Origin of the sequence: Streptomyces sp. NPDC050147 (genome assembly GCF_040660195.1) — a bacterium.
GTDB lineage: Bacteria > Actinomycetota > Actinomycetes > Streptomycetales > Streptomycetaceae > Streptomyces.
Genome location: NZ_JBFALJ010000015.1, coordinates 1 through 56,851, shown reverse-complemented (window position 1 = coordinate 56,851; position 56,851 = coordinate 1). Strand labels below are relative to the sequence as shown.

The window sequence follows — 56,851 nt, the reverse complement described above, 5'->3', positions numbered from 1 at the left end:
CGGCCGTAAGCACGCCCAGCGTTCCGGCTTCCCGTTCGTCTTCGTGCCCGGTGTCTATGACTGGGACTACATGAAGCAGGAGGCGACCGGAACAGTCCCCAAGTCGGCGGTCGCCGGTGAGATCCTCTATGGCAACAACTACGGCAAGAAGTCACTCCAGAAGACCTACATCGCCCGGGCCACCGCGACCGGCCGGGTCACCATCTCGCCGCTGCACAAGGTCACTTCGGTCTCCCCCGCGTCCGGCGGCGGCTACTCCGTCGTCATCGAGCAGCTCAACACCAGCGGCACCACCACCGCCACCAAGACCGTCACCGCCGACAAGGTGTTCTTCGCGGCCGGCAGTGTCGGCACCAGCAAATTACTGGTCGAACTGAAGGCCACCGGTGCGCTGCCCCGGCTGAACGGGGAGATCGGCAAGGGCTGGGGCGACAACGGCAACGTCATGTGCGGCCGGGCCAACCACATGTGGGACCCGACCGGCAAGGTCCAGTCGTCCATCCCCACGGCCGGCATCGACAACTGGGCGGCCGGTGGCGCGTTCGCCGAGGTGGCGCCGCTGCCCACCGGGATCGAGACCTACGCCTCGTTCTACCTGTCGATCACGAAGAACCCGAACCGTGCCGCCTTCTCCTGGAACGCGGCGGCGGGGAAAGTGGAGCTGAACTGGCAGACGGCCTGGAAGCAGCCGTCCATCGACGCGGCCAAGACCATCTTCGACAAGATCAACGCGAAGGAGGGGACGATCTACCGCACCGATCTGTTCGGCACGTACAAGATCTGGGGCGACCACCTCACCTACCATCCGCTCGGCGGCGCCGTCCTGAACAAGGCCACCGACAACTACGGCCGTCTGCACGGCCATCCGGGCCTGTACGTCATCGACGGCTCGCTGATCCCCGGCAACACGAGCGTCAACCCGTTCGTCACCATCACGGCGCTCGCCGAACGGAACATCGAGAAGATCATCGCGACCGATCTGTAGCCACGGCCCCTCGGCACCGGTCCGCGTCATGGCCCTTCAGTGCCCGGGCAGGACGCACACCGCGTCGAGACCGAGCACATGGTTGAGCCGGCCGAAGGCCAGCCAGGAGCCGATGCTCATGCTCAGCTCCACGATCTCGCGCTGGCCGTAGTGCGCGGTCATCCGCTTCCAGAACTCCTCGTCGAGGCCATGGTGATCCAGGGCGTACCGCTCGGCGTACTCGGCGGCAAGGCGTGTCCGGTCGTCGAAGGCGTCGGTGGTGCGCCACTGGGTGACCGCTTCGGCGAACTCCTCCTCGACCTTCTGGCCCTCGCGTTCGGTGCGCCAGTCGAGGCAGAACAGGCACCCGTTGATCTGTGCGACACGCAACCGCGCGGCCTCGAACTCCCGCAGTCCCAGGGTCGTGTGCTCGTACACGGACAGCGAGAAGTTCGCCGCGGCCATGCCGATCCCGGGAACCATCTCGCCCCACACGTACCCGATCGGCTCCTGCCCCTCGGGAATGTCTATGTGCATCGAGCTCATTGCTTGCTCCTTCCGAGCTTGCCCGTCGCGGGGCGCAGCGGGACGTCGAGCGCGTCGTACAGTCCGGGGTCCGCGTCCACGAGCCAGTCGATGGCGCCGACCAGACGGCCGACCGCGGTCGCGTTGCCGCCCGCCGACCGGTTCTCGCCCTCGTCGGTTGCCTCGACCGTGACCTCGATGCGCGGGCGGCCCTCGATGATCACGCGGTGCGCACCGGCGCCGTCGGGGGGCGTCGGCCAGTCGGGCGCGCAGGACGGGTGGATGCGGGTGACGTGTTCGATGACGATGCGGGGTTCGCCCCCGACGATGCCCTGCACCTCGAAGCGCACCGCGCCCTGGGTGCCCGCCTCGAAGTCGCCCATCGTCCGCGTGCTCACCGAGGTGTCGAGCGCGCGCCGCTCCAACGTCTCGCGTATGTCGTCGAGTTCGGCGCCGAGCGCCCTGGCCATCAGCCGGATCTGCCCTCCCCACACCATGGTCGGGACGGTCTCGGCGAGCATCAGGGGCTCGTAGTCCATCGGATGTCCCATGCCGATCAGGTGGCGTACGGAATCCTCCTGGTCGTACGTGGAGTAGTCGAAGATCTCCTGGCAGCGGATCGCGTCGACGGTGCTGCCAAGGCCGCTGACCAGCAGGGGCAGTACGTCGTTGCCCCAGCCGGGGTCGACGCCGGACACGAAGAGGGAGCCGCCGCCGTCCGCGACGGCGGCGAGGAGCGGGTCCCGCAGCTCGGGCGGGGCGTTGCGCTGGTCGTAGAGAGCGTAAAGCGCGGGGGTGACGACGACGGCCCCGGCCCGGATCGCCCGGCCGACGTCGGCGAGCGCCTCGTCGGGGCGGATGTCGCCGGAGGCCGCGTACACCACGGCCTGCGGCGAGGCGGCAAGCACCGCGTCGATGTCGGCGGTCGCCGCGACGCCCGACCGCCCCTGGAGACCGGCGAGGTCGGCCGCGTCGCGGCCGACCTTGTCGGGGCTGTGCACGAGTACGGCCGTGAGCTTCAGCGCCGGGTGCGCCTCGACGGCACGTATGGCCGCGCGGCCGACATTTCCGGTTCCCCAGACAACCGTGGAAATCATGCGGCGGAGGGTAACCAGAGGGCGTATCACTTCATAGAGCCATGACCGGAGAGGATTCCGCCAAGAGCGCGCGCGCTAACGGATGTTGACGTCGATGCACGCGTAGAAGGCGTTCGACGTGTCGCCTATGTTCCAGACCGCGAGCACCTTGTGCCTGCCGGTGGCGCTGCCGAGGTTGACCTGGTGCGAGACAGTGGCGGGTGGCTGTTGGTTGCCGCCGTCGATGGTGGCAACCTTCACGCCGTCGACGAAGTACTCGTAGTTCGCGGTGCGGTGCCGTGCGGTGAACGTCCAGGTGAAGGTCTGCGTCCTGCTCACGTCGCTGACCCGCCACCCCTTGCTGTCGTCGTTGAGCTCGGCGAACCGGGCGTTGCCGCCGTTGCAGCTGCGCAGGCCCTTGGGCCCCTCGACGCTCTGCGGTTCGTACTTGATGTCACCGCACGGGATGGTGCGCGCGGCGCACTGCGCCTGCCGGCTGGCCGGGGCGTTGACGTAGCCGTGCGCGCTGGCCGATCCGGTCGGCAGGGTGAGGGCGAGGACCGGCGCGAGGCCCGCACCGATCATGGCGGCCAACTTCCGCTTCTTGTGCATGCGTACTCCTTCACGGCGCTGAGGTGGGGGTGTGCGTGAAGTGCTTCTGCGGGTCGCGCGACGTACTTGAGGGGGGTGTGGAGAGTCGGGGCCGGATGTTCGCGATGGCCGATTGGTCCAGACCGATTAGTCCAGACCATAGACTTCGGCGAGTCTCGGTCAAGGCCGCTTTCGCGCCATGTACGGGCGGCAGGCGGCCTCGCGTCCTACGCCGTGCGGCGAAGGTGTGCGGAGAGGTGGTGCTGGAGCGGCTGACCGACCGCTTCGAGGTCGTGGACGAAGGCGAGCCGACCGTCGTCGGTGAGCGTGTAGCGGCGGCAGGTGGCCTTGACCTCCTTGGCGGTGGGCGTGCGGGCCACCTCGCTGGTGGAGAGGTCGACCGTGTTGCCGGTCGCCCGGCCCACCGCGATCTCCGCGATGCCGGTGGGCTGGGTGATCAGCGCCTCGACCCGCCCGTCGGGCTGCAGCCGCCACCAGCCGCTCTCCCGCGCCGACGGCCGCAGCGGTGCGTCGTCGGCGTCGAGGAGCCAGGCCCGCGCCTCGTAGCGGAGGAAGGGGCGGCCGTCGTGGCTGAAGGTGACTTCCTGCGCGTACGTGAAGTCCGCGTCGAGGGTGGGGTATTCGCCCCGGCCCCGGCCGTGCCAGGTACCCAGCAGACCGAGCACCGGCGTGAGCAGCGCGTGCGGCGTCGGCGCCTCGTCCGGTCGGTGACCGTCGGGGTACGGGTGCTCCGGTGCGGGGTCGAACACGGTGTGCGCTCCAGGGTCGGGGGCCGGGTGACAGGAGGCAGCCTAGGGTCCACGAGGGCAGGGCTCGGAGGGCGCATCACTACAGGGAAGTAACTTAGGGTAGCCTCACCTAGATTTTACTGTCCGGCCCTGGAGAGGTGGCGGGTGAGTTCTACAAGTCCGTCGGGGCGGGACGTCCTGAGACGGTCCATACGGGGCCAGCGGCGTGATGTCGCCGTTGGCTCGGTGCTGGGTTCCGGGCATCAGATAGGCGAGGCGCTCGTCCCCGTCCTGATCGGTGTCGCGATCGACCAGGCCGTCACCGACTCCGACACCGGCGCCCTGCTCCTGTGCCTCGGCGTCCTGGCCGTCGGCTATGTGGCGCTCGCGCTGAGCTTCCGCTTCGGCGCCATGGCCGGCGAGCGGTCCGCCGCCCGCGCCGAGCACACCCTGCGCATCTCCCTCGTACGACGCGTCCTGGACCCCGGCGGCGGAGCCGAGGACGGGCGGCTGCCCGGCGCCCTCGCGAACATCGCGACCGAGGACGCCAAGCGGGTCGGCGCCGTCAACATGGCCCTGATGTCCGGGATCTCGGCGCTGACCGGCATCCTCACCTGTGCGGTCGTCCTGCTGCGCATGTCGCTGACGCTCGGCCTCGTCGTGCTGCTCGGCACGCCGGTGCTGCTCTGGCTCGGGCATCTCCTGAGCAAGCCGCTGGAGAGCCGCAGCGGGGCCGAGCAGGAGCAGGCGGCGCACGCGTCGGCCGTCGCCGCCGACCTGGTGACGGGCCTGCGGATCCTCAAGGGCATCGGCGGTGAGTCGGCCGCCATCGCCCGCTACCGCACCACGAGCCGTGACTCCCTCGGTGCCACCCTGAAGGCGGCACGCGCGCAGGCCTTCCAGAGCGGTGTCGTCCTCGCCCTCACGGGGTGCCTGATCGCCGCCGTCGCGCTGGTCGGCGGCAGGCTGGCCGCCCAGGGCAGCATCAGCCTGGGCGAGCTGGTGTCGGCGGTCGGGCTCGCGCTCTTCCTCCTCGGCCCCCTGGAGACGCTCTCCTGGGCCAACGCCGAGTTCGCCCAGGGCCGGGCATCGGCGGGACGGATCGCGGAGGTCGTCGCCGCCGCGCCCGCCGTCACCGGCGGAGACCGGAGCCTGGCCGTGCCGGTGCGCGGAGCGGTACGGCTGAGCGGCGTACGGCACGGCGGGCTGCGCGGCGTGGATCTGGACGTCGCGCCCGGCGAACTGCTCGGCGTGGTCGCGACGGACCCCGCCCACGCCAACGACCTGCTGCGCTGCCTGGCCCGGCGGGCCGATCCCGATACCGGAACCGTGGAGCTGGACGGCATCCCGCTGCGGGACCTCGATCCGGCCGAACTGCGCACGGCGATGCTGGTCGCCGAACACGACGCGGACCTCTTCGAGGGCACCGTCCGCGACAACGTCACGGCCGCCGCGTCCGGCGCCACCGACCCGGAGCAGGCCATGGCCGCGGCCGGAGTCGCGCAGGTCGCCCAGACCCTGCCGGAGGGCGAGCACACGCCGGTCGGCGAGCGCGGCAGCTCGCTCTCGGGCGGGCAGCGCCAACGCGTCGCGCTGGCACGGGCGCTGGCCGCCGAACCCCCCGTCCTGGTGGTCCACGATCCGACCACCGCGGTGGACGCCGTGACCGAGGCCCGCATCGCGGCCGGTGTCCGCGAGATCCGCAAGGGCCGCACCACGGTCCTGGTGACCACGAGTCCCGCACTGCTCTCGGTCACCGACCGGGTGGTGCTCCTGGAAGAGGGGCGGGTGACCGACGCGGCCCCGCACGCGGACCTGATCCAGCGTCATGAGGCCTATCGCTCGGCGGTGTTGGCATGAACGAGACCTCGGCCGAGCAGCACACGGACACCCGTGAGCTGCTCCCCACCGCCACCGCATCGCGCACCCGCGCCGCGGTCCGCGAGCTGGTGCGCCCCTACCGCGGCCTGGCGGCCGGCGGCTTCGCGGTGATGATCGCGGCGACGGCGGTGGGCCTCCTGGTCCAGCCGTTGCTCGGCCGCATCGTCGACATGGTGGCCGACCAGCGTCCGGCGGGCGACCTCACGCTCCCGGTCGTCCTGCTGATCCTGGTCGCCCTCGTGCACGGCGGTACCACCTCGCTCGGCCTGACCCTGATCTCCCGGCTCGGCGAGACCGTGCTCGCGCAGCTGCGCGAGCGTTTCGTGGAGAAGGCCCTGCGGCTGCCGCTCGAACAGGTGGAGAAGGCCGGGGCGGGAGACCTCACCGCCCGGGTGACCCGGGATGTCTCGGTGGTCGGCGAGGCGGTGCGCAGCGCCCTGCCCGAACTGGCCCGTTCCCTGCTGGCCATCCTCTTGACGCTGGTCGCGATGGCGGCGCTCGACTGGCGCTTCCTGGTCGCGACGCTGCTCGCGGTGCCCATCCAGGCGTCCACCGCGCGCTGGTACGTCCGCCACGCCGTGCCGCTCTACGCCCGGCAGCGCATCGCCACCGGGGCCCAGCAGCAGCAGTTGCTCGACACCATCGCCGGTGCGGGCACGGTGCGGGCCTTCCGCATCGAGGAGCAGCACACCGCGCGGGTGACGCGACGCAGTTCGGCCGCGGTCGAGCTGAAGATGCGCGGCATCCGGCTGGTCCTCGACTTCTACAACCGGCTGCACGTCGCCGAGTACCTCGGCCTCACCGCGGTCCTCGTCACCGGGTTCCTCCTGGTCCGCGCGGACTCGGTGTCCATCGGCACCGCGACCGCCGCCGCGCTCTACTTCCACAGCCTCTTCACGCCGGTCAACTCGGCACTCGTGCTCCTGGACGACGCGCAGTCGGCGACCGCCTCGCTCGCCCGCCTCGTCGGGGTCGCCGACGAGGTCGTCCCGGAGCCCGTGCCCGCCGCGCGGGCTCAGGCCACACCGCGGGGTCCCGGTACGGAGCCGGACGGCACCGTCACCGTGATCGGCATCGACCACGAGTACGTACCGGGGCAGCCCGTCCTGCAGAACGTGGACCTGACGCTCCGGGCCGGAGAGCGAGTGGCGCTGGTCGGCCCGAGTGGCGCCGGCAAGACCACCCTGGCCAAGCTCATCGCGGGGGTCCACCGCCCGACCTCCGGTTCGGTGCACCTGACGGGCACCCGGAGCCGTGACGACGGGCTCCCCGTGGCGCTGGTCACCCAGGAGACGCACGTCTTCGCCGGGCCGCTGGCGGACGATCTGCGCCTCGCTCATGCCGACGCCACCGACGACGAACTGCGCACGGCGCTGACCGCCGTCGAGGCCATCGACTGGGTCGAAGCCCTGCCTGACGGCCTGGACACCGTCGTGGGCGACGGAGGCCACCGCCTCACCTCCGCCCAGGTCCAGCAACTCGCCCTGGCCCGGCTGATGCTGGCCGATCCGCCGGTGGCCGTGCTCGACGAGGCGACGGCCGAGGCGGGCAGCACCGGTGCGCGTCTCCTGGAGAAGGCCGCGGGCCGGGCCGTCGAGGGGCGCACCGCGCTGGTCGTCGCGCACCGCCTCACCCAGGCCGCGACCGCGGACCGGATCGTCGTCATGGAGGGCGGCCGGATCGTCGAGAGCGGCACCCACGACGAACTGCGCGCGGGCTCCGGCCCCTACGCCTCCCTGTGGCAGGCGTGGTCAGGTACCCGTAGCGCGACCGACAAGGCCCCCACGAGCTCCACCGGCACGGCCACCGACACCACCACCGTGGAGGCCGACGACTGAGCCTCAGCTCTCCCGGAGGTGCGACACGCCCCGCGGCTCTCCCGGGGGCACGACACGCCTCGCGGCCGTGCTCGCCTCCGCGCGCCCGACTCCTCAAATGCGCCGCGGTGATCACTCAGCCGAAGGAGAAGCAGCACGCCGGGGGCCGGTGAACGTATGATCAGCCGATGTCTGACACGACCGAAACCACGCCCGGCTGGCTGCCTTCCGACGAGCTCGAACAGGCCCGTGCGCGTATGCCGATCCTGTACGTCGAAGCGGTGCCGGTGCGCGTCGACGACAGCGGCGAAGTCACCAGTATCGGGCTGCTGTTGCGCATGGGACAGGAGGGCGGGGTCAGTCGCACCCTGGTCTCAGGCCGCGTTCTGCACCACGAGCGGGTGCGTGACGCTCTCCTGCGCCATCTGGAGAAGGACCTGGGCCCGGTGGCTCTCCCCCGCGTCCCGTCCTCCCTGCAGCCCTTCACCGTCGCCGAGTACTTCCCGACGCAAGGCATCACGCCGTTCCACGACCCCCGCCAGCACGCGGTGTCCCTCGCCTACATCGTCCCGGTGACGGGCGACTGCCGTCCGCGGCAGGACGCCCTGGACCTGGTCTGGTTCAGTCCGCAGGAAGCCTTGTCGCTGGTGGTCCAGAACGAGATGCCGGGCGGTCACGGCGTCCTGCTCAAGCAGGCCCTCGCGCACGCGGGTTGCCTGTCCTGAGCGAGTCCGGCGCGGCGTCCGGTGAACCGCACCGTGCGGGGTCCGGCGCATCGCCCGGTGACGGATAAGGTAAGGCTCGGCTAAGTTGATCGGCGAGTGCCTCCCTCCGGAGGCACCTCTGCCAAGGAGATCGACGCAGCATGAGCTCAACCATCCGCCGGGCCCGCCGTACCACCGCGATAGCCGTGTCCCTCGCCGCGGGGAGCGTACTGGCCTCGACCGGCGCCGCGGGCGCCGCCACCGCGGGCACCGGCGCGCCCACCGTCTCCGCGCCGGTGGCGCCCGGCCTGTACCAGTCCGCGTACTCGGAACGGAACGACGCGCTCTGGGTCGCCTCCTCGGTGGGCCAGCCGCCGGCGCCGGTCACCGGCTCCAGCCTCCTGAGGGTCGACCCGGACACGTTGCGGGTGGAGAAGAGATACGCGCCGGCCACCAACGCGGCGACGGGTGCCGTCCAGTCCGTCTACGGCGTCGCCGTCGACGACGAGCACAACACCGTCTGGACGACGAACACCCGTGACAACTCCGTCTCCGTCTACAGCCAGCGCACCGGCAAGCACCTCGCCACCCTGCCCGGCGTGAACCACGCGCGGGAGGTCGTCGTCGACGAGCGGCGCGACCTGGTGTGGGCGAGCGCCTTCGGCGACGGCACCCTCGTCGCCTTCGACTCCGGCACCTTCAAGGAGAAGCGGCGCGTCACCGTACCGGGCGCGGGGCCGACGGGCCTCGCCGTGAACGAGCGGACCGGCTCCGTGTACGCGGCCGACCACACCGGCGACCGGATCATCGAGGTCTCACCCGGCGCCGGGAGCCCGCGGCTCGTCCCGACCGGCGACGGCCCGCTCTCGGTGGCACTCTCCAAGAACGGCCGCACCGCGTACACCGGTGACCAGACCGCGGGCACCGTATCGGTGGTCGACCTCCGCAAGGGCGCCGACACCCGGTCCGTGGCGTCCGGCGCCGGCACCAAGTCCGTGGCGGTCGACCACCGTTCGGGCCACATCCTTGCCGTCAACCGGCTCTCCGCCACCGTCACGGTCGTCGACCCCCGCAAGGGAGCCGTCGTGAAGACCGTCACCACCGCCGCCCTGCCCAACCACGTCCACGTGGCCGACGGCACCGCCTATGTGGTCGACAAGTCGGCCTCGGGCCCCGCGGGAGAAGACCTGATGACCCGCTTCCGCGTCCGGCGCTAGGGCCGTCAGGAGGGCCCCGGCTCAGGCGGGTTCAGGGCGAGGGTTGCGGAGTCATCCGGTGCAGCCCCTTGCGGTCGTAGTAGCGGGTCATCGCGAACCCGAAGGCCGCCGCGAGGGCCACACCGACCGCGATCATGATCCAGGCGCGGGCGAGACCGGCGTCGGCGCGGGCGTCGAAGAACAGGATCGAGCGGACGCCCCCGCTGAGCTGACGCATGGGCTCGAAGATCCCGAGGAAGCGGTAGAAGCCGGGGACCGCCTCCAGCGGGATGGTGGCCCCGGAGGACGGCAGGCCAAGGACGATGAACACGAACATGGACACGAGCTGACCGATCCCGCCGAAGGCGGCGTTGATGGCCTGGACTCCCAGGCCGACAGCGAGGCTCGCGCAGTAGGAGAAGATCCACAGCAACGGCAGGTGGGTGGCGTCCATGCCCAGGATCGCGACGGTGGCCAGCATGATCAAGGTGGTGGTCAGGACCGTGATGCCCGCGGTCATGGCCATCTTCAGGAGCAGCGTCTGGGTACGGCTGATCGGCACGGTCGGGCGACGGGTGTGCCAGGGGCCGATCTCGCCGTCGGCGTAGCCGAGGGCGGTGTCGACGCCCGTGCTGATGAGGTTGGCGCCGAGGAACCCGGCCAGGACGAGCAGCAGGGTGTAGTAGAAGGCGCTCAGGCCCAACCCGCTGTTGTTCCCGATGGGATGGCCGACCTCGGTGGTGATGCCGACGGGGTCGGCGAGCAGCAGGCCCGCGGTGGAACCGGTTGCCTTGTCGGCGCCCGCCGCCTTCAGCTGCTCGCCGATGGCCTGGGAGGACTGCTGTACGGCCGCCGTGGCAATCTTGCTCGCCAGGGAAGAGCCGAGGCTGCCCATGCCGGGGTTGGTCAGCACCGTCATCGTCGGCCGCTGCGTCGCGCGTGGCGTGGTGAGCGCGGCGACGGAGTCACTGAAGTCCGCGGGGATGACGAGTGCCCCGTAGATCTTGCCGGAGTCCAGCTCGTCCTGCGCCTGGGCCCGCGTGAGCCGGCGCCAGTCGGCCTTGTCGCTGGAGGTGTCCGCGAGTACGGAACGGGTGACCTGTGTCCCCAGATTCTGCTTCTGCCCGGCCGGGGGCTTTCCCTGGTCCGCGTTGACGATGGCGAGGGGCAGGTCGCGCAGGTCGCGATGGGGGCTGATGATGCCGCCCATGTAGAGCAGGGACAGCAGCAGGGCGAGCAGCCCGGTCAGAACAGTGGGCACCAGCCACAGCTTGGGGCGGCGCAGGAGCGCGGAGGCGCGTGCCTTGGTGCCGGTGTGACGGGGAGCGTTGTCGTCGGCCATGGTGTCGTCGTCCATGAGCCCACCTTCGGCGCCGCGTGCGGCGCCCGGAGCGAACAACACGTTCAGGAGCGAAGGACCAGGCGAATAGCCGCTCCCCGACCGCCGACCAGCCGCCGACCAGCGCCAACCACCCGCCGATCAGCCGCCGACCAGCCGCCGCGCGGGTTTACGCCTCAGGGTGGTCCGGCGGGCCCGGCTCGGCGTCCGGGTTCCAGTCGAGGAGCCTGACTTTCGCCACCGTCCGCACATGCCGGCGCATCGCGGCGGCCGCCGCCCGTCCCCGGCCGGCCTCGATCGCGTCGAGGATCGCGTGGTGCTGGGCGAGGGACCGGGCGGGACGCCGCACCTGGCGCAGCGATTCGTTGCGGCTCTCGGTGATCTGCTCGGCGATGGAGCGCATGAACTCGGCGAGCAGCGCGCTGTGGGCGGCCGCGGTCACGGCCGCGTGGAAGAGCCGGTCGCCCTCGACGCCGCGCTCGCCCCGCTCGATCTCCCGCGCCATCGTGTCGAGCGCGTCCCGCATCGCCCGCACGTCCTCGTCCGTCCGGCGCTCGGCGGCCAGTTCGGCCAGTTTGGTCTCCAGCGCCTCGCGCGCCTCCAGGACGTCGGGCAGCCGCCGCTTGCGCTCCACGAGCCGCTCCACGGGCTCGGCGTCCAGGCTGTCCTTGACCAGATAGGTGCCGCCGCCGTGCCGCACCTCGACCAGGCCCTGCACTTCCAGTACGACGATGGCCTGCTTGACGGAGGCGCGCGAGACGCCGAGGCGCTGGGCCAGTTCACGCTCGGGCGGCAGCCGGTCGCCGGTGCGCAGGCCGCCCTCGCCGACGTAGGCGCGCAGCCGGTCGAGCACCTGCTCGTACAACCGCGTCCTGCCCATGGGCCGCAGCGCGTCAGACATCCCGGCCCATCCCGACCCCCGTCATCCCGACCCCCGCTATCCCGACTCCCATTTCGGCCCCCCTGCCGGATTTCTCCCCCGTACCGATGGTTCCGCAGCCTAACAGCGGCCGATCCAGTGGACGAGTGGGCAAGTGGGCAAGTGGCTCAGCCAATTTGCGTCCGATCTCTTGACGGCCGAAACCCGATGCCCCGACGCTGTGTTCCGCCAACGGCCAAATTGGTTCAGCCACTTGGCCACTGAGGGACGGCCCCAGGGACGGGAGCCCACGATGTCCGCCGAACTCATCTCCATCCTCGTACTCGTGGTGGTCTTCGTGATCGCCACCACCCGCTCCATCAACATGGGCGCACTCGCCTTCGCCGCCGCCTTCGCGGTCGGCGAACTGGCCGCCGACCTCGACGCGGACGGCATCTTCGCCGGCTTCCCCGGTGATCTCTTCGTCGTCCTGGTCGGCGTGACCTATCTGTTCGCGATCGCCCGTGCCAACGGCACCACCGACTGGCTGGTGCACGCGTCCATCCGCCTGGTGCGCGGGCGGATCGCACTGATCCCCTGGGTGATGTTCGTGATCACCGGGGCGCTGACCGCGATCGGCGCGGTCAGTCCGGCCGCCGTGGCGATCGTCGCGCCGATCGCCCTGAGCTTCGCCGCCCGGTACGGGATCAGCCCGCTCCTGATGGGCGCCATGGTGGTGCACGGGGCGCAGGGCGGCGGCTTCTCGCCCATCAGCATCTACGGGTCGATCGTCAACGGCATCGTGGAGCGCGAGAACCTGCCGGGGAACGAGGTCGTCCTCTTCCTCGCCTCGCTCGGCGTCAACCTCATCATCGCCGGGATCGTCTTCGTCCTCTTCGGAGGGCTGAAGCTGGGCGGCCGCTCCGAGGCGGCCGAGCCGGGGGCCGGGCCGGAAGAAGCCACGTCGCAAGAGGCCGAATCGGCTGGGAACGAGGCGGGTTCGCGGCTCGATCCGGCCAAGATCGCCACGCTCGCCGCCCTGGTCGCCCTCGTCGTCGCCGTCCTCGGCTTCGATCTCGACGCCGGTCTGTGCGCCATCACCCTGGCCGTGATCCTGAGCGCGATCTGGTCCGACACCAGCCGCAAGGCCGTCGGCGAGATCGCCTGGTCGACCGTGCTGCTGATCTGCGGTGTGCTGACCTACGTCGGCGTGCTGGAGGAGATGGGCACCATCGAGTGGGCCGGTGAGGGCGTCTCCGACATCGGTGTCCCGCTCCTCGCCGCCGTCCTGCTCTGCTACATCGGCGCGCTCGTCTCCGCGTTCGCCTCCTCCGTCGGGATCATGGGCGCGCTCATACCGCTCGCTGTGCCGTTCCTGGCCCAGGGCGAGATCGGAGCGGTCGGCATGATCGCGGCGCTCGCCGTCTCCGCCACCGTCGTGGACGTCAGCCCCTTCTCGACCAACGGTGCGCTGGTGCTCGCCGCCGCCCCGGACGTCGACCGGGAGCGCTTCTTCCGGCAGCTGATGGTGTACGGCGGGATCGTGGTGGCCGTGGTGCCCGCCGCGGTGTGGCTCGTCTTCGTGGTGCCAGGATTCGGGTAGGACGAACCATCACCAGGCAACGGTCCGTGACGACAACCAAGGAGATACGCAGCGTGAGCTCCCCCCATCCGCCCCTCTTCCCGGCCCTCGTCGCGGGCCCCGATCTCCCCGCCCTGCGCTTCGGCGAACGCTCGCTGACGTACGCCGAACTCGTTGCCGCGGCAGGTTCCCTGGCCGCCTCGATCAGCTCGGCGCGCCGGGTGGCGCTGTGGGCCACACCCACCCTGGAGACCGCCGTCGGCGTGGTGGCCGCGCTGCTCGCCGGTGTGCCCGTCGTGCCGCTGAACCCGAAGACCGGCGAGCGCGAGCTGGGGCACATCGTGGCGGACAGCGCACCGACGGTGGTGCTCGCGGCGCCGGGCGACGAACTCCCCGCGCCGCTGGCGGGGTTGGAGCGTACAGACGTCACCCTCACCGGTTTCGCGACGCCCCCCGCCCCGCCCGTCGAGCCCGACCCCGAGTCCCCCGCCCTGATCGTGTACACCTCGGGCACCACGGGACCGCCCAAGGGTGCGGTACTGCCCCGCCGAGCCCTCTCCACCACGTTGGACGCGCTGGAGGACGCCTGGCAGTGGACGTCCGACGACGTGCTGGTGCACGGGCTTCCGCTGTTCCATGTGCACGGTCTGATCCTCGGCATCCTCGGGCCGCTGCGCCGGGGCGGCTCGGTGCGACACCTGGGCCGTTTCTCCGTCGAGGGCGTGCGGCGCGAACTGGCCGACGGGGCCACGATGCTGTTCGGCGTGCCGACCATGTACCACCGCATCGCGGAGGCGCTGCCCACCGATCCGGGCCTCGCCAAGGCCCTGTCCGGCGCTCGGCTCCTGGTCTCCGGGTCCGCCGCGCTGCCCGTCCACGACCACGAGCGGATCGCGACGGCCACCGGGCGCCGGGTGATCGAGCGGTACGGCATGACGGAGACCCTGATGAACACGAGCGTGCGGGCCGACGGCGAACCGCGGGCCGGGACCGTCGGGGTGCCGTTGGGCGGGGTCGAGCTGCGGCTCGTGGACGAGGCGGGCTCCGAGACCGCTGACCCGCGTGAGGTCGGCGAGATCGAGGTGCGCGGCCCGAATCTGTTCACCGAGTATCTGAACCGGCCGGACGCCACCGCCGCCGCCTTCACCGCCGACGGCTGGTTCCGCACCGGCGACATGGCGGTGCGCGACGACGACGGCTATGTGCGCATCGTCGGCCGCAAGGCCACCGACCTCATCAAGAGCGGCGGCTACAAGATCGGTGCGGGCGAGATCGAGAACGCCCTTCTCGAGCACCCGGGCGTACGAGAGGCCGCCGTGACCGGGGAGCCCGACGACGACCTGGGCGAGCGCATCGTCGCCTGGATCGTGCCGACCGACCCCGAACAGCTGCCGACAGCAGCCGACTTGGCGGACCATGTGGCCGCCCAGCTCGCTCCGCACAAGCGCCCCCGGACGGTGCGCTACCTTTCGGAGCTGCCCCGCAACGACATGGGCAAGATCATGAAGCGGTCCCTCCATGTCTGAGCCGACGCCTGACGGACCGGCCCTCCGCTCGACCGCCCGCGCGGCCATCACCGCGGTGGCAGATGAGAGCAGCTTCCGCGAACTCCCCTGGGGCGACGCGGGCTTCAGCGACTCCCCGCCGAACGGCCCGCTCGACTGGCAGGGTTACGCCGATTCCCTCGCACGCGCCGCGGAACGCACCGGCGAGCGGGAGTCCGTGGTCTGCGGCACCGCCACCGTCGGCGGCACCGCCGCGGTGATCGTCTCCTTCGAGTTCGGGTTCCTGGGCGGCTCACTCGGCCGGCGCACGGGTGACCGCCTGGAAGCCGCACACCGCCACGCCCGGGACCACCGACTGCCCGTCGTCTCGTTGATCGCGACGGGGGGCAGCCGCATGCAGGAGGGCATGCGCGCCCTGGTCCAACTGCAGCGCGTGGCCCGGCAGTCCGAGCTCACCGGCGCGGCGGGCCTGGCCCGGATCGCCGTCCTGCGCGACCCGACCACCGGCGGCGGCTGGGCCACGCTGGGGGCAGGCGCCGACCTGATCCTCGCCCTGCCCGGCAGCCAGATCGGCTTCGCCGGGTCCAGGGTGCGCCCGGCGGACGCGGACCCGACCGCGTACACCGCCGAGGCACAACTGGCGGCGGGGGCGATCGACGACGTCGTACGCCCCGAAGAGTTGCGCGAGGCACTGGCCCTGCGTCTCGGGCTGCTGGCCGCTCCCGGCGGCTCCCGCCCGCTGCCCGGCGCGCCCACGCCCGGCGCCCCCGTGCCTCCCGGTGCGCTGGGCCGCCGGGACCTGCCGGCCACCGGCTGGGAAGCCGTCAACCGGGCACGAGCGCCCGAACGTCCGCGCGCGGCAGCCTATCTGGACGCCTACTTCACGGAGCGGGCGCCGTTGCGCGGTGACCGGTGCGGGGGCACGGACCCCGGGATGCTCTGCGGGTTCGGGCGGCGCGAAGGGCGGACCGTCGCCTACGCGGCGCAGGGCGGGACGGCGACGACACCCGCCGGGTACCGCACCGCGGCACGTCTTGTCCGGCTCGCGGGGCGGCTCGGCATTCCGGTCCTCACCCTCATCGACACCCCGGGCGCCGCGAACGGGGCGGAGGCCGAACGCGCGGGGGCGGGCGCGGCGATCGCCGATCTGTTCGCCTCCGTCGCCGCCTCACCGGTACCGGTCACGTCTCTGGTCATCGGCGAGGGCGGCTCCGGCGGCGCGCTCGCGCTCGCCTCACCGGACAACCTCTGGGCGACGCCGGACAGCTACTTTTCGGTGATCGCCCCGGAGCTGGCGACCGCGATCCTCAAACGGGGGCCCGAGGAGACCCGGTCGACGGCCGAGCAACTCCGTCTGCGCCCGCAAGATCTGGTCGAACTCGGCGTGGCACGCGGCATCGTGACGGCCCGCCACGACTGAGCCCCGCCAAGCCGGTTCTTACGGACCCGTGACGAAGGGCTCTCGGCGGCCGTCACCCCTGCTCAGCGCAGTTAGCGTGAGCCGCATGCGCGTACTTGTCACCGGCGGCGCCGGGTTCATCGGATCGCACGTGGTCGAAGTCCTCACCGAACGCGGGCACGAAGTGGTGGTGTACGACGCCCTGCTGCCTTCTGCCCATACCGAACCGCCGCGGCCGCCCGACGGGCAGCGGTGGACCGTCGCCGACGTCCGGGACCGGGACGCGGTGCGGGACGCGCTGCGCGGGGTGGACGTGGTCTGTCACCAGGCGGCGATGGTGGGGCTCGGCAAGGACTTCGCGGACGCTCCGGCGTACGTCGGCTGCAACGACCTGGGCACGGCTGTGCTGCTCGCCGCGATGGCCGAGGCCGGGGTACGTGAACTGGTGCTCGCCGGGTCGATGGTGGTCTACGGGGAAGGGCGCTACGAGTGCGCGCGGCACGGCGCGGTCCGGCCGGGTCCGCGCGCGGCGGCGGATCTGGACGCAGGGCGCTTCGAGCCCCTGTGTCCCGACTGCGGGGCCGAGTTGCGCCCCGGCCTGGTGCGCGAGGACGCGCCCGCCGATCCGCGCAATGTGTACGCCTCCACCAAGTTGGCGCAGGAACACCTGGCCGCCGCGTGGGCGCGATCCTGCGGCGGCCGAGCGGTCTCCTTGCGCTACCACAACGTGTACGGGCCCGGCATGCCCCGCGACACCCCGTACGCCGGTGTGGCCTCGTTCTTCCGTTCCTCGCTGGAGCGGGGCGAGGCGCCCCAGGTCTTCGAGGACGGCCGCCAGCGGCGTGACTTCGTGCACGTACGGGATGTGGCCATGGCCAACGCGATGGCACTGGAGGCGGTGCGCGAGCGGGAGGCGGGGGTGTGCAGGGCGTACAACACCGGCAGCGGGGAGCCGCACACCGTCGGGGAGATGGCCCGCGAGCTGGCGCTGGCGTTCGGTGGCCCGGCTCCGGCGGTGACGGGCGAGTACCGGCTCGGGGACGTCCGGCACGTCACGGCGGACGCGGGACGGCTGCGGGCGGAGCTGGGATGGCGGGCCGAGGTGGGCTTCGCCGAGGGCATGGCTTCGTTCGCGAAGGCACCGCTGCGGAACTAGCCGACTCTGCACTTCGGTGGTGGTGAGGCCGGGATGTGCTTCACCACCGATGGCACCGAGGGGGCCCCTCCTTCGCGAAGACGTCGCTACGGCGCCCCGGGCCTTACGCGCCTGCCGACGGCAGCGTGACCTCGAAGCGGCAGCCGCCCGCCACATTGCGCACGGCGGCCCGGCCTTGGTGGGCCTCGACGATGCCGCGCACGATCGCGAGCCCGAGTCCCGCGCCCGCCGGTGGTGTGCGGGACTGGCTGCCGCGCCAACCGGTGTCGAAGACGCGGGACAGGTCCTCCTCGGGGATGCCGCCGCAGCCGTCCGTCACCGACAGCACCACGCCCTCCGGGGAGCGCTCCGCGGCCACCGCGACGGTCCCGTCGGCCGGCGTACGGCGGATCGCGTTGATCAGGAGATTGCCCAGGACGCGGCTCATCTCCTTGCTGTCGACCTCCACCGGCACGGGCTCGACACGGTCGCCGACCAGACGCACCCGATGCTCGCGGGCCAGCGGGTCGGCGCCCGCGAGCGCGTCGCCCACGAGGTCGTAGACGGAGATACGGGACGGCGTGAGGGCCAGCGCGCCCGCGTGGATGCGGGAGAGCTCGAAGAGGTCTCCGACCATGGAGTTGAGGCGTTCGACCTCGGTGCGGATCTGGCGCAGATAGCGGTCCGGTTCGGCGGCAACACCGTCCTCCAGCGCCTCGGACATGGCCCGCAGTCCGGCCAGCGGAGTGCGCAGGTCGTGCGAGATCCAGGCGACCAGTTCACGCCGGGAACGCTCCAGGGCCCGCTCTCGCTCCCGGGACTCGGCGAGCTTGGCGCTGGTCGACTCCAACTCGCGTGTCAGCGCGGCGAATTCGGCACTGACGAGTTCGGGCGGGGCGGCGAAGCTGCCGCCGTCGCCGAAGGAACGGGCCGCCAGGGTCAGTGCCTTGCTGCGGGCGACCATCCAGCGGCCCAGCAGCAGAGCGGTGGCGAGCGAGACCACGGCGGCCATCGCCACGACGATGGTGACCACCTTCAGGTCGTGCGGCGACAGGAACATCTCCCAGGCCACCGCGAGCGTCCCGGCCAGCATGGCGAGCACCGCGACGGCCGCCACGACGGTCATCGCCACCACGAGGGACCGTTGCCGCAGCAAGCGCAGCGTGATGGCGCCCAGAAGTCCGGCACTCGCGGCTCCCAGGAAGGCGAAGAGGGCGATGAGGAGAACGTCCTGCATGAAAGTCAGCCTTCGGCTCGGGGCGGCACGCGGTCGCGCCGGGAAGCATGGGTGTCGGGCGGGGTGCGGACGGACGAGGGATCAGCGGCGCCCCGCGGGCCCGCTTCCTCGTCCGGTACGTCGAGCCGGTACCCCAGACCCCACACCGTCTGGATGAGCCGCGGCCTGGCCGGGTCGTCCTCGACCTTGCCCCGCAGCCTGCGGACGTGGACCGTGACCGTGGACAGGTCGCCGAACTCCCAGCCCCACACTTCCCGCATCAGCTCCTCCCGCCCGAACGCCTGCCCCGGATGGCGCAGCAGGAAGGCGAGGAGGTCGAACTCCCGCAGGGTGAGGGCGAGTTCGGTCCCGCCCTTGGTCGCGCGGCGCGCCACCAAGTCCACCCACAGGCCCGCGGCGCCCAGCGTGGCAACGCTCTCGGGAGCGCGTGCGGCGTGGCTGCGCCGCAACACCGACTCCACCCGCAGGACCAGTTCGCGCGGGCTGAACGGCTTGGTGACGTAGTCGTCGGCCCCCACCTCAAGGCCCAGGATCCGGTCGTCCTCGTCGCCGCGGGCGGTGAGCATGATGACCGGCACCGGCCCCTTGACGCGCAGACGGCGGCACACCTCCAGACCGTCCATGCCGGGCAGCATCAGATCGAGGACGACGAGGTCGGGCCGGAACACCCCGGCGCGCTCCAGCGCGCCGGGGCCGTCCTCGGCGCGGTCGACCGTGTAACCGTCGCGCTCCAGGTAGCCCGCGACGACCTCGGCGACGGTCGGGTCGTCGTCCACGACGAGCACCCGAAGCGCGCCGGGCGCCGTGGTCCCTGCGGGCGGGTGGTCCTGCGGTGGTGGCTGCATGCCACCAGCCTCGCACCTGCGGCGCGCGGACCAGCCGGTCAGGCCTGCTCGCGGCAGCCGACGTCCCTGTTTCGTAAGAACCTCAAGTCCCCTATGTCCGGTTCACATTCCTAGGGTTGGTCACATGGCTCCCTCCTCCTCCGCGGAATCCGACGTACCCGACGTGCCCGACCCACCTGGTCCCCGCGCCGTCCGGGTCGACGTCGTCCTGCCCTGCCTCGACGAGGCCGCGGCGCTGCCCTGGGTCCTGGAACGGATTCCCGCGGGCTGGCGGGCCCTCGTCGTCGACAACGGCTCCACCGACGGTTCGGCGGACATCGCCCGCGCGCTGGGCGCCACCGTCGTAACTGAGCCGCGGCGCGGCTTCGGGGCCGCCTGCCACGCGGGCCTCACGGCGTCCGACGCGGACGTCGTGTGCTTCTGCGACTGCGACGCCTCCCTCGACCCGGGGCTGCTGCGGCCCTTCGTACGCAGGGTGACGGACGGCGCAGCCGACCTGGTCGTGGGGCGGCGGCGCCCCCAGGGCCGCGGCGCCTGGCCGCCGCACGCGCGCGCGGGCAATCTGGCGCTCGCGCGGATGCTGCGGCGGCGTACCGGCGTACGGCTGCACGACCTGGGCCCGATGCGGGCGGCGCGGCGCGAGGAGCTGCTCGGGCTCGGCCTGACCGACAGGCGCAGCGGATACCCCCTGCAGATGGTCGTGCGGGCGGCCGACGCCGGCTGGCGGATCGAGGAACGGGACGTGCCGTATCTGCCGCGCGAGGGGAAGTCGAAGGTCACCGGGACGTGGCGGGGGACGTGGCACGCGGTGCGCGACATGCGGGCGGTGTTCGCGGAGGCACCGCGGGCGGCCTGCGCCGAAGGCGGATCGCGTGTGCCGGGCGGTGCGCTGTGACCGCCTGCGGCACGACCCTGCTCGTCATCGCCAAGGAGCCGTTGCCGGGACGGGTGAAGACCCGCCTCACTCCGCCCTACACCCCCGAGGAGGCCGCCGAGCTGGCCGCGGCCTCGCTCGCCGACACTCTCGGCGTCGTACTCGCGGCGCCCGCCCACCGACGCGTCCTGGTGCTTGCCGGGCAGCCCGGGCCCTGGCTCCCTCCCGGCATCGAGGTGGTTCCGCAGTGCGCGGGCGGCCTTGACGAACGGCTCGCCGCGGCGTTCGCGGGCTGCGCCGGACCCGCCCTCCTGGTCGGCATGGACACCCCCCAGATCACCCCGGGCCTGCTCGCGCCCGCCCTCGGCCCCGACGCCTGGCAGGACTGTGACGCCTGGTTCGGCCCTGCCGTCGACGGCGGATTCTGGGCGCTCGGCCTGGCCGACCCCGACCCGCGGCTGCTGCGCGGCGTCCCCATGTCGAGGCCCGACACCGGCGCCCTGCAACGTGCCCGGCTCACCGGCGCGGGCCTGCGGGTGCGCGACTTGCCCGCGCTGCGCGACGTCGACACGGCCGACGACGCCGGGAAGGTCGCCGCCACCGCGCCGGACAGCCGGTTCGCCGCCGCGCTCGCCCGCCTCGCGACGGCGGCCGGGCACCCGGGCGGCGGCCGATGAGCACGGCAGCCCCGGACACCGAGCTGAGCAGGACAGCCCCCGCGGCCACGCCCTGGCGTGCGGACCCGTACACCAATGCCCTGCGCAACGGCCACGGCCCCTTGTTCCTGCGCCGCAGCGACGGCTGGCTGCTGCCCCTCGACGTCGAACGCTGGTGCGCGAGTGCCGACGCGGCGGACCTCTCCGGGTTGCGCCGCTGCGAGGGCAGTGTCCTGGACATCGGCTGCGGCCCCGGTCGGCTGGTGGCCGGGGCGGCGGCCCTGGGCCACCGCGTCCTGGGGGTCGACGTCAGCCAGGCAGCCGTCGACCACACGCTCCGGCTCGGCGGCCCCGCCCTGTTGCGCTCCGTCTTCGACACGCTTCCCGGCGAAGGCCGCTGGGGCACCGCCCTGCTCATGGACGGCAATGTGGGGATCGGCGGAGACCCCGGGGCGCTGCTCACGCGAGTCGCCCAACTGGTGGCCCCCGGCGGCCTGTTGATCGCAGAAGCCGCACAGATCGACGTCGACGAGCGAGTGGAGGTGCACGTCTACGACGGTCACGGCACACCGGGCGAGCCGTTCCCCTGGGCCCGTCTCGGCGCCCCCGCCCTACTGCGCCATGCCCGTCCGCTCGGCTGGAGCCCGGCCGATCAGTGGACCTCCGCGGGCCGTTCCTTCCTGTCGCTGCGCCGCGCGCGCCGCACCTGAACCACCCGGCACAGTGCGGCTCCGGCGAACAGCGCGGCCGTGACGACCAGCCAGCGAGTGAGGAAGGCGTCGGCGGGGAGCCCGGTGGCGGACTCATAGCGTTCCACTCGCCCGGCGATGAGCGGGAACCACACGAGCAACAGCAGCCCGGACAGGAACGCCGGAACCCGTACGAAGTTGATCCACGCCGCCCTGCGCTCCCGCCGCCCGGCGGCGGCCCGCAGGGCGCGGTCGGCTAGTGCGTACGCGGGCACGAAGACCAGATCGTGCACCAGAGCCGCGCCCACGAACCAGACGGCGACAAGCAGCCCGTCACCGCTCAGGAGGCGCACCCCCGCATACCCCGCGAGCGCGAACGAGCCGAGCAGCAGGAGGAGTTGCAACGCCCCCTCCCCGTACCACCGCCGGAATCGGCGTGCGAGAGCGGTCATCACAGCTCCCCGAAGGTCAGACGGGACACCCATTTGGTGTTGAGCACACCGGGCGCGGCCGGAACGATGACGCGCGCCGGATAGCCGTGGTCCGGGGACAGATCCTCGCCGTTGACCTGCAACGCGAGAAGGGAGCGCGGGTCGCGGACCTGGTTGTCTCGCAACGCGGCCCTGCGGAAGGCCCCGTGCCGTTGCAGGGACTCCACGAACACACCTGGAGGGCCCTCGTCGAACCCGGCCAGGGCCGCGAGGTCACGCAGCCGCACGCCGCGCCACCACTGGTCCGACGTCGACCAGCCCTCCACACAGGCGATGGGCAAAGCCGCGCTGTGCAGCGGGAGTTGGAGCAAATCGAAGCGGGAGAGCCTGACGTCTCCCCGAGGTCCTGCGACGACCAGACGCCACAGCTCACCCGTGTCCCGCCGTCCGACACCCACCTTCGCGGCCGTCTTGTTGATCTGGAAGCCGTTCGGTCCGCTTCCCGGATCACCGCCGCCGTGCGGGGCGAAGAGCGCGGTGCGGCGCAGAGGGCCGTCGAAGCTCTGCCCCGCCGTGGTCACGAACAGCACGGCGGAGCCCGCGCCGACCATGCCGAGCGCTCCTCGCCGCGACACGGTCGGCTCGGCGGACCGGGGCGCCACCAGACCTCCTTCGCCGTGCGGCTCGGGACGCGGATCCCGCAGCCGTTCGCGCAGGCCCGGCTCACGCAGCACACGTACGACCTGGGGCAGGCGCAGCACGGCATGGGTCACGAACGCACCGAAGAACACCCAGGCGCCGTAGAAGTGCAGCGGATAGAACGACCCCGGGAAGAGGTACTCCAGCTGGACGTTGAGGACACCGGTGACGAACTCGAACAGCGCGCCTCCGACCAGCAGGAGCAGCGACACCCGCTCAAGGGCGTGCCCCACCGATCGCGCCGGGGGCAGCGTGAAGAGCTTCGGGATCACCGACCACAGCTTCGCGAGCAGCACCGGGATCAGCGTGATGCCGACCGTGACGTGCAGACCCTGGTTGAGGCGGTAGAGCCAGTGCGGGTCGGTCGGCCAGTCGAAGAGGTAGAAGCCGAGGAGTCCCTTGTCGGGTGTCTTGTCGTTGGCGGGTGACAAGTTCGGGTTGTACGCCGCGTACGACAGCAGGCCGGTCACGAACAGCACGGTGACACCGACCAGCAGGACGACGCCGAGCACCGAGGTGAGCCAGGGCCCACGCAACGGGCTGCGCCAGAAACCGGGTTCGGCGGGAGAAGGGACGCGTCGTGCGGGGGGCATGAATCGACCGTATGCCGGGCCTTGTGCCGCAGCGGGCCCGTGAATCATGACGAAACGCTGACGTCGTCCCTCGGAGCCCGTTCACTCGCGCCACCCGCGCCTACGGTGCGGACGTGAGCACCACAGAACGCACCGGCCACCGCCGTGACCTGGCCGCTGCCGGAATCGCGGCGCTTGTCGTCGTCGCGGCCGTCGTCGTCGGCACGTCGATCGAGCACGCGGACGGCACGCTGCATCTCAACTGGCCACCCCTGTACGCCCAATGGCATCCACACGTCGGACCCGGCACACCCGCCGCGGTGGCGGTCGCCGCCGCCGTGATCGTTTACGCCCCCGTCCTCGCCGTCCGGTTGTCCTGGCGGACACTCCTGCTCACCGCATGGACCGCCTCCATGGCCTGGATCTGGTCGCTCGCGCTGATCGACGGCTGGCACCGGGGCGTGGCCCGGCGGCTCACCACCAAGTACGAGTACCTCCAGGTGATCGACCGCTTCGAGGACATCCCCGGCACGCTGCGCGACTTCACCCGGCACATCCTCATCGACTCCCCCGGTCACTGGCCCGCCCACACCGCGGGCCATCCGCCCGGCGCCACCCTCACCTTCGTCCTGCTCGACCGCGTCGGCCTCGGGGGCGGCGCCTGGGCCGGGGCCTTCTGCATCACGGTGGGCAGCACCGCCGTGGCGGCCGTCCTGATCACCGTGCGGGCACTGGCCGACGAGGAGATGGCCCGCCGTGCGGCGCCCTTCCTCGTCCTGGCCCCGGCGGCGGTCTGGATCGGCGCCTCGGCGGACGGCTACTTCGCCGCCGTCACCGCGTGGATGACCGCCCTGCTCGCGCTGGCGGCGACGCGCGAGGCCCGCTCCCCCGCCGCCGCGGCACTCGGCTCCGGCCTCCTGTCCGGCCTCACCTGCTACCTCTCGTACGGTCTGACGCTCTTCGCCGTCGTCGCCGCGGCCGTCCTGCTGATCACCCGCGCCGCGCGCCCCCTGCCGCTCTTCCTGGCGGGAACAGCCGTGGCCCCGCTCGTCTTCACTTGGTTGGGCTTCGACTGGTGGGAGGCCTATCGCCTGCTCGTCGAGCGCTACCACCAAGGGGCGGGCGGCATCAGGCCGTACGCCTACTTCGTCTGGGCCAACCTCGCCTGCACGGTCCTGGTAGTCGGCCTCGCGACGGTCGCGGGCCTGCGCCGGACGGCGGCTTCCGCGCCCGGCGCGATCAAACGCCTGTGGGCCGGCCGCACCACACCCGCCGACCGCCTGACCGCCCTTGTCCTGGCCGCTCTGCTTGCTCTGCTGGCCGCCGACCTGTCGGGCATGAGCAAGGCGGAAACAGAGCGCATCTGGCTGCCGTTCGCCACGTTCCTGCTCGCGGCGACCGCCTTCGTGCCGAAAGCACGTCAGCGCCACTGGCTCACCGCGCAGGCCGTACTCGCGCTCCTGCTGAACCACTTGCTGTTCACGGGCTGGTGAGGGCGCGGCTCCCGCCGCTCACGGGTCGCGGCTCGGCGGGTTCGGGCAGGGTGCGGAACAGCAGCCAGCTCAGGACGGGCATCAGGACCAGGGGGGCCAGGGCGCTCCGCAGGGATGTCGCGTCGGCGAGGCTGCCGATCAAGGGGCTCGCCAGACCGCCGATGCTGACCGTCAGACCGAGAGTGATCCCGCTGGCGGTGCCGACGCGCGAGGGCAGGTAGTCCTGCCCGAGCGTGACCTGCAACGAGAACGGGACGTAGAGACCGGCCGAGGTCAGCGCCACGCACAGATAGAAGGCCGGACCGGGCACGAACACCACGCCCGCGACGCATCCGGCCGTGAGCAGGTACGCCCAGCGCGCGACGGTGACCCGGTCCCAGCGCTCGGCCAGCGTGCCACCGAGCACGGAGCCGACCGCGCCACCGAGGTAGAGCACGAAAAGCGCCGCGGTACCCGCCGCCGTGCCGCCCCCCATGCGCTCTTGGGCGTAAAGGGAGATGAAGGTGCTCAGGCCGATGAAGACGACCGACCGGCACACCACGGCCAGCGACAGCTTCACGAACGACGCTCTGTCGTCGTCACCGGCCGACGCCGCCGTACCCGTATCGCCTCCGGCGGCCTGTCGCTGCCGTTCCAGCGCGCGCAGCACGGGCAGGCACAGCACGGCGCCGACGAGCGCCGGCAGCACCAGGAGCGGCGTCAGGCGCAGGCCCCCCGCGGCGACGACAGCGGTGACCAGGAGCGGGGCGGCCGCGAAGCCGAGGTTGCCGCCGAGCGAGAACCACCCCATTCCCCGGTGGCTGCCCCGGCCGGCGAGCCGGGCGACCCGTGCCGACTCGGGGTGATAGGCGGCCACGCCCACCCCGGACACCGCCACGAACACGAGGGTCAGCGCGTAGGAGCCGCTCACCCCGCTCAAGGCGATGCCCAGGCCGCCCAGCAGCGTGCTGGCCGGGAGCAGCCACGGCATGGACCGGCGGTCGGTGAGGATGCCGAACAGAGGTTGGGCCACGGACGACAGCAGGGAGGCGGCGAGCACGATCCCCGAGACGGCGGCATAGCTGTAGGCGCGCTCGGCGACGAAGAACGGCACCAGGGACGCCACGGCGCCCTGGTAGAGGTCGACGCAGGCGTGCCCGGCGGACAGCAGGGTGATGGACGTATTCCTTCGCACCCCGTCATCGTCGACGCCGCAGGCCGTGTCGCACTTCCGATAATCTGCCAGAAGATGCCGATGTTCCGCCATGCGCCGACCGTCACCGTGATCCCGCGCCATGGGTCGGTTGCCGCAGCGTTCGCAGGAGGGCCAGAGGTCCTCTTAGAAACTTCTTAACCCCACCGCCGACGCTCTGCCGCGTGAACCACGCGAAGAGCAACAGCAGTCAGACACAGGGAGCCCGGCACAGTGACGTCGTCGGTGGGCGGCGTCGGCGACGTTCGCGTACGTACGGCATCGCCGCGGCCGTCGCGCTGACCGCCGGCACGGCGTCGGCGGGCTACCTGGCCATGGCCGAGCCGCCGCCCGGGGGCGGCGTGTCGACCGCGCCACCCCAAGTACACGGTGGGACGGTCGACTTCACGGTGCGGGGCGGTACCGCGCGCGTCGACACCGGGTCGCTGCGCGTCACCGGGCGCACGGGCGACGGGGCCTCGCTGCCGGTGTCCGGCGCGGCGGGCCAGTCGCTCGGCAAGCCGGGCGAGGTGACCGTGGACGGGGACAGGGCCCACTGGTCGTATCCCGACAAGAAACTCACCGTCACGGCCAAGAGCGATCACGGCCGCCTGCGCATGACGGTGCGCTCCGCGACCGACCAGAACCTCTCCTGGCCGCGTACGACGCCCGGCGCCGACGCGGCCCTGCAGATCCCCCGCGGCGAAGGCCTGCGCGTCCCGGTGAGCGACGCCTTCTGGAATTCCGGCGAGGCCGGGCTGAAGGGCTCTCAGGCCGAACTCTCGGGCGGCCTCACGCTTCCGGCCTGGGGCTACACCCGCGGCGGGCACGGCGTCGGCTACATCGTGCCGGAGGAGGTCGGCACGTCGCTCGGCTTCGCGTCGAAGAGCGGCCGCATCGGCGCCACGGCGCGGCACGAGTTCTCGCGGCGCGAACAGACCCGCGACTACACGGTGCACTTCTCCCTCACCGACTCGTCCCCGGTCTCCTCCGCCACCGACTACCGCGACTACCTCGACGAGCGCGGCAAGTCGCGCTCGTTGAAGCAGAAGATCCGCGAGAACCCGGAAGTGGCACGCCTCTTGGGAGCTGTTCACGCCTACGCCTGGGGCAGCGCACGTACGGCGAAGGGCGTGAACGAGCTGCGTGAGCTCGGCGTCTCCCGGCTCTGGCTCAGTTACGACGCCGACGACCGGCCGATGGACGGGCAAGCCGTGCGGGCAGCGGAACGAAACGGCTACCTGGTCGCTCCGTACGACTCCTACGCCAACGGCCAGCCGCCCGGGAGCGCCGACAACCCCTCCTCGAAGTGGCCCGGCTCGGTCTACCCGGACTTCTGCGTACGGAACTGGAAGGGTGAGATCAAGGAAGGATTCGGCGGCCGGGGCTGCTATCTCAGCACCCAGGCCTTCCAGCAGGCCGAGCCCGGCAAGCACTACCTGGACGACCGGGCCAAGAAGATGACGGCCAACGGCGCCGACAGCTATTTCCTGGACGTCGACGCGGCGGGCGAGCTGTTCACCGACAGCAGCGAAGGCCACCACATGAACAAGAAGCAGGACCGCGCCAACCGTCTGGAGCGCATGCGGAAGCTGGCCTCTGACGACAAGTTCGTGCTCGGCTCGGAGTCCGCGGGAGCCTGGGCCGCCTCCGCGCTCGCCTTCGACCACGGTGGCCAGACACCCGTCGCCGATGGCCTGTGGAAGCTGGAGAAGGACAAGGAGAAGTGGGGCGGCTACGCACCGCAGGGCCTGCCCGCGTTCTTCTTCCAGCAGGCCGAACTGCCGCCCGCCCTGGCGAAGGCGATGTACGACCCGCGCTACCGCGTCCCCTTGTACGAGACCGTGCTGCACGGTTCCGTCATCAACACTGACCGCTGGGAACTGCCGTACAACAAACTTCCGGCGCAGAAGACCGACCGCGCGCTGATGTCCGCCCTGTACAACACTCCGCTCAACTTCACGCTCGGCGACGGGAACTTGAGGTCCACCGGCAAGGAAATGGCCACGCTCCAACGCTATTTCGTGCCTCTGCACAAGGCCGCGGGCACCGAGCGGATGACCGACTACGCGCGACTCACCGCCGACGGGACGGTGCAGCGCTCAAAGTTCGGCGACGGAGAGCTGACCGTGACGGCCAACTTCGGCAAGAAGGCGTACGGCGGGCTGCCGGGCGGCTGCGCCGAAGCCAGGCTCGAGGACGAGCCGAAGCCCCACCGCCTCTGCCCGGCACAACAGCCCTGAGGACCTTGCGGCGGGGCGGCAACCTCGTGGACCACTGCGACGACTACGGCATGCGGGACAGCAAAACCCGGGATTCAACGATGAACAGGGAGCTGACCATGAGCCGAGCACGTTCACGAAGACTGCGCGTCGCGCTGGCCGCGCTGGCCACCACGGCCGCCACCGGTGCGGCCCTGACGCTGCCGGAGGCCTCCGCTCAACCGGACGCCTCCGCGCGAGCCGGGGCCTCGGCCGCGGTCGGCAGCGCCACCGGCTACGCGACGCAGAACGGCGGGACCACCGGCGGCGCGGGCGGGAAGACGGTGCGGGCCACGACGGGCACCGCGATCCACGCGGCGCTGTGCAGCCGCGCCGCCGACGACACCCCGATCACCATCGAGGTGGAGGGGAAGATCAACCACGCCAACACCGCGAAGGTGTCGGGCGACAGCTGCAACACCGCCGCCGGTGTGATCGAGCTCAAGCAGATCAGCAACGTCACGCTCGTCGGCGTCGGCAGCGGCGCCGTCTTCGACCAACTGGGCATCCACATACGGGAGTCCAGCAACATCATCATCCAGAACGTGACCGTCAAGAACGTCAAGAAGTCCGGCTCCCCCACGTCCAACGGCGGTGACGCCATCGGCATGGAGAGCGACGTCCGCAACGTCTGGGTCGACCACACGACCCTGGAGGCGTCGGGCGGGGAGTCGGAGGGCTACGACGGGCTCTTCGACATGAAGAACAACACGCGGTACGTGACCCTGTCGTACAGCGTCCTGCGCAACTCCGGGCGCGGCGGTCTCGTCGGGTCCAGCGAGAGCGACGTCTCGAACGGCTACATCACGTACCACCACAACAAGTACGAGAACATCGACTCCCGTACGCCGCTGCTCCGCGGCGGCACGGCCCACATCTACAACAACTACTACGTGGGTCTGAACGAGTCCGGCATCAACTCCCGCGCCGGAGCCAAGGCCAAGGTGGACAACAACTACTTCAAGGACTCCAAGGACGTCCTCGGCACCTTCTACACCGACGCGGCCGGTTACTGGCAGGTCAGCGGGAACATCTTCGACAAGGTGACCTGGTCTCCCGCCGAAAGCGACTACAAGCCCGCGGGCCCGAACCCGACGTCCAACACCACGGTGAGCATCCCCTACGCCTACCACCTCGACAGCGCCGGCTGCGTGCCGGCCATCGTAGGCAGAACGGCGGGGGCGGGCACCGGCCTCAAGGTGTCGGACGGCAGCTGCTAGGGACGGCGCGACAGTGAGGGTCCGACCGGAACCGCCGGTCGGACCCTCACCGCTTGCCGAGGCATTCCCGGCGTATCGGTGGGTCAGGGGATCAGTGGGTCAGGGGATCGGTGGGTCGCTTACCGGGTCAGTGATCGGAGTAGCTGAAATCGCCGATGGTCCAGGCGCTGACGTCCTCGATCGCCACGCGGTACATCCCGCCCGTCTCCGGGATCCCCACCGTGCCCTGGAGGATCCGCGCCACGTGGAAATGCAGATACCTCGGCGGCCCCTCCGGCTGCGTGGCGGCGGTGAACACGGCGGAGAAATCACTCAGGCGGTCCGAGTCCGCCAGCACCTCCGACACCCGCTGCCTCCACACCGATTCCGGAGCCAGCCGCCCCGTGATGACAGCGCCACAGGCGACCACGGTCAGAGACATCTGAGTGCTGTGCCCGGACTCCACCAGAGCGGCGACGTCAACAAGCAGTTGGTCAGGCTTCGACATGAGAGAGGATTCTAATCGCCAGTCGTCCGCTCAGCTCACGCGGTGGTGCGCCGCGGGCCCCCGGGCGCTGCGGCCGGCGCCTCGCCGGTCCACGCGGCGCGCAGCGCCTTCTTGTCCACCTTGCCGACTTTGGTCGTCGGCAGCTGACGCAGCAGGACCGTCTTCCGGGGCGTGTACAGCTCGCCCAACTCGGCCGTCACCGAGGCGCCGACCTCGTCCGGGTCGACGTCAGCGCCCTCCGCCGTGGCCAGGAAGATCTGTACGGCCTCTCCGTACTCCTCGTCCGGCATGCCGAGGGCCGCCGCGTTGCGCACACCGGGCAGCGTGAGGAGGAAGTCCTCCAGGACCCTGGAGTAGACGTTGTCGCTGGTACTGCCGGTGACGATGATGTCCTTGGCCCGGTCGACGAGATAGAGGTATCCCTCGGCGTCGAGATAGCCCATGTCCCCGGTGCGCAGCCAGCCGTCGTGCAGCGCCGCCGCCGTGCGCTCGGGGTCCTCGTAGTAGCCGAGCATCACCGTCTCGCCCCGGACGCACACCTCGCCGACCTGCCTGCCGGGCAGGGCGACCGTGCTGTCCTCACCACGGATCTCGATCTCGACGCCGGCTATCGCGCGACCGCAGCTGCGCCAGAGCTCGGGCCGCTGGGCACCCTTCGAGGCGAGGTCTTCGGCGCCGAACGCGGCGATACCGAGCGCCTCGGACTGCCCGTAGCCCTGGCTGAGCACCGGCCCGAAGACCTCGACCGCCTGCTGGAGCCTGCTGGGCGAGGTGGCGGCGCCGCCGACGACGATCCGCCGCAGCGCGGGAAGGGCGCCCGGCGCGCACTCCGGGTGGTCGAGAAGCGCGTACAGCATGGGCGGTACGAACATGGTCGCGGTGATCCGCTCCTCGCGCAGCACCGCGAGCGCCGCGCCCGCCTCGAACTCGGGCAGGACGACGAGGGTTGATCCTGTCACCAGCGCTTGGACCGAGGTGAGGTGGCCGCTTCCGTGGGTGAGCAGCGTGGCGGCGAGCACGCGGTCCGTGCCCGGCTTCATCGTCGGGAAGACCGCGGGACGTGAGTCCTGCGGGGCGCCGTCCGCCAGGTCCACCAGCGTGTCGTAGAGCCGGTGGCTGTGCGCGGCGAGCTTGGGGCGGCCCAGGGTGCCGCCGGTGTAGAGGACGGTGACCGCTTCGTCCGCTCCCGGGTCGGGCACGCCGTCGGGGCGCACCGCCGGGTACTCGGCCTCCAGGGCCAGCAGGTCCGTGCACTCCGGTTCGCACGGTCCCAGGCTGAGCAGCTCAGGTGCGTGGACGCTGCGGCCCGCGGCGTCCGCGGCCCGCTCCGCGAAGAGCGGGTCGGTGACCACGGCGCGCGCCCGGGACTGCTCGACCAGCGCGGCGAGTTCGCCGGGCCCCGGCTCGGGCGGCAGGAACACGACGCGGCAGCCGATGAGATGGACGGCGAGCTGCACCAGGACGGAGTCCACACGATTGGCCAGGAACAGCCCTACTCCGTCTCCGGGTGCGAGCCCCTGCCCGCGCAGCGCGTGGCCCAGCCGGAACAGCCGCCGGCGAGCCTCTCCCCTGGTCAGCCGCTGCGTACCCTGGACGAGCGCCTCGGCGTCCTCGTCCTCGTGCCAGTGCTCCAGGATGCGATCCAGGTAGGTCCGCGACCGGGATGTTTGCTGTGCGTTGATGATCATGGGCATATGCAAACATGTCGCTCCGGCGGTATGCCCTCGCAGGGGGCGATTACAGCCATCAGCGGGCGGAGTACCATGCCCCGACCTGGGCGGAGTAGTCGCCGCCTTGAGGTGGCCGAGGACCACACCGGCCACACCGACACCCTCAGCGCAAACTGCTTAGCGGAATCCCGCTTGTCCTCGCCGCGTGCGCAACACCCGCCGGCGTCGACCGATGGCCACGCCCGCCCGTCCGACAGGCAGCCCGGCCGCCCGCCGTCGAGCGGCCCGTCTCGCCGACAGCTGGTGGCGCACCCGGCCGACCGTGGGTGGCACACCCGCCCGACGGCCCCGCATAGTCCCAGGTCACGACATCACCGCAGGTCACATGGGGTGGCGTAACTTCGCGGCAACATTGCTCGCCTAGCGTCGGTGTCCGGCGTGGCGTCCTGCCCGCGCCGGCTGTCCACGCATCCATCTTGAGGGAGCCATGCGCGAGCCGAAGCCGAGGGGTGACGGGTCCGGCGTGCCGCTGACGCGGGCCGACCGAGCCCGGACCGTGGCCAGCGTGCTGCGCAGGCAGGTCATGCGCGGCGCCTTCCCCGGCGGAGTACTGCCGGACGAGCGAGCCCTGATCGCCGAGTTCGACGCCTCCCGGAACACGGTTCGTGAGGCTCTGGGGCTCCTGCGTGACGAAGGTCTTGTCGAACGCCGACGGGGTCTGGGCACGGTCGTCATCGGCCGCGCCTACGAGCATCCGCTGGGCGAGCTGTCGGGACTCGCCGAGGTGCTCCAGCGGCACGGCACCGTCGTCAACGAGGTCCGCGAAGCCCGCGTCCTGCGTCCGCCGCTCACGGTCGCCCGCCGCCTGGACCTTCCCGCAGGGAGCCCTGCCGTCTACCTGGAGCGGCTGCGCCGGGTGGACGGCATCCCCCTCTCCCTGGACTGCACCTATCTCATCCCTGAGGTGGGTGAGCCCCTTTTGGCGCGCGCCAGGAAGACGCCGCGCACGCTGGAGAACCACGACGTCTTCGATCTGATCGAGACCGCGACGGGCATGCCGCTCGGCAAGGCCGATGTGTCCGTCCACGCCACGGTCGCCGATCCGGCGACCTGCGCGGTCCTGGAGATGCCCGGGGGCGGCGCGATCCTCGCCGTCGAACGCCTCACCCGCCTCGCCGACGGCCGCCCCGCCGACCTGGAGTTCCTGCACCTGCGCGGGGACCGACTGACCCTGCACGCCACGCTCGACCGGGCGACCAAGTACACCGACCGCGCCGCCGCCTCCGCCTCCTCCGCAGACACCGACGGCACCGTCAGCTCCTTGCCGTAAGGCTTCACCGGCCACCCACCCCCTTTCGCGCAGGCGCTTGCGTGACGACGCGTCGACTCCGTACCAGGCACGCGTTGTGACGTGCTGTGCCTCCCCCGAGCCTCCCCAGTTCCTCTTCCACGGAGGTCCCGTTGGATCACGCCGATCCCACCCCTGCCACCGGCCCGATGACCGAACCACCCACCGGACCGCCCACCGATCCTCGCGCCGCGCCCGCATCCGATCCCGCTCACGCTCACGCCCCCCGACGGGACGCGCTCCCGCACCGTCCGCCCGCGCTGGTCACGCTGGCCATGGGCCTGTGCGTCACCTTGGTGATCGGCATGGTTTCCGCCGTCAATCTGGCCATCCCCGACCTGTCGGCCGACGCCCTGCGTCCCTCCGCTCAGGCCGTGGTGTGGGTCGTGGACGGCTATGTCGTCATCTTCGCCTGCCTGTTGGTGCCCGCCGGCGCGCTCGCCGACCGCAGGGGTCGCAAGGGAACGCTCATGTGCGGCATGGGAGTCTTCACCCTCGGCGCGGTGGTCTGCGCCGCTGCCCCGCACGTCACCGTGCTGATCGCCGGGCGCATGATCAGCGGGGTCGGCGCGGCCGCCGTACTGCCCAGCACGCTCGCCCTGCTGGTCGAGGGCCTGCCGGAGCAGGCTCGGCGCAAGGCCGTCGCCGTGTGGGCGTCCATGACGGGGCTCGCTGCCGTACTGGGCAACGTCGGCGGTGGCGCCGCCATCGAGTACGGCAGTTGGCGCACGCTCTTCCTCTGCCTGATCCCGCTCGCGCTGTGCGCCCTGCTCCTGGTGGCCGCGGTGGCCCCCGTCACCGCCCGCCGGCCGAGCCCCGCCGCGCCGCTCGCCGGCGCCCTGCTCACCGCCGGCTTCCTGGCGCTGCTCTACGCGATCGTCGCCGGCCCGCAACAGGGCTGGAGCGCCCCACCGGTTCTGGCCGCCTGCACGGGGTCTCTCGCGCTGCTGGCCGCCTGGGCCCGGCATGAACTGCGCGCCCGCGACCCGCTCCTGGACCCGCGGCTCTTCGCACGGCCCGCCGTTCGGGCGGGTGCGGCAGGGATGGCCGCGCTCTTCGCCGGGATGTTCGGCCTCTTCTACCTCAACGGCCAGTACCTCCAGTACGCCAAGGGGTACGGGCCGCTCGAATCCGGGCTGCGGTTGCTGCCGATGGCGGCGGCGCTCCTCGCGGGACCGCGCATCGGCCTGCTGTTCGAGCGGGTGTGCGGCCGGCGCGGCACCGTCCTCATCGGGATGCTGGTACTGGCCGCCGGGCTGTGCGTGGTGTCGGCTGCCGACGCCCGTACCCCGTACGTGCTCTACGCCCTGGGCGCCGGGCTCACCGCTCTCGGCTGCGGCACCGCGAGCCCCCTGCTCTCGCACGCCATGATGAGTGCGCTGCCCGCGGAGAGGGCCGGAACGGGCTCCGCGTTGCAGAGCCTCGCCAGGGAGTTGGGCAGCGCTGTCGGTATCGCTGTCACCGGCACCATCACCGCTGCCGTCTTCACGGCCCGCCTCCCCTCTCGGCTGTCCGGCCCCGACCGGCCGACGACGGTCGCGGAGGCCGTGTCCCGCACCGGGGACCCTCACCTGCACAGGGCGGTCGTCGACGCGTTCACCTCGGGACTGCACACCGCGACGTCGACCTTGGCCGCCGCGATCACCCTGGTCGCGTTCGCCGTCGCCAGATGGCTTCCGCCGGAGCGGTGAGCCACGCAGGGGACCCGGAGCGAAGGCCCAGGGGTGGGCGGCCTCCGGGCGCCGGGCCCCTGGCGGCGACTACCGTGGCTCCACGCGCTGCAGCCCTGCCCGGCGCACCACTTCAGGGCCGATCTTCGCAGCCCGTGCCACCAGCGCACGGCCGTCCCAGTCCGGTGGCCAGCCCTCCCACAGCCGCAGCTTGCCGTCGACCACGACGGCGGTGATCTGGTCGCGGTTGGCCAGGCGCACGAGTTCCCACTCCAAGTCCCAGGAGGGGGTGAGCTCGGGGACGTCGATGTCCACGACGAGGAAGTCGGCGGCCTTTCCCACCGCGATCTCGCCGGTCACCTTGCCCAGTCCGAGCGCGTCGGCGCTGAGCGATGTCGCGTGCTCCAGCCACATCCGCCCCGCGCCGCACGAGGAATCCCCCGCCGCTATGCCGTACGCCAGCCGTTGAGCCGTCTCCGCGGCGTCGACAAGGCGGAATCCGTCACCGCGCGTCCCGTCCGTGCCCGTACCGAAGCGCACCCCCATCGCGGCCAGCATGGTCGCGTGTGCGACGGCGTTCCCCTTCCAGGCGCTGGCCACGGGGTTGTAGCTGATGGCCGCGCCGGAGTCGGCCAGCATGCGCATCTCGCCGGGCGTGAGCAGAGTGGCATGCGATCCCAGCGTCTGCGGTCCCAGCGCCCCAAGATGCCGCAGGTACTCGACGGGCCGGCGGCCGACGCTCTTCAACGACCTCTCCACGGAGGCCAGATGCTCATTGACGTGGATCTGGAAGACCGCGTCGGCCTCGCGGCACAGGTCCGCCGTCCGCTTGATGATTTTCGCTGACGCGTCCTCGGGCACGGGGATGGCCAGCGAAGGATGGATCAGCGGGTGGCCGTCCCACCGGCCGAGATGTTCCGGCCCGCCCTTCCCGTCGGAAACGACCTTGGACAGCACGCATCGGATACCGGCCTCCTGCGTTGCCTTCGCCACTTCGGCCACATCGACCGGCGCCCGCGTCCCGGCATCGGCAACCGTCGTGAAGCCGCCACGCAGCGCCTCGAGGGAAGCCAGCTTCGCCGACACGTAGGCGCTCTCCTTGTCCAGCGCGTGTTCCAGCGGCTCCCATATGGTCTTGAAGATCTCCGAAGGCTGCCCGAACGACTGGGCCTTGCCGAAGCTCTGCGTCAAGTGATGATGCGCGTCGACGAAGCCCGGCATGATCAGGTGCCCGTCAAGGCGCACCGGTCGCAGGCCGGGGTGTGCGGCCATGAGCTCGCCGGCCGGTCCGACCGCCCGGAACTTCCTGCCCTCGACGAGCACGGCCTGCCCACGCTTCGGTCCCCCGGGCAGCAGCAACAGCTCCGGTACGAGCAGCTTCCTGGCCCCCTTGAACTGCTCCGCCCGCACCGCACCGGGTGAGTCGGCCCCGCTCTGCACGCCGGCCCGCCCTGCGCTGTTCGCGCCCGTGGCCGCGGTGGCGCTCCCGGCGGCCGAAGCGTTGACGAGCCCAGCGGCGCCCGCAAGACCCGTCCCGACCAGAAAGGTGCGTCTGCCGGGGCGCTCCGCCCCTCCTGCCCGATCCGGCCCTTGCCCTTCGCTCCGCCCCTGCTCCGCCGACCGCTCGTTTTGCCGCTCGCTCGCCAACTCACTCGCCCGCTTTCGTGCTTCGCATGCCCGCGCCGTTGTCACTCCGCGCACGCCGGTTCCGCGCGCGGGTGACAACGCTGCGCCGTGCGTACGGCGAAGCCCGGTGTCAGCCGTACGCCAGGTCGGTCGTGCGGGGTGGCCCGACCCTAGGACCAGCGCCGGGCGTGGAACAAGACTTCCGGCATGCGACATTCACATACGGAGAAGGCAGGTGGCACAACTGCCGCCCACGGGCACCGAACACCTGGTCAAGCGGTGCGTCCGGGCTGATCGAAGTGGCGTAACCTCACGGAAACATGGCGTCGGCCGGGTCTGCTGAGACGTTTCTGCGGTGAATCTCGTGACCCACCTGGCCGGATCCCCCGCCGCGCGTCACGTGCCGGGACCCGTCGACCACTTACGCCTGTGGGCATGACCAAGAACTTCGCGCGCGGCCTGGCCGCGCTCTCCCTGTCCCTCGCCCCGCTCCTCGCCCCCGCGCCCGGCCACGCACAGAGCACCGAGGTCACCACACTGGCCGACGCCCTGCACCGGCTGCCGGTCGCGGACGAGCGGCACGAGGGCTACAGCCGCGGCCACTTCAAGCACTGGAACGCCGGGCTCGACAAGCGCGACGGTTGCGACACCCGCGCCGAAGTGCTCATCGCCGAGGCCGAAGAGGCCCCCACCGTCGGCAAGGGCTGCACGCTGAGCGACGGCGAGTGGGTCTCGTACTACGACAACCAGGAAGTCGACGACCCGGACAAGCTCGCCGTCGCTCACCTGGTGCCGCTCGCGGAAGCCTGGTCGTCGGGCGCCTCCGGCTGGAGCGCGGAGCGCCGTGAGGACTACGCCAACGACCAGCGCGCACCCGCGAGCCTGGTGGCCGTCACCGAGCGCACCAACCGCTCCAAGGCAGCCCAGGACCCCGCCGGTTGGATGCCGCCGCTGCCCGGCGCGCACTGCCGCTACCTCTCCGAGTGGGTGTCGACCAAACTGCGCTGGGACCTGGCCGCGAACCCGGCCGAGCTCGATGCCATCGCGGTGTTCGCCAACGGCGAGTGCAAGAACACCTCGGTCATCTACAAGGCCGTCCCGTAGGTCGCTTACACGGCCGTCCCGTAGGTCGCTGCGGCGGGCGTACGTCGGGAGCCCCGCCACTGGTCATACGCACGCGTACCAGCGGCGGGGCACCCTTGCCCGGGGGCTGAGCGAGCGTCAACTCCCCTCGGTCTCGAACGTACGCAGCAACTCGGCGGCGACGCTCACGGCGATCGTCGCGGGTTCCTTGCCGGTGATGTCCGCCAGGCCGATCGGGGTCTTGATCCGGGCGATGGTGGCCTCGTCGTGTCCTCCCTCGGTGGCGAGGCGGTGACGGAACCGCACCCACTTGGCCGCCGACCCGATGAGACCGATGGAGCCGAGACGGGCCGTGCGCAAGGCGGCGTCGCACAGAGCGGCGTCCTCGGCGTGATCATGAGTCATGATCAGGACGTGCGTGCCGCGCGGCAACTCTGAGAGCACCTCCTCGGGCAGCAGCGGTGTGTGATGTACGTGCACCTGCCCCACCGCGTCCGCCAGTACGTCGAGCCGGTCCTCGGCGAGGATGTCGGAGCGGGTGTCGATCAGATGGAGGTCGAGGTCCTGACGTGCCAGGATGCGCGCCAGTTCCAGTCCGACGTGCCCGACGCCGAAAATCGCCACCGACCGTACGACGGGCAGCGGTTCGAGCAACACCGTGACCGTGCCGCCGCAGCACTGCACACCGTGCTGGTTGGTCACCTTGTCGTTCAGGGCGAAATCCATCAGCTCCGGCTTCCGCTCGGACGCGGCGATCATCTCCCGGGCCCGGTCGACCGCGACGGCCTCGACATTGCCGCCGCCGATCGAGCCCCACGCCCCGGTCTCCCCCACGACGAGTTTCGCGCCGGCGTCGCGCGGGGCATGGCCGCGCACGGCCGCGACGGTCACCAGGACGCCGGGCTCCCGGCGCGCTCGCAACCGCGCGACCGCGGCGACCCACGCCATGTCAGGCACCGCTCAATGTCTTCGCGTCGCTTCGGTCCCTGCCGTCGCCATCCGTGTCCGTGCGGCCGTTGACGGCGAAGACGTCGCGGGCGGAGCCGCCGCGGGCGACATCACCTCGGCGAGCCGCCTGGATCGCCCAGTAGACCGCCTCCGGCGTCGCGGGTGAGGCCAACTCGACGCTGACCCCGCTCGGCCCGAACGCGGCGGCGGCCTGCCGCAGGGCCTCACGGACCGAGAACGCCAACATCAGCGGAGGCTCACCCACCGCCTTGGAGCCGTATACCGCGCCCTCTTCGGTGGCGTTCTCCAGCAGCGTGACGTGGAACTCCTCGGGCATCTCCGAAAAGCTCGGCAGCTTGTAGGTGCTCGCGGCCTGGGTGAGCAGCCGCCCGCGGTTCGGCCCGTCACTGGTGTCCCAGCGCATGTCCTCCAGCGTCAGCCAGCCCGCGCCCTGCACGAAACCACCCTCGACCTGACCGATGTCGATCATCGGAGAGAGGCTGTCGCCGACATCGTGCACGATGTCCACCCGTCGGACACGGTAAGCGCCGGTGAAGCCGTCGACCTCCACCTCGGCCGCGGCGGCGCCGTGGGAGAAGTACTTGAACGGCGAGCCCTTGAACGCCTTCGCGTCCCAGTGCAGGCCCTCGGTCCGGTAGTAACCGGCCGCCGACAGCTGAACGCGCTGGAAGTACGCGGTGCGCACCAGGTCGTTCCAGGCCACCTCCTTGTCGCTACCGAGGCAGCGCGCGACGCCCTCGACGATGCGTACGTCCGAGGCGTTCGCGCCCAACTGGGTCGCGGCGACCTGGAGCAGCCGTTCGCGCAACTGCTCGCAGGCGTTCTTCACCGCCCCGCCGTTGAGGTCCGTCCCCGCACTGGCGGCGGTGGCCGAGGTGTTGGGCACCTTGTCGGTTCGCGTCGGGGCGAGGCGCACCTTGTGCAGCGGGATGCCCAGCGTGGTCGCGGCCACCTGCAGCATCTTGGTGTGCAGGCCCTGGCCCATCTCGGTGCCGCCGTGGTTGATCAGGACCGAGCCGTCCTTGTAGATCAGCACCAGCGCGCCGCCCTGGTTGAAGGCGGTGAGGTTGAACGAGATGCCGAACTTGACTCCGGTGACCGCGAGAGCCCGCTTGGTGTGCGGGTGCGCGGCGTTGAAGGCGGCGATCTCACGCTTGCGATCGGCGACGTCGCCGTTCTCCTGGACCTTGTGCCAGACGGCGGAGATCCGTTCGTACTGGGTGACTTGCTGGCCGTACGGCGTCGTCTGACCCCGCTGGTAGAAGTTGCGCTCGCGCAACTCCATCGGGTCCAGGCCGAGCGACGGCGCGCACCGGCCGATGATGTCCTCGATGACCAGCATGCCCTGCGGTCCGCCGAAGCCGCGGAACGCGGTGTTGGAGACCTTGTTGGTCTTGGCGATGCGACCGGCGATGCGCGCGTTGGGGATCCAGTACGTGTTGTCGATGTGGCACAGCGCACGGGCGAGGACGGGCTCGGAGAGGTCCAGGCTCCAGCCGCCGTCGGCGGTCAGGGTGGCGTCCAGGGCCCGGATGCGGCCGTCGTCGTCGAAGCCGATCTTCCAGGTGGCGTTGAACCCGTGCCGCTTGCCGGACATGGTCAGGTCCTGGGTCCGGTTGAGCCGCAGCCGGACCGGCCGGCCGGTCAGCCTGGCGCCGAGCGCGGCGATGGCCGCGAACCCGTGCGGCTGCATCTCCTTGCCGCCGAAGCCGCCGCCCATCCGCAGACACTGCACGGTCACCTCGTGGCTGTGCAGGCCGAGGACGTGCGCGACGATCTCCTGGGTCTCCGAAGGATGCTGGGTGCTGCTCTGGATGAACACCTGCTCGTTCTCGTCGACGAGGGCGAGCGCCGCGTGGGTCTCCAGATAGAAGTGCTCCTGGTCGGAGAACTGGAACTCGCCGGTGAACACGTGCGCGGAGTCGGCGAAGCCGGAGTCGACGTCGCCGGTCAGCATCAGGGGCCGGGCCCCGTGGAAGCTCTCGGCGGCGATCGCGTCCTGCAGCGTGACCACGGACGGCAGTTCGTCCAGGTCCACCTCGACGGCCGCCGCGCCGAGCCGGGCCGCTTCCAGGGTCTCGCCGAGCACCCAGGCGACCGCGTGGCCGTAGTACATGACCTCGTCGGGGAAGAGCGGTTCGTCGTGCTTCATGCCGGCGTCGTTGACGCCGGGCACGTCGGCCCCGGTCAGCACGCGGACCACGCCGGGCACGGCGAGCGCGGGCTCGGTGCGCAGTGCGGTGATCCTGCCGTGGGCCTTCATGACCTGGACCGGGTGGGCGTGCAGGACGTCCTTGGTGCGCTGGACCAGGTCGTCGGTGTAGAGCGCGGTGCCGGTGACGTGCTGGGTGGCGCTCTCGTGCGGCATGGAGACGCCGACGACGGGCTTCTCGGGGCGCTCGGACAGATGGCTCATGACGACACACCCTCGGTGGTTTGTGCGTACAGCTTCAGCAGGCTCTGGCCGAGCATCGCGGAGCGGTAACGGGCGCTGGCGCGATGGTCGTTCATCGGCGTGCCTTCCGCCTCAAGCATCCGGGCCGCGGCCTCGACAGTCTCCGCCGTCCACGGCTCGCCCTCAAGGGCCGCCTCGACGGCGAGGGAGCGTATAGGGGTGGCGGCCACGCCGCCCAGGCCGATGCGCGCCTTGCGTACGATTTCGTCCTCGATGTCGAGCGCGAAAGCGACCGCCACGCTGGAGATGTCGTCGAAGCGCCGCTTGGCGATCTTGTGGAAGGCCACCACCGGCGACAGCGGCAGCGGGACGCGCACCGCGCGGATCAACTCGCCGGAACGGCGCACGCTCTGGCGGTAGCCGGTGAAGTAGTCGGACAGGGGGACCTCGCGCTCACCGTCGGCGTCGGCGAGCACCACCGACGCGTCGAGGGCGAGCAGTACCGGCGGGCTGTCGCCGATGGGAGAGCCGGTCCCCAGGTTGCCGCCGAGGGTCGCGCTGTTGCGGATGAGCCGGGACGCGAACTGCGGAAACAGCTCCGCCAGCAACGGGACGCGGCCGTCGAGGCGGCGTTCGATCTCGGTGAGCGTCAGCGCCGCCCCGATCTCGACGTAGCCGGATTCCACACGCAGCTCCCGCAGTTCGGGCAGCCGGTCGACGGCGACCACGCAATCCGCGCGGCGGGAACGGATGTTCACCTCGACGCCCCAGTCGGTGGACCCGGCGACCACCACCGCGTCGGGCCGCTCGCGCAGCAACCGCAGCACGCCCGCCAGGGTGCTCGGCCGCAGGAACACCCGGCCGTCCCGCGCGTACTCGGTGGCGACCGGCGCGGGCGGGGACTGCTCGCGGCGCTGAGCGAGGGGGTCGTCGTCGGTGGGCAGACCGACGGCGAACGCGGCATCGCGAATCGGACGATAGCCGGTGCAGCGGCACAGGTTGCCGCTCAACGCGTGCAGGTCGAACCCGTTCGGACCGTGCTCGGGGTCAGCGCTTCCGGCCGGGTCCGCGGTGTCGGGCGTGTCCACGGTGTCGGGCGCATTTCCGTGCGCGCAGCGGTTGGGCCGGTAGTACTCGGAAGCCATGCTGCAGATGAACCCCGGCGTGCAGTAACCGCATTGGGAACCGCCGCGAACCGCCATCTCCTTCTGCACCGGGTGCAGGGTGGCCGGTGTGCCGGGCTCGCCGACGGTGGCGAGGCCTTCGGAGGTGATGACCTCCTGGCCGTCGAGCGCCGCGGCCGGGAGCAGGCAGGCGTTGACCGCCACCCAGTCGGTGGGCTTGCTCACCCCGGGACGCGCCACCAGGACCGAACAGGCACCGCATTCACCCTCGGCGCAGCCTTCCTTGGTGCCGGTGAGGCCACGTTCGCGCAGCAGATCCAGCGCTGTGGTGTGGGGTGCGGCAGGTGAGATCGGTGTTTCTTTCCCATTGACCGTGATCCGCGCCTCTGTCATGACAGGCCTTCGTTTCGGTGCACGGTCGGTCGCTTCATCATGTTCGCCAATTCAGGCAGCTTTCTGTGTTCATGCGCGCCACGTGTGAACGAGCAGCGCAGGACAGCACGCAGCAGTGACGTGCCGGAAGACGGTGACGGAAAGCCCGCGACGTGCCACGGACGGACGGGCGCGAAGGCGCCACGGACGGGCGGGCACAGGCACGAACGTGCCGGGGGCCGACGGGCGAGAAAGTGCCACGAACGGGCACATCAGAACGGCGTGTTCAGGCGCCGTGCGCGATCCGACCCGGAACCCAGGCCGTGCGCTGGGCGAGGCGACCAAGATCAGAGTTGGTGTTCATCCGCTGGTCGCCCCCTTTCGGTAGTGACAGGTCGACGGCCACCGCAAACTAATGGCTGGGGTCCCCGAGGTCAAGAGGCCGAGTCCGACGAAGAGGGACGCTCCCTGCCCTCGGCCACGCGTCACGAGCAGTCTTCGCCATGCTCGATGAGGGCCAGGCGTACAAGCTGCGGATCCGCGCGATCGTGCAGCAGCGCCTCGAACTCCTCCTGGAGGGCTCACATGCGGATCGCCGACGATCCGCAGCGGGCCGGGTACTACATCGAGCTGGATCTCCTGGCACAGGCACAGCTGGAGCACGGCGAGCAGTTCGCGGCGTACCTGCGAAAGAACTACGAGCCGGTCGACGCGCTCTTCCGGCTGGCCCGGCAGACCGGCGTGGTACTCCTGAACGGCGGCGGTTTCGAGGGCCCCGAGTGGTCGGTACGCGTCTCACTGGCCAACCTCGACGACCTGGACTACCTGAAGATCGGCCACCATCTGCGGGCCATCTTCAACGAGTACGCGGAGGAATGGCGGGCGTCGGCGGCGTAGGGAACCGGCCGCCGGCGCCCGCCATTCCCTGCGCTGTCCCGTGCCGTCGAACCGCGGGTGGGGGACGTACACGCAGGGGCTTCCTGTCAGCGCTCGGTGGTATCGGCCCGCTGGTAGATGTCGGGGATGCCGTCGTGGTCGTCGTCGCGGGTCTCCTCGTCATACAGGCGCCGGTAGACGCCGTTGCGCCGCTTGATGAGGAGAGCCGCCAGGCCGACGGCGATGAGGGAGCCGATCAGAACCGCGGCTTTGATCTGCTCGGCGGTGGCCGGGGCGGGGAAGGCGAGTTCGCCGATGAGAAGGGCGACGGTGAAGCCGATCCCGGCCAGCACCGCGAGTGCGAAGACGTCCGCCCAGGCGAGATCCGGGTTCAGCTTGGCCCGGGTGAAGCGGGCGGCGAGGTAGGTGCCCGCGAAGATGCCGAGGGTCTTGCCGATGACGAGGCCCAGAACCACGCCCAGCGGCTCCGGCCGGGTGAACACTTCTCCCAGTGCCGCGCCCGTGACGCCGACACCGGCGGCGAACAGCGCGAACAGGGGGACCGCGACGCCCGCGGAGACGGGGTGGAGCAGGTGGGAGGTCCGTTCGGCGGGGGACGCGCTCTCGCCCTTGTCGCGGGTGGTGCGCAGGATCAGGCCGATGGCGACGCCGGCCACGGTGGCGTGGACACCGCCGTTGTACATCAGCGCCCACGTGACGACACCGAGGGGGACGTACCACCACCAGCCGCGGACACGGAAGCGCTGGAGGAGGTAGATGACGGCCAGTCCGGCGAAGGCTCCACCGAGGGCGGCGAAGTTCAGGTCGCTGGTGAAGAAGATCGCGATGATCAGGATCGCGCCGAGGTCGTCGACGACGGCGAGGGTGAGCAGGAAGGCCCGGAGCGAGGCGGGCAGGTGGGTGCTGAGGACGGCGAGGACGGCCAGCGCGAAGGCGATGTCGGTGGCCATCGGCACGGCCCAGCCCTCCAGGCTTCCTCCGCCTGCCGTGACGGTGGCCGCGTAGACGGCGGCGGGCACGATCATGCCGCAGAGGGCGGCGATGACCGGCAGTGCGGCGGTGGCAGGGGTGCGGAGCTCGCCGACGACCAGTTCACGTTTGAGCTCGATGCCGGCGACCAGGAAGAAGACGGCCAGCAGTCCGTCGGCGGTCCAATGCTCCACGGACAGGTCCAGGCCGAGGGCGGGTATGCCGAAGTGGAAGTCGCGTATCTGCTCGTACACCCCGCTCCACGGGGTGTTCGCCCACACCAGCGCCACGACGGCGGCCGCGAGGAGCACCAGTCCGCCGACCGTCTCCGTCCTCAGCGCCTGCACTACCGCGTTGCGCTCCGGCAGCGGCAGGAGACCGAGGAAGGGGGAACGCTCACGCGGGGCGGCAGCCATCGGGGAAATCCTCCAGGGCATCGACATGAGGGCATGAGAGCCCTAGGACGCCGACCAGACTTCCCGGCACACCACGCGCCGAGCATGGTCACCCGAGGTGGACCGTTGACGCGTTCTTTACACCTTAACCGGCACACACGCCCCCCGCCAGGCCGCATTTCAGCTGCTCAGAGGCGTTGTGCAGGCATGGCGAACGGGCCCGTCCACACCAAGGCGTCAGGTGTGTACGGGCCCGCTCAGGAGCCGGGCCGCGGGGGCGGTCAGACGGTGGTCTTCACCGACTCCTGGCCTTCGTCGTCCTCGGTGACCTCTCCGGCGTCGCGGGCACGGACGTACTCCAGGAAGGAGCTCAGCTCGCGCTTGACGACCGGGACGAGGAGGTACAGGCCGATGATGTTGATGACGGCGAGCATGAAGAGCACCGCATCGGCCATGCCGATCAGGGTTTCCAGCGTCAGCAGGGAACCCGAGACCGCGAACAGCGTGTAGAGGACCTTGAAGGTCAGCTCGCTGCCCCTGCTGCGGCCGAAGAGGTACGTCCAGGCCTTGAGGCCGTAGTAGCCCCAGGTCAGCACGGTGGAGAAGGCGAACAGCAGCACCGCGACGGTGAGGATGTACGGGAACCAGGGCATCACGGTGGCGAAGGCGTCGGAGGTGATGGTGACGCCGCCGATGGACCCGCCGTTGCTCTGGCGGGCCTCACGCCAGCTGGCCGGGTTGGCGATGACGATCGTCAGCGCGGTCATCGTGCAGATGATGACGGTGTCGATGAACGGCTCGAGCAGGGCGACCAGGCCCTCGCTGGCGGGGTGCTTGGTCTTGACCGCGGAGTGTGCGATCGGGGCGGAGCCGAGGCCGGCCTCGTTGGAGAACGCGGCCCGCTGGAAGCCGACGATCAGCGCGCCGAGGATACCGCCGGCGACACCCTGAGGGTTGAACGCACCCTCGATGATCTCGCCGATCGCGGCCGGGAGGACTGTGACGTGGGTCAGGATGACGATCAGGCAGGCCACGATGTAGATGCCGGCCATGGCGGGCACGAGCCTGCTGGTCACGCTGGCGATCGAGCGGATGCCGCCGAGGAGCACGATGCCGACGAGCGCGGCGACAAGGATGCCGAAGAACAGGGCACCGGCGGAGGAGCCCATCAGACCGCTCTCGCCGCCCGTGACGGAGACGAGCTGGGCGTAGGACTGGTTGACCTGGAAGAGGTTGCCGCCGAAGAGGCCGAAGAACAGGATCATGAAGGAGGCGAGGACCGCCAGGATCTTGCCGAGCGTCTTGCCGTTCTTGCCGAAGCGCTCGGTCAGGCCCTTGGGCAGGTAGTGCATCGGGCCGCCGGAGACGGTGCCGTCGGCGTGCACCTCGCGGTACTTCACGCCGAGGGTGACTTCGACGAACTTGGTGGCCATGCCCAGCAGGCCGCACAGGATCATCCAGAAGGTGGCGCCTGCGCCACCGATGGAGACGGCGACGGCCACGCCGGCGATGTTGCCGAGACCGACGGTGCCTGAGACGGCGGCGGTCAGCGCCTGGAAGTGGTTGACCTCTCCGGCCGACCCCTTCTCGTCGTACTTGCCACGCACCACGGCGACGGCGAGCTTGAACTTCCTGACCTGCACAAGACCGAACCAGGTGGTGAAGACCAGACCGGCCACGACGAGCCAGGCGACGATGAGAGGGATCTTCGTACCGGCGACGGGGACGGCGTAGAAGACGACTTCCCCGAGCCAGGTGGCTATGGGCTCGAAGAATCCGCTGACGGCCTCGTCGACGGAGGTGGTGATGGAGTCCAGTGACACGGTGACTACCTCGATGGCGCAGGGCCGGCGCTGGGGACTGCGCCGGAAAGATGTGCGGTCTTTGAGTGAACGCCGTTGTCCGATCGGCGACCCTGAGTTCACGTACCGCGGACTCGGAACGTGATGACTCTGGTCGTGCTGCCGGTGCGTGCCGGCGACTCCGGGAGGCAACAAGAGCTGATGCCACCTGCGGAGTTGCGTAGTTCTACCACAACCTTTACTAGTTCTTTAGTGATGCACGTCACATAACCATGAGTAGTGTTCAAAGTCGCAGCGAACGAAACCACACCGTTATTCAGCCAGGCATATCCGTTCACCGGACACCTATCCCCCGCGATGCCCCACGCCCCTTGCCATGCCGCGGCGCGCTCGCCCGGCCGGGGAGGGCCTCGGGGCGCTGCCTCTTCCACCGGAGTCGCGGCTATGGCCACCGCCGCCTGGCAGACAACCCGCGAAGCCACCCTGTCGCCGCCCGTCTGCGCTGTTACCCCTGTGGCAGGGAGAATCCCCAGCTCCGCCGGAGTCACTCCGGGGGAGGGCGGGAGGCTCCAGAGTGGTACGACCGCGTCGTCGCCGCCCTGGCGGAATCCGGGCAGAGCAACCAGATGTCCCTGACCGTGGTCACCGGGGGTGCCGTCATCACCGGCCGGGTGTCGGAGGTGCTGACGGATTCGGACCGCTTGGCAGAGTTCTCCGCCGTCCTCGATACCCCGGCGAAGTAGGGTGGGCCCCCTACGCATCTGCACTTCCATGTCGCCCGGATCCTGCAGGGGACCGTGGGGATTCCCGAGACCCGAGACGGGCGGGATGTACCGCGTGCCGATCGAAAACATCAACGCCCGGACGGTGGGCGACTTCAGCTATTCCGACCACTGAGCAGCCACTCGGCAAGAACTCGCTGGACAACAGTGTGGGCCCGGTCGGACGGATACGTCGGTCAGACGGATACGGGAGTGCCGAGCATCGCGGAAGATTGCTGTACCGAGTTGGGGATGTGTACGGGTGCGGCCGTGGGGAGGGTGCGGCAGGTGAAGCCGAGCCGCGCCATGGCCCGAAGGACTTCGGCGGCGCTGAAGTCACGCCGGTCCTGTCGGGTGATCACCTGGCCGACTTGCTTGACGGGGTAGTGGCGGCGGCCGATGATCACCGATTCACCACTGCCCCGTTCGGGCTTGATGCCCTTCATCGTTTCCAGTACGCCGCTCTTGGTGAGGTCGAAGGGGAAACGGGCGATGACACAACGCATGTGGCCTCACAGAGAGAAGGAGTGAACGGTCCGACCTGGGTGAGGCGGCTCAGCGGGAGAGGGCAAGGACGCCCAGGGCGCTTCCTTGGCCCTCGGCCACCGGCAGTGCCCCGAGCGGGCGGGAGCACATCACGTGCTCGGCGTCGGAGGCAGTGGTCACGGGTGAGGTGGTCGCCCCGTGATCGCCGATGATGTCGCGCAGGCGGACGCGGTCCGTGTAAGCGGAGTGCTCGCGTACGGCGGTGAGTTCGGCCTGGGTGACCAGGCCCATGCGCTGGCCGTCCTGGTCGCAGACGACCAGTCGGCCTGTGCGGGCAGCGGTCATGACGGACAGCGCCAACTCGACACTCATGTCGTCACAGACCTGCGGTCCGGCCGCGTCCCTGGCCGCCATCGTGTTGTGCGCGGGGTCGGCGTTCGTGGGGCGGGGCTGCATCTGAACCAGCGTCAAAAGGTGCCTCCTGCAGAGATGGGTCAGCTTCCTGATCACGAAGGTTCTAGGCCGCCGCATCGATGACGGGCCGGCGTACAGGTGCGCGTCGGGTCGCCGAAGCGGGGCGGCGGCGGCCCCGGGAGGAGGCGCCGCGCTTGGGGCGTTCGGCCACCGGCGCGGTAATGACGACCGGGATGCCGGACGGGGCCTGGGCGCCGGTGATCCGGCTCAGCGCCTCCTCGCCCGAGCGGACTTGCGTGGTCTGCGGCCGGATACCGGCATCCGACATGAGGCGAACCATGGAGCGACGCTGGCCCGGCGTCACCAGGGTGACGACACTGCCGGACTCACCGGCGCGGGCGGTACGGCCGCCGCGGTGGAGGTAGTCCTTGTGGTCGGTGGGCGGGTCGACGTTCACGACGAGGTCGAGGTTGTCGACGTGGATGCCGCGCGCCGCGACATTGGTCGCCACCAGCACGCTGACGTGCCCCGTCTTGAACTGCGCCAGTGTGCGGGTGCGCTGCGGCTGCGACTTGCCGCCGTGCAGCGCGGCGGCCCGTACCCCGCTGTCGAGCAAGTCCTGGGTCAGGCGGTCCACGGCGTGCTTGGTGTCCAGGAACATGATCACGCGGCCGTCGCGGGCGGCGATCTCTGTGGTGGCGGCGTGCTTGTCGGCGCCGTGGACGTGCAGGACGTGGTGCTCCATCGTCGTGACCGCACCGGCCGACGGGTCGACCGAGTGCACGACGGGGTCGGTCAGATAGCGGCGCACCAGCAGGTCGACGTTACGGTCCAAGGTGGCGGAGAACAGCATCCGCTGCCCCTCGGGGCGCACCTGGTCGAGGAGCGCGGTGACCTGCGGCATGAAGCCCATGTCCGCCATCTGGTCGGCCTCGTCAAGGACGGTGATGCCGACCTGGTTCAGCCGGCAGTCGCCGCGGTCGATGAGGTCCTTGAGGCGACCGGGCGTGGCGACGACGACCTCGGCCCCACCTCGCAGCGCGCCGGCCTGCTTGCCGATCGACATCCCGCCCACCACCGTGGCCATCCGCAGCTTGACGGAGCGGGCGTACGGGGTGAGCGCGTCGGTCACCTGCTGCGCCAGCTCACGCGTCGGTACGAGGATCAGCCCCAGCGGCTGGCGGGGCTCAGCACGCCGCCCAGCGGTGCGGGCCAGCAGGGCGAGGCCGAAGGCGAGGGTCTTGCCGGAGCCGGTGCGTCCACGGCCCAGGACGTCACGGCCCGCCAGGGAGTTCGGCAGCGTCGCGCCCTGGATCGGGAACGGTGCGCTCACGCCCTGCCTGCCGAGTTCGGCCAGCAACTGCTCGGGCATGTCGAGATCGGCGAAGTCCTCAACGGCGGGCAGCGCGGGGGTGGTTGAGGTGGGGAGCGCGAACTCGCCCTGCACTGCGGCGGGCCGACGGCCGTAACCGTTGGAACGGGCCGGGCCGCCGGAACGGCGCGGTGCCTGCGAGCCGAAGCGGCTGCCACCTCGCCCCGCGTCGGCAGTGCCGTTACCGGTGCGGGCAGAGCGGTCGCTCGTGCGTGTGTGGTTCATGCGGAACCTTCCTCGATGTGGCACATATCAAGGAATTCCCGCAGCAATGAGCGACATGGAGAATTACGAGCATGGGCCGTTGAAAAAACAAAGCACCTCTGGCTGGCAGAAATCCATGCGGGCACGGGTGCTGAAATGCGTGACGCCGTGGGGGCGTAATAGCCGGGCGTCGGCTGCGGAGTAGCTCTTCAGAATGCGTCTGCACCGCCGAGGGAGAACCCGCGTGGGGTGAGACGGCGGGTTCCTCCGCGTCGTCCCGCGGGCGAAAACACCGCGGGAAATGCGTGTAGCTGGGGCCCGCACCCCGAGGGATGCGGGCCCCAGCTACACAGTCAGCGTCAGGCCGGAACGATGTTCTCGGCCGTCGGGCCCTTCTGACCCTGCGCGATGTCGAAGGTCACCTTCTGGCCTTCGAGCAGCTCGCGGAAGCCCTGGGCGGCAATGTTCGAGTAGTGGGCGAACACGTCAGCGCCGCCACCGTCCTGCTCGATGAAGCCGAAGCCCTTTTCCGCGTTGAACCACTTCACGGTACCAGCAGCCATGTCATATCTCCTTTGGGGCAGTACACCGGAATCCACACTGTGCGGACACCGTGTCGCCGCGATGATTACCCCGCCCGGAAAATGACCGGAAATACAAAGTGCTCCCACCGGCAGAAGCCGGGTGGGGGCACTTGAAGCTTTGGGAACCACAACTGCAACTGAGATAGACACTAGCACGCTGCAACGGCCTGTGCGCGTTACCTAATGCGACTCCACTCGGCGCGACATAAACCCTCACCGCGTGTTCCATAAAACTCTGACCTCTCGGGCACAGATATTGATTCACCCGGAGGGCAATGTTTCCTGTCGTCACTCAGCGGCTACCTTGCCCCCGGCTCCGTGAAAATGACCGAGCAAGGTGTGTCATGCAGAGCACATTGAGGACGTACGAGGAGCGCTGGTCTCGAAAAGAGTCGCTCGTCTGGCATGAGAGCAGCCCTGCCGGCGAGGTCGAGACCCTTCGCTCGGAGAACGTGGAACTGCGCCGACGGCTGCGCAGGCGTGCGGTCACCATGCGGGCTCAGGGCGTGGTCATGGCGCTCGTGCCCTGTTCAAGCGAACGCGCCAAGGGCTTCCTCGCTGACCTGGCCGATCACTGCGGCCTCACGGTGCGCGACGTCGCCCGGGCCCTCGTCGGCACGTTCGAGGGCCGTCCCCTCACGGCGAAGATGCAGCGCGAACTCGGCAGCGCGGTGGTGCGCCTCAAGGCCGGCGCTCCGGCCTGAGCGGGTCAGCCGCTCCTCCTTCTCCGGCCGCGCGCTCCTGTTCCCTCGGCCGAAGACGCACGAGACGGATCAGACACCACGCCCCTGCGCCGCACGAACACACGCCGCCGCGCAGAGGCCGCACCCGCCGTTGGAGCGGGGACTTGAACCACGGGAGGTTCGCACTGAGGACCACGTCCGTAAGGCGAAGATCGACCGGGCGTTCCGCGTCTCGGACGGCCAACCGGTGGAGTTCGAGGGCAAGACGGTGCACCTTGCCTTCGGTGTTTCCATGAAGTGGGCGACGTCCAGGCTGGCGGTCGCCTTCACCTCTTCCGTAAGCAAACCGCCCCAGGGCGTGTGCCTGGAACTGTCGGAAGGCGATCTGCTCGTCAACGGCTCACGGTCGTCGGGCGTCTGCCTGTGGGCCGACTCGGCGCCGCCGGTGGTGTATTTGGAGCCGCTGATCAAGCCCACCGTCACGTCGACGCCGCAGATCTGGAACTGCTGGCGAGGTGGGGACAGGGAGCCCCAGATGTGGAGGGGCAACGCCGGTCTGCTCGTCGACCTCAACCCCGGCGCCTCCTACCGCTTCAGCTGCAGCGACGGCACGGGACATGCTGACTTCACCGATCTCATCTTCGGCCTGGAGATCCAGGAGAAGACCAGCGACTCGTGGCTGGAGCCGCTACCGCCCCGAACCTTCACGCTGAGTACGGACTCCGTCCACCCCCGCAGCGCCAACACGTGACGACCGCCGGCGCCCGGCACCCCATTTCGCAATGCCGCCGTAGTACCTACGCATGACCCGCTGAACGGAGCGCCCCCCGACCGTCACCGACGGCCGATGCTCTTGCTGACTCTCGCGCGGCCCGCAACCGCAGCAGCCACGCGGCGGCCCCTTCGCCGATCGGCTATGGCGCCTGTGGTGAGGGCGCCCCAGGCCTCCCAAGTGGCGGTGTCGGAGGCGGGGTTGGCGACGCTGCCGACCCGGTCGTCGGCGTGCAGTTCGCCATGGACGGGCACGGTCACCAGGTCGCGGACGGCACGGTGCGGGACGAGCACACCCTTGTGGACGCCCGTGGAGGCCGAGGTGTAGCCGATGCAGCAGGGGGACTCCTCGTCCACCCGCACATCGGGGGCCGGGGTGACGGCCCGGCCCTGCACTCCCGCCCGCTCGACGCCGACCCCCGCTTCCTTGAGCCCGGTCGGCCGGGGCGTGTCCGTCGATCGGGAGGTAGGCGGCGCCGGCCCGTGCGATGCCCAGCAAGGCGACGGTGAGCTCGGCGCCACGGTCCAGGTCGATGGCGACCGGGGGCAGCCCGGCGCGACGCCATGCGCGGTCAGCTGACCAGCTACGGCGCCCGCCCGGCACCAGAGCTCCTGATAGCTGAGCTCGACTCCGGTGAGGGCCTCACGGATCGCGACGGCGTCGGGGGTTGTCGTGCAGCCCCGCCTCGACGATGCGGTGCCCCCCCCCCCGCACCTGGCTCCATCGAAACTTCCGGCGACGACCCCAAAACCCTCCTCGTGCTCAGTACCGATTCCCCGGACGGCCCCGGGCGGCCCCGGGCGGATGAACACCGAGCACCATCATTCCATTAAGCGGAAAACCGTTTCCGCAAGACGGACAATGGACTATGATCCGCTTCAACAATTTGTCAATGCTTCAGGAGGTAGAAATGAGCGAGGAACGCGTCGCCCTGATCACTGGATCATCATCCGGAATTGGCGCTGCAGTGGCCCGCCGCCTTGCCGCTGAGAACATCAAGGTGGTCGTCAACTCCGCGCGCAGCGAAGCCGCGGGCAAGGCATTGGCAGCGGAACTCCCGGACGCCATATATGTCCAGGGCGATGTGTCAAAGGCGGACGACTGCCGCCGCCTCGTGGAGAGCGCCGTGAACGCCTACGGACGGCTCGACATCCTCGTCAACAACGCCGGCGCCACCCGCTTCATCCCCCTGAACGACCTGGAGGCCGCCGACGCCGACGTCTGGCGCTCCATCTTCGCGGTCAACGTCATCGGCGCCTGGCAGATGACCACGGCCGCGGTCCCCAACCTTCGGGCCAGCGGGGCGGGAGCGATCATCAACGTCTCCTCGGTCTCCGCGACCCGGGCGCTCGGCAGCTCCATCCCCTACGCGGTCAGCAAGGCCTCGCTCAACCACATGACGCGCCTGCTGTCGACCCAGCTCGGCCCGGCGATCCGGGTGAACGCCGTCGCACCGGGGCTCATCGAGACCCCCTGGTACGACGAGGCCGAAGAGGTCTGGGACAGCTCCCGCGAGTGGATCACCGCGAACACTCCGCTGCGCCGGGTGGGTACGCCCGTGGACGTGGCGGAGGCGACGCTCTACCTGGCGAACGCCGCGTACACGACCGGGGACGTACTGACGGTGGACGGCGGCCGGCACGTCGTCTGAGCCGTCCGGGCAGCACAAGGGTCCGCCCCTTGTGGTCGCGCCGAGCGTGACCGGAGGGGGCGGATCTCCGCGCTTTCAGACAGTCGGAACCAGGTATGCGTATTCAGCAGAACCGAGCAAGGATTCGCCGGGCTTTCGTTTTTCCGGTAACGCGTTCACAGAATTCCCAGGGACCACCCAGGGGCCACCCAAGGACCACATCCTGCACCCACCGTTCCCTGGACTTCCGGGATACGGACAATGCGCCACGGATGTGGAGCCTGAGGAGAATTCTCGGCCCGCATCGGCTCAGCGCAACCCCACCGAGGATTCCTGCTCCGTGCCCGCCCCGGATTCGGCGGCGGATTCGGCCGCGGGCTCAGGCTCGGGCTCGGCAACCTTTTCGTTCGCGGTGCCCGGCGCGCTCTCCCGGATCGCCAGAGTGAGCAGCGCACCCGCCGACATGATCGCCACGGGCAGGAACATCGTGAACTTGATGGCGGTGGTGGCATCCCCGGTCGCCAGCTGCGCCTGCAGCACGGCGCCCACGGCCGCGCTGCCGAGCAGACTGCCGCTCAGCCGGGTCGTGTTGAACACCCCGGACGCCGAACCGGCCATGTCGGGATCGATGTTCCGGAAGGCCACGACACTCGCCGGCGCAAAGCCGACGCCCATGCCGATGCCGACGCAGATCAGGCCGGGCAGCAGCACGGTCCAGCCGGAGCCGTCCTGGATGAGCGCCCCCATCAGCGCGATGCCGCCCGCGAAGAAGCCGAGGCCGGTGATCAGCACGTACTTGCCGCCGAACCGGTCGGTGAGCGTGCCCGAGTACGGCGCGATGAACACCGACACCAGCGGCGCCACCGCGACAAGGAGACCCGCCTGGAAGGCGGAGAACTCCTGCACGTCCTGCAAGTACAGCGGCGTGAGCAGCATGACGCCGCCGAGCCCGCACGGCAGCACGCAGACGACAACCGCCATGAGCGAGAAGTTGCGGTCCCGCAGCACCGCGAACGGAATCAGCGGATCCCGGCCCTGCCGCTCCCGCTCTACCAGGAAAAACGCACCGAGGGCGAGGATCCCCGCACCGGCGAGCACCGGCACGGTCACCGGACCCCACAGGCTGCCCCAGTTGTGCGCCTCGCCTTCGAGGAGCGCGTACACGATGGCCAGCATCGCGACGGCGAGGACGCTCGCGCCGAGCACATCGAGACGCTGTTTCTTGCCGGTGTCCAGCTTGGGCACGGCGAGCAGAACGAGGACCGCGCCGATGATCCCGACCGGCACATTGATGTAGAAGATCCAGCGCCAGCCGAGCGAAGCGGCGAGCAGGCCGCCGAAGGTCGGCCCGGCCGCCGCGACGATGCCCGCGAACCCGCCCCACACGCCCATCGCCTTCCCCCGCCGCTCAGCAGGGAAGATCCGCGTGATGATCACGATGGTCTGCGGAGTGAGCAGGGCGGCGCCCACACCCTGTGCGAGGCGTGCGGCGATCGCCTGCCCCGCGTCCTGGGCCATCCCACAGCCGACGGAGGAGACCGTGAACACGGCAAGGCCGGCCAGGAAGACCCGGCGCGGCCCGAACATGTCGGCGAGTCGACCGCCGATCACCAACAGGGCGGCGTACGAGAGCAGATAGGCGTTGACCACCCACAGGACCTGGTCGAGACCCGCGTCGAGGCCAGTGCCGATCTCGGCGAGGGCCACATTGACCGCGGTGGTGTCGAGCAGCACCACGGCGCTGGCGAAGCAGATGGCGAACATCGCCCACCAGGGTGTACGCATCCTCACGACGAGCCGCTCCCGCAGTCCGGGCAGCGCCGTGTTCTGTTGTCCGACCCGCTCCCCGGTCATGCGGCCTCACCCTCCACGGCACGCACCAGGCTGCGCGGGCGCATGTCCTGCCAGGTGACCTCGATGTGGTCGACGGCGTGCTGGCGGGCCTCGGGGCCGAACTCGACGGTCCAGCCCGCCGGTACGTCGATGGTGGCGGGCCACAGGGAGCGCTGGCCCTCGTCGTTGACGAGTACCAGGTAGCTCGTGTCGGTGTTCTCGAACGGGTTTGTCTGCACTGCTGCTTCCCTCGGTTCGTTCGTGGGGGTGATCGATGAAGTGGTCGTCACGGCCGGATCCGACCGTCAGGGGCGGTTCAGCGCCCTGCCGAGCGGCCCCGCGATCTCCGCGAGCGGGTCCGGCTGGGTCATGGCCCCGTGCGCACAGGCCACCGGGTGGTCGTCGATCCGGCCGGTGACATGGGCCCGCCAGGACTGGGCTGTCGGGTCGGCCGGTGTCTTGTCGGCCGTGGCGGTGAAGAAGAGCAGATCGCCGTCGTACAGCCGGTGTTGGGCCTCCCTGGCGAGCCGCACATGGCCGGCGAAGGCCTGGGCGAGCGCGGTCAGCCTGCTCGCGTCGAGCGCTGACAGCGGGCTTCCCTCGGCGTCGAGCAGTTCGGTCAGTTCGGCGGGGGCCAGGGTCCGGCCTTCGGCGTCCCGGGTGCGGAAACCGAGCGAGTCGAGCATGCCGGCGAGGTCGCCCTGCTCCGGCCCTGCTGTCGGGGCGCCGCGGCGGCCTTGCTCGCCACCGCCGGGGTAGCTGTCCATGAGCGCCAGTACGGCGACCTGCTCGCCCTGTTCCTGCAGCTGTACGGCGATCTCCTGGGCGACACCGCCGCCGAAGGACCAGCCCAGCAGGCGGTAGGGGCCGTTGGGCTGGACCTTGCGGATCTGCGCCAGGTAGTCGGCAGCCAGCTCACCGAGGGTTCCCGCCCGGTGCTCGGGCTCGGTGATCCCGCGCGCCTGGAGTCCGTAGAGCGGGATGTCGGCGTCGAGGTGCCGCAGCAGCCCGGAGTACACCCAGCTGATACCGGCTGCCGGATGCATACAGAACAGGGGCGGCCTGCTCCCCTGTGCCCGGATGGGCAGCAGTACGTCGAAGTCGTCCTCGGCTCTGCCGTGCGCGAGTTGGACGGTGAGGGTGGCGACGGTGGGGGCTTCGAAGAGGGTACGGATGCCGAGTTCGGCGCCGAGGGTCGCTCGGATGCGGGAGACGAGGCGGGTGGCGAGGAGCGAGTGCCCGCCGAGCTCGAAGAAGCTGTCGTCGATGCCGACCCGGGGCAGGCCCAGGACTTCGGCGAAGAGCCCGCACAGCACTTCTTCCTGAGGTGTACGCGGCGCTCGGCCGGTGCTTGCCCGGCTGAGGTCCGGCTCGGGCAGGGCCTTGCGGTCCAGCTTGCCGGAGGGTGTCAGCGGCAGCGCGTCGAGCACCATCACGGCGGCGGGGACCATATAGTCCGGCAGCCCGTCCGCCAGGGATGCCCTGACCTCGGCAGGCTCCAGAACTGCACCCGTCGTCGCAGCAACCACATAGCCGATCAGCTGCTTGATGCCGCCCGCGTCCTCACGGACCACCACCAGCGATTGCCCCACCCCGTCGAACCGCGCCAACGCGGCCTCGATCTCCCCCAGTTCGATCCGGAAGCCCCGGATCTTCACCTGGTGATCGACCCGACCCAGGAACTCCAGGTTCCCGTCCGCCCGCCAGCGAGCCAGATCCCCCGTGCGGTACATCCGCGAGCCCGCCGGACCATGCGGATCGGCAACGAAACGCTCAGCTGTCAGCGCGGGACGACGCAGGTAACCGCGGGCCAAGCCCGCGCCCGCGACATACAA

The 56,851-nt window shown here is 70.7% G+C and carries 47 protein-coding genes and 4 pseudogenes (1 of these 51 cut by a window edge); 24 read left to right on the top strand and 27 right to left on the bottom strand.

Going from position 1 to position 56,851, the window contains the following annotated elements:
• Positions 1-985: the 3' portion of a GMC oxidoreductase gene (locus AB0I94_RS23080; RefSeq protein WP_363311494.1), read on the top strand. It extends 659 nt beyond the left edge of the window; 985 of the gene's 1,644 nt are visible here — the last part of the coding sequence; its start codon lies off the left edge, out of view; it ends in the stop codon at positions 983-985.
• A gap of 36 nt (positions 986-1,021) precedes the next feature.
• On the opposite strand, the gene AB0I94_RS23075 is transcribed toward AB0I94_RS23080, so the two are convergent.
• The 4 genes from AB0I94_RS23075 to AB0I94_RS23060 all read right to left on the bottom strand — a co-directional run bounded on the left by AB0I94_RS23075 (position 1,022) and on the right by AB0I94_RS23060 (position 3,926).
• Entirely contained in the window at positions 1,022-1,501 is a 480-nt protein-coding gene (locus AB0I94_RS23075) for a carboxymuconolactone decarboxylase family protein (RefSeq protein WP_363311613.1), read from the bottom strand.
• A gap of 5 nt (positions 1,502-1,506) precedes the next feature.
• Positions 1,507-2,586 (bottom strand): dihydrodipicolinate reductase, encoded by a 1,080-nt coding sequence (locus AB0I94_RS23070; protein ID WP_363311493.1) that lies wholly within the window; start codon positions 2,584-2,586, stop codon positions 1,507-1,509.
• A 75-nt stretch (positions 2,587-2,661) separates the two neighbouring features.
• The gene (locus tag AB0I94_RS23065; protein WP_363311492.1) at positions 2,662-3,177 is read right to left on the bottom strand and encodes a lytic polysaccharide monooxygenase auxiliary activity family 9 protein; all 516 of its coding nucleotides are present in this window, start codon (positions 3,175-3,177) and stop codon (positions 2,662-2,664) included.
• A gap of 206 nt (positions 3,178-3,383) precedes the next feature.
• Entirely contained in the window at positions 3,384-3,926 is a 543-nt protein-coding gene (locus tag AB0I94_RS23060; protein ID WP_363311491.1) for an FABP family protein, read from the bottom strand.
• A gap of 144 nt (positions 3,927-4,070) precedes the next feature.
• On the opposite strand from AB0I94_RS23060, the gene AB0I94_RS23055 reads away from it, so the two are divergent.
• The 4 genes from AB0I94_RS23055 (at position 4,071) to AB0I94_RS23040 (ending at position 9,524) form a co-directional block, all read left to right on the top strand.
• On the top strand, positions 4,071-5,765 hold the full coding sequence (locus tag AB0I94_RS23055) for an ABC transporter ATP-binding protein (protein WP_363311490.1): 1,695 nt from the start codon (positions 4,071-4,073) through the stop codon (positions 5,763-5,765).
• Positions 5,762-7,624, top strand: a complete 1,863-nt coding sequence (locus tag AB0I94_RS23050; RefSeq protein WP_363311489.1) for an ABC transporter ATP-binding protein — start codon at positions 5,762-5,764, stop codon at positions 7,622-7,624. Before AB0I94_RS23055 ends, AB0I94_RS23050 begins: the two co-directional genes overlap by 4 nt.
• Before the next feature lie 167 nt (positions 7,625-7,791).
• A complete protein-coding gene (locus AB0I94_RS23045) occupies positions 7,792-8,328 on the top strand; it encodes an NUDIX hydrolase family protein (protein ID WP_363311488.1) in 537 nt (178 codons plus the stop codon).
• 140 nt (positions 8,329-8,468) lie between these two features.
• On the top strand, positions 8,469-9,524 hold the full coding sequence (locus AB0I94_RS23040; protein ID WP_363311487.1) for a YncE family protein: 1,056 nt from the start codon (positions 8,469-8,471) through the stop codon (positions 9,522-9,524).
• A gap of 31 nt (positions 9,525-9,555) precedes the next feature.
• On the opposite strand, the gene AB0I94_RS23035 is transcribed toward AB0I94_RS23040, so the two are convergent.
• Both AB0I94_RS23035 and AB0I94_RS23030 read right to left on the bottom strand, forming a co-directional pair.
• Positions 9,556-10,860: a DUF3533 domain-containing protein gene (locus AB0I94_RS23035; RefSeq protein ID WP_363311486.1), complete on the bottom strand. Its 1,305-nt coding sequence runs from the start codon at positions 10,858-10,860 to the stop codon at positions 9,556-9,558.
• Between the two features lie 151 nt (positions 10,861-11,011).
• Positions 11,012-11,743: a FadR/GntR family transcriptional regulator gene (locus AB0I94_RS23030; RefSeq protein WP_363311485.1), complete on the bottom strand. Its 732-nt coding sequence runs from the start codon at positions 11,741-11,743 to the stop codon at positions 11,012-11,014.
• A 271-nt stretch (positions 11,744-12,014) separates the two neighbouring features.
• On the opposite strand from AB0I94_RS23030, the gene AB0I94_RS23025 reads away from it, so the two are divergent.
• From AB0I94_RS23025 to AB0I94_RS23010, 4 genes are all read left to right on the top strand, one after another.
• Positions 12,015-13,304, top strand: coding sequence for an SLC13 family permease (locus AB0I94_RS23025; RefSeq protein ID WP_363311484.1), 1,290 nt, complete (start codon positions 12,015-12,017; stop codon positions 13,302-13,304).
• 53 nt (positions 13,305-13,357) lie between these two features.
• Complete coding sequence (locus tag AB0I94_RS23020; RefSeq protein WP_363311483.1) at positions 13,358-14,809, top strand: acyl-CoA synthetase; 1,452 nt, start codon at positions 13,358-13,360, stop codon at positions 14,807-14,809.
• Positions 14,802-16,208: a carboxyl transferase domain-containing protein gene (locus tag AB0I94_RS23015; protein ID WP_363311482.1), complete on the top strand. Its 1,407-nt coding sequence runs from the start codon at positions 14,802-14,804 to the stop codon at positions 16,206-16,208. Before AB0I94_RS23020 ends, AB0I94_RS23015 begins: the two co-directional genes overlap by 8 nt.
• Before the next feature lie 85 nt (positions 16,209-16,293).
• Positions 16,294-17,343, top strand: coding sequence for an NAD-dependent epimerase/dehydratase family protein (locus AB0I94_RS23010; protein ID WP_363311481.1), 1,050 nt, complete (start codon positions 16,294-16,296; stop codon positions 17,341-17,343).
• Between the two features lie 103 nt (positions 17,344-17,446).
• Here the strand turns inward: AB0I94_RS23010 and AB0I94_RS23005 are convergent, their stop codons facing one another.
• The gene (locus AB0I94_RS23005; protein WP_363311479.1) at positions 17,447-18,559 is read right to left on the bottom strand and encodes a HAMP domain-containing sensor histidine kinase; all 1,113 of its coding nucleotides are present in this window, start codon (positions 18,557-18,559) and stop codon (positions 17,447-17,449) included.
• Between the two features lie 5 nt (positions 18,560-18,564).
• Positions 18,565-19,404 (bottom strand): response regulator transcription factor, encoded by an 840-nt coding sequence (locus AB0I94_RS23000; RefSeq protein WP_363311478.1) that lies wholly within the window; start codon positions 19,402-19,404, stop codon positions 18,565-18,567.
• A gap of 124 nt (positions 19,405-19,528) precedes the next feature.
• On the opposite strand from AB0I94_RS23000, the gene AB0I94_RS22995 reads away from it, so the two are divergent.
• The 3 genes and pseudogenes from AB0I94_RS22995 to AB0I94_RS22985 all read left to right on the top strand — a co-directional run.
• A complete protein-coding gene (locus tag AB0I94_RS22995) occupies positions 19,529-20,299 on the top strand; it encodes a glycosyltransferase family 2 protein (protein WP_363311477.1) in 771 nt (256 codons plus the stop codon).
• Positions 20,296-20,955 carry a DUF2064 domain-containing protein gene (locus AB0I94_RS22990; RefSeq protein ID WP_363311476.1) on the top strand — a complete coding sequence of 220 codons (660 nt, stop codon included), beginning with the start codon at positions 20,296-20,298 and terminating at the stop codon, positions 20,953-20,955. Before AB0I94_RS22995 ends, AB0I94_RS22990 begins: the two co-directional genes overlap by 4 nt.
• Positions 20,952-21,641, top strand: a pseudogene (locus tag AB0I94_RS22985) (methyltransferase domain-containing protein); the annotation flags it as partial. The gene AB0I94_RS22990 and the pseudogene AB0I94_RS22985, both read left to right, overlap by 4 nt.
• On the opposite strand, the gene AB0I94_RS22980 reads toward AB0I94_RS22985, so the two are convergent.
• Together AB0I94_RS22980 and AB0I94_RS22975 are read right to left on the bottom strand one after the other, a co-directional pair.
• A complete protein-coding gene (locus AB0I94_RS22980) occupies positions 21,587-22,075 on the bottom strand; it encodes a hypothetical protein (RefSeq protein ID WP_363311475.1) in 489 nt (162 codons plus the stop codon). The pseudogene AB0I94_RS22985 and the gene AB0I94_RS22980 overlap by 55 nt on opposite strands.
• The gene (locus AB0I94_RS22975; protein ID WP_363311474.1) at positions 22,075-23,346 is read right to left on the bottom strand and encodes a molybdopterin-dependent oxidoreductase; all 1,272 of its coding nucleotides are present in this window, start codon (positions 23,344-23,346) and stop codon (positions 22,075-22,077) included. Before AB0I94_RS22975 ends, AB0I94_RS22980 begins: the two co-directional genes overlap by 1 nt.
• Positions 23,347-23,459: 113 nt before the next feature.
• Between AB0I94_RS22975 and AB0I94_RS22970 the strand changes: the two genes are divergently transcribed.
• Positions 23,460-24,818, top strand: a complete 1,359-nt coding sequence (locus AB0I94_RS22970; protein WP_363311473.1) for a hypothetical protein — start codon at positions 23,460-23,462, stop codon at positions 24,816-24,818.
• Here AB0I94_RS22970 and AB0I94_RS22965 read toward each other — a convergent pair.
• Positions 24,805-25,992 (bottom strand): MFS transporter, encoded by a 1,188-nt coding sequence (locus AB0I94_RS22965; protein WP_363311472.1) that lies wholly within the window; start codon positions 25,990-25,992, stop codon positions 24,805-24,807. The two genes, AB0I94_RS22970 and AB0I94_RS22965, sit on opposite strands and share 14 nt — an antisense overlap.
• A 182-nt stretch (positions 25,993-26,174) precedes the next feature.
• Here AB0I94_RS22965 and AB0I94_RS22960 point away from each other — a divergent pair, with 182 nt between their 5' ends.
• A complete protein-coding gene (locus AB0I94_RS22960; RefSeq protein ID WP_363311471.1) occupies positions 26,175-28,232 on the top strand; it encodes a glycoside hydrolase in 2,058 nt (685 codons plus the stop codon).
• Between the two features lie 98 nt (positions 28,233-28,330).
• Positions 28,331-29,467: pseudogene (locus AB0I94_RS22955) on the top strand (polysaccharide lyase family 1 protein); the annotation flags it as partial.
• 130 nt (positions 29,468-29,597) lie between these two features.
• Here the strand turns inward: AB0I94_RS22955 and AB0I94_RS22950 are convergent.
• Together AB0I94_RS22950 and AB0I94_RS22945 are read right to left on the bottom strand one after the other, a co-directional pair.
• Positions 29,598-29,957 (bottom strand): hypothetical protein, encoded by a 360-nt coding sequence (locus tag AB0I94_RS22950; protein ID WP_363311470.1) that lies wholly within the window; start codon positions 29,955-29,957, stop codon positions 29,598-29,600.
• 35 nt (positions 29,958-29,992) lie between these two features.
• Positions 29,993-31,645: an AMP-binding protein gene (locus tag AB0I94_RS22945; RefSeq protein ID WP_363311469.1), complete on the bottom strand. Its 1,653-nt coding sequence runs from the start codon at positions 31,643-31,645 to the stop codon at positions 29,993-29,995.
• Positions 31,646-32,114: 469 nt separating this feature from the next.
• On the opposite strand from AB0I94_RS22945, the gene AB0I94_RS22940 reads away from it, so the two are divergent.
• Positions 32,115-32,957: a GntR family transcriptional regulator gene (locus tag AB0I94_RS22940; RefSeq protein WP_363311468.1), complete on the top strand. Its 843-nt coding sequence runs from the start codon at positions 32,115-32,117 to the stop codon at positions 32,955-32,957.
• 167 nt (positions 32,958-33,124) lie between these two features.
• Complete coding sequence (locus AB0I94_RS22935; protein WP_363311467.1) at positions 33,125-34,666, top strand: MFS transporter; 1,542 nt, start codon at positions 33,125-33,127, stop codon at positions 34,664-34,666.
• A 69-nt stretch (positions 34,667-34,735) separates the two neighbouring features.
• On the opposite strand, the gene AB0I94_RS22930 is transcribed toward AB0I94_RS22935, so the two are convergent.
• On the bottom strand, positions 34,736-36,085 hold the full coding sequence (locus AB0I94_RS22930) for an amidohydrolase family protein (protein ID WP_363311466.1): 1,350 nt from the start codon (positions 36,083-36,085) through the stop codon (positions 34,736-34,738).
• Positions 36,086-36,706: 621 nt separating this feature from the next.
• Between AB0I94_RS22930 and AB0I94_RS22925 the strand changes: the two genes are divergently transcribed.
• Complete coding sequence (locus AB0I94_RS22925; protein WP_363311465.1) at positions 36,707-37,375, top strand: HNH endonuclease family protein; 669 nt, start codon at positions 36,707-36,709, stop codon at positions 37,373-37,375.
• A gap of 117 nt (positions 37,376-37,492) precedes the next feature.
• On the opposite strand, the gene xdhC is transcribed toward AB0I94_RS22925, so the two are convergent.
• The 3 genes from xdhC to AB0I94_RS22910 are packed head-to-tail and all read right to left on the bottom strand — an operon-like array spanning position 37,493 to position 42,235.
• Entirely contained in the window at positions 37,493-38,302 is an 810-nt protein-coding gene (gene xdhC, locus AB0I94_RS22920) for a xanthine dehydrogenase accessory protein XdhC (RefSeq protein ID WP_363311464.1), read from the bottom strand.
• Between the two features lies 1 nt (position 38,303).
• Positions 38,304-40,739: a xanthine dehydrogenase molybdopterin binding subunit gene (gene xdhB, locus AB0I94_RS22915; RefSeq protein WP_363311463.1), complete on the bottom strand. Its 2,436-nt coding sequence runs from the start codon at positions 40,737-40,739 to the stop codon at positions 38,304-38,306.
• Complete coding sequence (locus AB0I94_RS22910; protein WP_363311462.1) at positions 40,736-42,235, bottom strand: FAD binding domain-containing protein; 1,500 nt, start codon at positions 42,233-42,235, stop codon at positions 40,736-40,738. Before AB0I94_RS22910 ends, xdhB begins: the two co-directional genes overlap by 4 nt.
• Before the next feature lie 470 nt (positions 42,236-42,705).
• On the opposite strand from AB0I94_RS22910, the pseudogene AB0I94_RS22905 reads away from it, so the two are divergent.
• A pseudogene (locus AB0I94_RS22905) lies at positions 42,706-43,111 on the top strand (aspartate 4-decarboxylase); the annotation flags it as partial.
• 86 nt (positions 43,112-43,197) lie between these two features.
• Here AB0I94_RS22905 and nhaA read toward each other — a convergent pair.
• Positions 43,198-44,496 carry a Na+/H+ antiporter NhaA gene (gene nhaA / locus AB0I94_RS22900; protein WP_363311461.1) on the bottom strand — a complete coding sequence of 433 codons (1,299 nt, stop codon included), beginning with the start codon at positions 44,494-44,496 and terminating at the stop codon, positions 43,198-43,200.
• Between the two features lie 260 nt (positions 44,497-44,756).
• Positions 44,757-46,298, bottom strand: coding sequence for an alanine/glycine:cation symporter family protein (locus AB0I94_RS22895; protein ID WP_363311460.1), 1,542 nt, complete (start codon positions 46,296-46,298; stop codon positions 44,757-44,759).
• 605 nt (positions 46,299-46,903) lie between these two features.
• On the opposite strand from AB0I94_RS22895, the pseudogene AB0I94_RS22890 reads away from it, so the two are divergent.
• Positions 46,904-47,174: pseudogene (locus AB0I94_RS22890) on the top strand (hypothetical protein).
• A gap of 61 nt (positions 47,175-47,235) precedes the next feature.
• Here AB0I94_RS22890 and AB0I94_RS22885 read toward each other — a convergent pair.
• Genes AB0I94_RS22885 through AB0I94_RS22875 form a run of 3 tightly spaced genes read right to left on the bottom strand, consistent with a single transcriptional unit; the run spans position 47,236 to position 49,535 of the window.
• Positions 47,236-47,544: an SCO5918 family protein gene (locus AB0I94_RS22885; RefSeq protein ID WP_363311459.1), complete on the bottom strand. Its 309-nt coding sequence runs from the start codon at positions 47,542-47,544 to the stop codon at positions 47,236-47,238.
• A 49-nt stretch (positions 47,545-47,593) separates the two neighbouring features.
• Positions 47,594-47,995: a CBS domain-containing protein gene (locus tag AB0I94_RS22880; RefSeq protein WP_363311458.1), complete on the bottom strand. Its 402-nt coding sequence runs from the start codon at positions 47,993-47,995 to the stop codon at positions 47,594-47,596.
• A gap of 46 nt (positions 47,996-48,041) precedes the next feature.
• On the bottom strand, positions 48,042-49,535 hold the full coding sequence (locus AB0I94_RS22875; RefSeq protein WP_363311457.1) for a DEAD/DEAH box helicase: 1,494 nt from the start codon (positions 49,533-49,535) through the stop codon (positions 48,042-48,044).
• A gap of 46 nt (positions 49,536-49,581) precedes the next feature.
• Here AB0I94_RS22875 and AB0I94_RS22870 point away from each other — a divergent pair, with 46 nt between their 5' ends.
• A complete protein-coding gene (locus tag AB0I94_RS22870; RefSeq protein WP_363311456.1) occupies positions 49,582-49,719 on the top strand; it encodes a hypothetical protein in 138 nt (45 codons plus the stop codon).
• A gap of 154 nt (positions 49,720-49,873) precedes the next feature.
• Here AB0I94_RS22870 and AB0I94_RS22865 read toward each other — a convergent pair whose 3' ends face one another.
• Positions 49,874-50,077 (bottom strand): cold-shock protein, encoded by a 204-nt coding sequence (locus AB0I94_RS22865; RefSeq protein ID WP_023586116.1) that lies wholly within the window; start codon positions 50,075-50,077, stop codon positions 49,874-49,876.
• Between the two features lie 365 nt (positions 50,078-50,442).
• Between AB0I94_RS22865 and AB0I94_RS22860 the strand changes: the two genes are divergently transcribed.
• On the top strand, positions 50,443-50,802 hold the full coding sequence (locus tag AB0I94_RS22860) for an ANTAR domain-containing protein (protein WP_363311455.1): 360 nt from the start codon (positions 50,443-50,445) through the stop codon (positions 50,800-50,802).
• A 271-nt stretch (positions 50,803-51,073) separates the two neighbouring features.
• On the top strand, positions 51,074-51,532 hold the full coding sequence (locus tag AB0I94_RS22855; RefSeq protein ID WP_363311454.1) for a hypothetical protein: 459 nt from the start codon (positions 51,074-51,076) through the stop codon (positions 51,530-51,532).
• Positions 51,533-51,615: 83 nt separating this feature from the next.
• Here AB0I94_RS22855 and AB0I94_RS22850 read toward each other — a convergent pair whose 3' ends face one another.
• On the bottom strand, positions 51,616-51,948 hold the full coding sequence (locus tag AB0I94_RS22850) for an AMP-binding protein (protein ID WP_363311453.1): 333 nt from the start codon (positions 51,946-51,948) through the stop codon (positions 51,616-51,618).
• Between the two features lie 515 nt (positions 51,949-52,463).
• Between AB0I94_RS22850 and AB0I94_RS22845 the strand changes: the two genes are divergently transcribed.
• A complete protein-coding gene (locus tag AB0I94_RS22845; protein WP_363311452.1) occupies positions 52,464-53,204 on the top strand; it encodes a glucose 1-dehydrogenase in 741 nt (246 codons plus the stop codon).
• A gap of 288 nt (positions 53,205-53,492) precedes the next feature.
• On the opposite strand, the gene AB0I94_RS22840 is transcribed toward AB0I94_RS22845, so the two are convergent.
• The 3 genes from AB0I94_RS22840 to AB0I94_RS22830 form a co-directional block, all read right to left on the bottom strand.
• Positions 53,493-55,037, bottom strand: a complete 1,545-nt coding sequence (locus AB0I94_RS22840; RefSeq protein WP_363311451.1) for an MFS transporter — start codon at positions 55,035-55,037, stop codon at positions 53,493-53,495.
• On the bottom strand, positions 55,034-55,255 hold the full coding sequence (locus tag AB0I94_RS22835) for an MbtH family protein (RefSeq protein ID WP_363311612.1): 222 nt from the start codon (positions 55,253-55,255) through the stop codon (positions 55,034-55,036). Before AB0I94_RS22835 ends, AB0I94_RS22840 begins: the two co-directional genes overlap by 4 nt.
• Positions 55,256-55,321: 66 nt before the next feature.
• A partial coding sequence (locus AB0I94_RS22830) for an alpha/beta fold hydrolase (protein WP_363311450.1) occupies positions 55,322-56,851 on the bottom strand: 1,530 nt, incomplete at its 5' end.

Excerpts from the sequence above, each read along its gene's own strand:
- AB0I94_RS22870 (WP_363311456.1), top strand. The coding sequence starts at position 49,582 with ATGAGCGACATGGAGAATTACGAGCATGGGCCGTTGAAAAAACAAAGC.
- AB0I94_RS23005 (WP_363311479.1), bottom strand. The coding sequence starts at position 18,559 with ATGCAGGACGTTCTCCTCATCGCCCTCTTCGCCTTCCTGGGAGCCGCG.
- AB0I94_RS23075 (WP_363311613.1), bottom strand. The coding sequence starts at position 1,501 with ATGCACATAGACATTCCCGAGGGGCAGGAGCCGATCGGGTACGTGTGG.
- AB0I94_RS22845 (WP_363311452.1), top strand. The coding sequence starts at position 52,464 with ATGAGCGAGGAACGCGTCGCCCTGATCACTGGATCATCATCCGGAATT.
- AB0I94_RS22975 (WP_363311474.1), bottom strand. The coding sequence starts at position 23,346 with ATGCCCCCCGCACGACGCGTCCCTTCTCCCGCCGAACCCGGTTTCTGG.
- AB0I94_RS22945 (WP_363311469.1), bottom strand. The coding sequence starts at position 31,645 with ATGATCATCAACGCACAGCAAACATCCCGGTCGCGGACCTACCTGGAT.
- AB0I94_RS23025 (WP_363311484.1), top strand. The coding sequence starts at position 12,015 with ATGTCCGCCGAACTCATCTCCATCCTCGTACTCGTGGTGGTCTTCGTG.
- AB0I94_RS23015 (WP_363311482.1), top strand. The coding sequence starts at position 14,802 with ATGTCTGAGCCGACGCCTGACGGACCGGCCCTCCGCTCGACCGCCCGC.
- AB0I94_RS23040 (WP_363311487.1), top strand. The coding sequence starts at position 8,469 with ATGAGCTCAACCATCCGCCGGGCCCGCCGTACCACCGCGATAGCCGTG.
- nhaA (WP_363311461.1), bottom strand. The coding sequence starts at position 44,496 with ATGGCTGCCGCCCCGCGTGAGCGTTCCCCCTTCCTCGGTCTCCTGCCG.
- AB0I94_RS23045 (WP_363311488.1), top strand. The coding sequence starts at position 7,792 with ATGTCTGACACGACCGAAACCACGCCCGGCTGGCTGCCTTCCGACGAG.
- AB0I94_RS22950 (WP_363311470.1), bottom strand. The coding sequence starts at position 29,957 with ATGTCGAAGCCTGACCAACTGCTTGTTGACGTCGCCGCTCTGGTGGAG.
- AB0I94_RS22860 (WP_363311455.1), top strand. The coding sequence starts at position 50,443 with ATGCAGAGCACATTGAGGACGTACGAGGAGCGCTGGTCTCGAAAAGAG.
- AB0I94_RS23065 (WP_363311492.1), bottom strand. The coding sequence starts at position 3,177 with ATGCACAAGAAGCGGAAGTTGGCCGCCATGATCGGTGCGGGCCTCGCG.
- xdhC (WP_363311464.1), bottom strand. The coding sequence starts at position 38,302 with ATGGCGTGGGTCGCCGCGGTCGCGCGGTTGCGAGCGCGCCGGGAGCCC.
- AB0I94_RS22865 (WP_023586116.1), bottom strand. The coding sequence starts at position 50,077 with ATGGCTGCTGGTACCGTGAAGTGGTTCAACGCGGAAAAGGGCTTCGGC.
- AB0I94_RS22910 (WP_363311462.1), bottom strand. The coding sequence starts at position 42,235 with ATGACAGAGGCGCGGATCACGGTCAATGGGAAAGAAACACCGATCTCA.
- AB0I94_RS22995 (WP_363311477.1), top strand. The coding sequence starts at position 19,529 with ATGGCTCCCTCCTCCTCCGCGGAATCCGACGTACCCGACGTGCCCGAC.
- xdhB (WP_363311463.1), bottom strand. The coding sequence starts at position 40,739 with ATGAGCCATCTGTCCGAGCGCCCCGAGAAGCCCGTCGTCGGCGTCTCC.
- AB0I94_RS23010 (WP_363311481.1), top strand. The coding sequence starts at position 16,294 with ATGCGCGTACTTGTCACCGGCGGCGCCGGGTTCATCGGATCGCACGTG.
- AB0I94_RS23070 (WP_363311493.1), bottom strand. The coding sequence starts at position 2,586 with ATGATTTCCACGGTTGTCTGGGGAACCGGAAATGTCGGCCGCGCGGCC.
- AB0I94_RS22980 (WP_363311475.1), bottom strand. The coding sequence starts at position 22,075 with ATGACCGCTCTCGCACGCCGATTCCGGCGGTGGTACGGGGAGGGGGCG.
- AB0I94_RS23030 (WP_363311485.1), bottom strand. The coding sequence starts at position 11,743 with ATGTCTGACGCGCTGCGGCCCATGGGCAGGACGCGGTTGTACGAGCAG.
- AB0I94_RS23050 (WP_363311489.1), top strand. The coding sequence starts at position 5,762 with ATGAACGAGACCTCGGCCGAGCAGCACACGGACACCCGTGAGCTGCTC.
- AB0I94_RS22855 (WP_363311454.1), top strand. The coding sequence starts at position 51,074 with ATGAAGTGGGCGACGTCCAGGCTGGCGGTCGCCTTCACCTCTTCCGTA.
- AB0I94_RS23000 (WP_363311478.1), bottom strand. The coding sequence starts at position 19,404 with ATGCAGCCACCACCGCAGGACCACCCGCCCGCAGGGACCACGGCGCCC.
- AB0I94_RS22875 (WP_363311457.1), bottom strand. The coding sequence starts at position 49,535 with ATGAACCACACACGCACGAGCGACCGCTCTGCCCGCACCGGTAACGGC.
- AB0I94_RS22925 (WP_363311465.1), top strand. The coding sequence starts at position 36,707 with ATGACCAAGAACTTCGCGCGCGGCCTGGCCGCGCTCTCCCTGTCCCTC.
- AB0I94_RS22935 (WP_363311467.1), top strand. The coding sequence starts at position 33,125 with ATGACCGAACCACCCACCGGACCGCCCACCGATCCTCGCGCCGCGCCC.
- AB0I94_RS22840 (WP_363311451.1), bottom strand. The coding sequence starts at position 55,037 with ATGACCGGGGAGCGGGTCGGACAACAGAACACGGCGCTGCCCGGACTG.
- AB0I94_RS23035 (WP_363311486.1), bottom strand. The coding sequence starts at position 10,860 with ATGGACGACGACACCATGGCCGACGACAACGCTCCCCGTCACACCGGC.
- AB0I94_RS22940 (WP_363311468.1), top strand. The coding sequence starts at position 32,115 with ATGCGCGAGCCGAAGCCGAGGGGTGACGGGTCCGGCGTGCCGCTGACG.
- AB0I94_RS22885 (WP_363311459.1), bottom strand. The coding sequence starts at position 47,544 with ATGCGTTGTGTCATCGCCCGTTTCCCCTTCGACCTCACCAAGAGCGGC.